45 protein-coding genes and 1 other annotated feature are annotated in these 47,713 nt (G+C 41.0%); of the genes, 20 read left to right on the plus strand and 25 right to left on the minus strand.

Annotation, left to right across the window (positions count from 1 at the left end; genetic code table 11):
• Positions 1–138: 138 nt before the first annotated feature.
• The 6 genes from QOW94_RS06755 to QOW94_RS06780 form a co-directional block, all read right to left on the minus strand.
• A complete protein-coding gene (locus QOW94_RS06755) occupies positions 139–942 on the minus strand; it encodes a transporter substrate-binding domain-containing protein (protein ID WP_283679555.1) in 804 nt (267 codons plus the stop codon).
• A 28-nt stretch (positions 943–970) separates the two neighbouring features.
• Positions 971–1,717 carry an amino acid ABC transporter ATP-binding protein gene (locus tag QOW94_RS06760; RefSeq protein WP_283679556.1) on the minus strand — a complete coding sequence of 249 codons (747 nt, stop codon included), beginning with the start codon at positions 1,715–1,717 and terminating at the stop codon, positions 971–973.
• 9 nt (positions 1,718–1,726) lie between these two features.
• On the minus strand, positions 1,727–2,425 hold the full coding sequence (locus QOW94_RS06765) for an amino acid ABC transporter permease (RefSeq protein ID WP_283679558.1): 699 nt from the start codon (positions 2,423–2,425) through the stop codon (positions 1,727–1,729).
• A 340-nt stretch (positions 2,426–2,765) separates the two neighbouring features.
• Positions 2,766–3,278 carry a helix-turn-helix domain-containing protein gene (locus QOW94_RS06770; protein WP_283679559.1) on the minus strand — a complete coding sequence of 171 codons (513 nt, stop codon included), beginning with the start codon at positions 3,276–3,278 and terminating at the stop codon, positions 2,766–2,768.
• 185 nt (positions 3,279–3,463) lie between these two features.
• On the minus strand, positions 3,464–3,943 hold the full coding sequence (locus QOW94_RS06775) for a hypothetical protein (RefSeq protein WP_283679560.1): 480 nt from the start codon (positions 3,941–3,943) through the stop codon (positions 3,464–3,466).
• 85 nt (positions 3,944–4,028) lie between these two features.
• On the minus strand, positions 4,029–5,027 hold the full coding sequence (locus QOW94_RS06780) for a ketopantoate reductase family protein (protein WP_283679561.1): 999 nt from the start codon (positions 5,025–5,027) through the stop codon (positions 4,029–4,031).
• Positions 5,028–5,530: 503 nt separating this feature from the next.
• Between QOW94_RS06780 and QOW94_RS06785 the strand changes: the two genes are divergently transcribed.
• Positions 5,531–6,361: a hypothetical protein gene (locus QOW94_RS06785; protein ID WP_283679562.1), complete on the plus strand. Its 831-nt coding sequence runs from the start codon at positions 5,531–5,533 to the stop codon at positions 6,359–6,361.
• A 312-nt stretch (positions 6,362–6,673) separates the two neighbouring features.
• Here the strand turns inward: QOW94_RS06785 and QOW94_RS06790 are convergent, their stop codons facing one another.
• Both QOW94_RS06790 and QOW94_RS06795 read right to left on the minus strand, forming a co-directional pair.
• A complete protein-coding gene (locus QOW94_RS06790) occupies positions 6,674–8,008 on the minus strand; it encodes an aspartate kinase (protein WP_283679564.1) in 1,335 nt (444 codons plus the stop codon).
• Positions 8,005–9,186, minus strand: coding sequence for a homoserine dehydrogenase (locus QOW94_RS06795; RefSeq protein ID WP_283679565.1), 1,182 nt, complete (start codon positions 9,184–9,186; stop codon positions 8,005–8,007). The genes QOW94_RS06790 and QOW94_RS06795 overlap by 4 nt, the downstream gene beginning before the upstream one ends.
• Before the next feature lie 105 nt (positions 9,187–9,291).
• Between QOW94_RS06795 and thrC the strand changes: the two genes are divergently transcribed.
• Genes thrC through QOW94_RS06810 form a run of 3 tightly spaced genes read left to right on the plus strand, consistent with a single transcriptional unit; the run spans position 9,292 to position 12,086 of the window.
• On the plus strand, positions 9,292–10,776 hold the full coding sequence (gene thrC / locus QOW94_RS06800; RefSeq protein WP_283679566.1) for a threonine synthase: 1,485 nt from the start codon (positions 9,292–9,294) through the stop codon (positions 10,774–10,776).
• Positions 10,769–11,674 (plus strand): homoserine kinase, encoded by a 906-nt coding sequence (thrB, locus tag QOW94_RS06805; RefSeq protein WP_283679567.1) that lies wholly within the window; start codon positions 10,769–10,771, stop codon positions 11,672–11,674. Before thrC ends, thrB begins: the two co-directional genes overlap by 8 nt.
• Positions 11,652–12,086, plus strand: a complete 435-nt coding sequence (locus QOW94_RS06810; protein WP_283679568.1) for an ACT domain-containing protein — start codon at positions 11,652–11,654, stop codon at positions 12,084–12,086. The genes thrB and QOW94_RS06810 overlap by 23 nt, the downstream gene beginning before the upstream one ends.
• 70 nt (positions 12,087–12,156) lie before the next feature.
• Here the strand turns inward: QOW94_RS06810 and QOW94_RS06815 are convergent, their stop codons facing one another.
• Positions 12,157–12,705, minus strand: a complete 549-nt coding sequence (locus QOW94_RS06815; RefSeq protein ID WP_502867253.1) for a replication protein B — start codon at positions 12,703–12,705, stop codon at positions 12,157–12,159.
• Between the two features lie 276 nt (positions 12,706–12,981).
• Here QOW94_RS06815 and QOW94_RS06820 point away from each other — a divergent pair, with 276 nt between their 5' ends.
• From QOW94_RS06820 to QOW94_RS06835, 4 genes are all read left to right on the plus strand, one after another.
• Positions 12,982–14,415 carry an APC family permease gene (locus QOW94_RS06820; RefSeq protein ID WP_283679570.1) on the plus strand — a complete coding sequence of 478 codons (1,434 nt, stop codon included), beginning with the start codon at positions 12,982–12,984 and terminating at the stop codon, positions 14,413–14,415.
• 93 nt (positions 14,416–14,508) lie between these two features.
• The gene (locus QOW94_RS06825) at positions 14,509–15,861 is read left to right on the plus strand and encodes an aspartate aminotransferase family protein (RefSeq protein ID WP_283679572.1); all 1,353 of its coding nucleotides are present in this window, start codon (positions 14,509–14,511) and stop codon (positions 15,859–15,861) included.
• Positions 15,862–15,947: 86 nt separating this feature from the next.
• Positions 15,948–16,964 carry a zinc-binding alcohol dehydrogenase family protein gene (locus QOW94_RS06830; protein ID WP_283679573.1) on the plus strand — a complete coding sequence of 339 codons (1,017 nt, stop codon included), beginning with the start codon at positions 15,948–15,950 and terminating at the stop codon, positions 16,962–16,964.
• 69 nt (positions 16,965–17,033) lie between these two features.
• Positions 17,034–17,516, plus strand: coding sequence for a nucleoside 2-deoxyribosyltransferase (locus tag QOW94_RS06835; protein WP_283679574.1), 483 nt, complete (start codon positions 17,034–17,036; stop codon positions 17,514–17,516).
• Positions 17,517–17,638: 122 nt separating this feature from the next.
• Here the strand turns inward: QOW94_RS06835 and QOW94_RS06840 are convergent, their stop codons facing one another.
• The 8 genes from QOW94_RS06840 to QOW94_RS06875 form a co-directional block, all read right to left on the minus strand.
• The gene (locus QOW94_RS06840) at positions 17,639–18,844 is read right to left on the minus strand and encodes a cation:proton antiporter (protein ID WP_283679575.1); all 1,206 of its coding nucleotides are present in this window, start codon (positions 18,842–18,844) and stop codon (positions 17,639–17,641) included.
• Between the two features lie 19 nt (positions 18,845–18,863).
• Positions 18,864–20,249, minus strand: a complete 1,386-nt coding sequence (gene brnQ, locus QOW94_RS06845) for a branched-chain amino acid transport system II carrier protein (RefSeq protein WP_283679576.1) — start codon at positions 20,247–20,249, stop codon at positions 18,864–18,866.
• Between the two features lie 131 nt (positions 20,250–20,380).
• Positions 20,381–20,622: a binding site (T-box leader), on the minus strand.
• Between the two features lie 262 nt (positions 20,623–20,884).
• On the minus strand, positions 20,885–21,598 hold the full coding sequence (gene phoU / locus QOW94_RS06850; RefSeq protein WP_283679578.1) for a phosphate signaling complex protein PhoU: 714 nt from the start codon (positions 21,596–21,598) through the stop codon (positions 20,885–20,887).
• A gap of 11 nt (positions 21,599–21,609) precedes the next feature.
• Entirely contained in the window at positions 21,610–22,368 is a 759-nt protein-coding gene (pstB, locus tag QOW94_RS06855) for a phosphate ABC transporter ATP-binding protein PstB (RefSeq protein WP_283679579.1), read from the minus strand.
• Positions 22,369–22,378: 10 nt separating this feature from the next.
• Entirely contained in the window at positions 22,379–23,173 is a 795-nt protein-coding gene (gene pstB, locus QOW94_RS06860; protein ID WP_283679580.1) for a phosphate ABC transporter ATP-binding protein PstB, read from the minus strand.
• A 5-nt stretch (positions 23,174–23,178) separates the two neighbouring features.
• Entirely contained in the window at positions 23,179–24,066 is an 888-nt protein-coding gene (pstA, locus tag QOW94_RS06865; protein WP_283679608.1) for a phosphate ABC transporter permease PstA, read from the minus strand.
• Positions 24,066–25,004, minus strand: a complete 939-nt coding sequence (gene pstC, locus QOW94_RS06870; protein ID WP_283679609.1) for a phosphate ABC transporter permease subunit PstC — start codon at positions 25,002–25,004, stop codon at positions 24,066–24,068. The genes pstA and pstC overlap by 1 nt, the downstream gene beginning before the upstream one ends.
• A gap of 96 nt (positions 25,005–25,100) precedes the next feature.
• Positions 25,101–25,994 carry a phosphate ABC transporter substrate-binding protein PstS family protein gene (locus QOW94_RS06875; protein WP_283679581.1) on the minus strand — a complete coding sequence of 298 codons (894 nt, stop codon included), beginning with the start codon at positions 25,992–25,994 and terminating at the stop codon, positions 25,101–25,103.
• 181 nt (positions 25,995–26,175) lie between these two features.
• Here QOW94_RS06875 and QOW94_RS06880 point away from each other — a divergent pair, with 181 nt between their 5' ends.
• The gene (locus QOW94_RS06880; RefSeq protein ID WP_283679582.1) at positions 26,176–26,877 is read left to right on the plus strand and encodes a winged helix-turn-helix domain-containing protein; all 702 of its coding nucleotides are present in this window, start codon (positions 26,176–26,178) and stop codon (positions 26,875–26,877) included.
• A 64-nt stretch (positions 26,878–26,941) separates the two neighbouring features.
• Positions 26,942–27,583, plus strand: a complete 642-nt coding sequence (locus QOW94_RS06885) for a histidine phosphatase family protein (protein WP_283679584.1) — start codon at positions 26,942–26,944, stop codon at positions 27,581–27,583.
• 53 nt (positions 27,584–27,636) lie between these two features.
• Here the strand turns inward: QOW94_RS06885 and QOW94_RS06890 are convergent, their stop codons facing one another.
• Positions 27,637–28,257 carry an endonuclease III domain-containing protein gene (locus tag QOW94_RS06890; RefSeq protein ID WP_283679585.1) on the minus strand — a complete coding sequence of 207 codons (621 nt, stop codon included), beginning with the start codon at positions 28,255–28,257 and terminating at the stop codon, positions 27,637–27,639.
• Positions 28,258–28,314: 57 nt separating this feature from the next.
• Here QOW94_RS06890 and QOW94_RS06895 point away from each other — a divergent pair, with 57 nt between their 5' ends.
• Together QOW94_RS06895 and QOW94_RS06900 are read left to right on the plus strand one after the other, a co-directional pair.
• A complete protein-coding gene (locus QOW94_RS06895) occupies positions 28,315–28,716 on the plus strand; it encodes a hypothetical protein (protein ID WP_283679586.1) in 402 nt (133 codons plus the stop codon).
• 94 nt (positions 28,717–28,810) lie between these two features.
• The gene (locus tag QOW94_RS06900) at positions 28,811–29,098 is read left to right on the plus strand and encodes a putative quinol monooxygenase (protein WP_283679587.1); all 288 of its coding nucleotides are present in this window, start codon (positions 28,811–28,813) and stop codon (positions 29,096–29,098) included.
• An 88-nt stretch (positions 29,099–29,186) separates the two neighbouring features.
• Here the strand turns inward: QOW94_RS06900 and lepB are convergent, their stop codons facing one another.
• Positions 29,187–29,804, minus strand: coding sequence for a signal peptidase I (lepB, locus tag QOW94_RS06905; protein WP_283679588.1), 618 nt, complete (start codon positions 29,802–29,804; stop codon positions 29,187–29,189).
• Between the two features lie 173 nt (positions 29,805–29,977).
• On the opposite strand from lepB, the gene QOW94_RS06910 reads away from it, so the two are divergent.
• On the plus strand, positions 29,978–31,177 hold the full coding sequence (locus tag QOW94_RS06910; protein WP_283679589.1) for a multidrug effflux MFS transporter: 1,200 nt from the start codon (positions 29,978–29,980) through the stop codon (positions 31,175–31,177).
• A 57-nt stretch (positions 31,178–31,234) separates the two neighbouring features.
• Here the strand turns inward: QOW94_RS06910 and mnmG are convergent, their stop codons facing one another.
• The 3 genes from mnmG to jag all read right to left on the minus strand — a co-directional run bounded on the left by mnmG (position 31,235) and on the right by jag (position 35,523).
• Positions 31,235–33,175, minus strand: coding sequence for a tRNA uridine-5-carboxymethylaminomethyl(34) synthesis enzyme MnmG (gene mnmG / locus QOW94_RS06915; RefSeq protein WP_283679590.1), 1,941 nt, complete (start codon positions 33,173–33,175; stop codon positions 31,235–31,237).
• Positions 33,176–33,215: 40 nt separating this feature from the next.
• The gene (gene mnmE, locus QOW94_RS06920; protein ID WP_283679592.1) at positions 33,216–34,610 is read right to left on the minus strand and encodes a tRNA uridine-5-carboxymethylaminomethyl(34) synthesis GTPase MnmE; all 1,395 of its coding nucleotides are present in this window, start codon (positions 34,608–34,610) and stop codon (positions 33,216–33,218) included.
• Between the two features lie 190 nt (positions 34,611–34,800).
• Positions 34,801–35,523, minus strand: coding sequence for an RNA-binding cell elongation regulator Jag/EloR (gene jag / locus QOW94_RS06925; RefSeq protein WP_283679593.1), 723 nt, complete (start codon positions 35,521–35,523; stop codon positions 34,801–34,803).
• Positions 35,524–35,699: 176 nt separating this feature from the next.
• On the opposite strand from jag, the gene QOW94_RS06930 reads away from it, so the two are divergent.
• Entirely contained in the window at positions 35,700–36,653 is a 954-nt protein-coding gene (locus tag QOW94_RS06930; RefSeq protein WP_283679594.1) for a cation diffusion facilitator family transporter, read from the plus strand.
• Positions 36,654–36,780: 127 nt separating this feature from the next.
• Here the strand turns inward: QOW94_RS06930 and yidC are convergent, their stop codons facing one another.
• The 3 genes from yidC to rpmH are packed head-to-tail and all read right to left on the minus strand — an operon-like array spanning position 36,781 to position 38,164.
• The gene (gene yidC, locus QOW94_RS06935; protein ID WP_283679596.1) at positions 36,781–37,611 is read right to left on the minus strand and encodes a membrane protein insertase YidC; all 831 of its coding nucleotides are present in this window, start codon (positions 37,609–37,611) and stop codon (positions 36,781–36,783) included.
• Positions 37,608–37,973 (minus strand): ribonuclease P protein component, encoded by a 366-nt coding sequence (rnpA, locus tag QOW94_RS06940; protein ID WP_283679597.1) that lies wholly within the window; start codon positions 37,971–37,973, stop codon positions 37,608–37,610. Before rnpA ends, yidC begins: the two co-directional genes overlap by 4 nt.
• Before the next feature lie 56 nt (positions 37,974–38,029).
• Entirely contained in the window at positions 38,030–38,164 is a 135-nt protein-coding gene (gene rpmH / locus QOW94_RS06945) for a 50S ribosomal protein L34 (protein ID WP_013729124.1), read from the minus strand.
• Positions 38,165–38,682: 518 nt separating this feature from the next.
• On the opposite strand from rpmH, the gene dnaA reads away from it, so the two are divergent.
• The 6 genes from dnaA (at position 38,683) to gyrA (ending at position 47,573) form a co-directional block, all read left to right on the plus strand.
• Positions 38,683–40,032, plus strand: a complete 1,350-nt coding sequence (dnaA, locus tag QOW94_RS06950; RefSeq protein ID WP_283679601.1) for a chromosomal replication initiator protein DnaA — start codon at positions 38,683–38,685, stop codon at positions 40,030–40,032.
• A gap of 209 nt (positions 40,033–40,241) precedes the next feature.
• Complete coding sequence (gene dnaN, locus QOW94_RS06955; RefSeq protein WP_283679602.1) at positions 40,242–41,381, plus strand: DNA polymerase III subunit beta; 1,140 nt, start codon at positions 40,242–40,244, stop codon at positions 41,379–41,381.
• A 310-nt stretch (positions 41,382–41,691) separates the two neighbouring features.
• Positions 41,692–41,919 (plus strand): S4 domain-containing protein YaaA, encoded by a 228-nt coding sequence (gene yaaA, locus QOW94_RS06960; RefSeq protein WP_283679603.1) that lies wholly within the window; start codon positions 41,692–41,694, stop codon positions 41,917–41,919.
• A complete protein-coding gene (gene recF / locus QOW94_RS06965) occupies positions 41,919–43,034 on the plus strand; it encodes a DNA replication/repair protein RecF (RefSeq protein WP_283679604.1) in 1,116 nt (371 codons plus the stop codon). The genes yaaA and recF overlap by 1 nt, the downstream gene beginning before the upstream one ends.
• 11 nt (positions 43,035–43,045) lie before the next feature.
• Positions 43,046–44,989: a DNA topoisomerase (ATP-hydrolyzing) subunit B gene (gene gyrB / locus QOW94_RS06970; RefSeq protein ID WP_283679605.1), complete on the plus strand. Its 1,944-nt coding sequence runs from the start codon at positions 43,046–43,048 to the stop codon at positions 44,987–44,989.
• A 55-nt stretch (positions 44,990–45,044) separates the two neighbouring features.
• On the plus strand, positions 45,045–47,573 hold the full coding sequence (gyrA, locus tag QOW94_RS06975) for a DNA gyrase subunit A (protein ID WP_283679606.1): 2,529 nt from the start codon (positions 45,045–45,047) through the stop codon (positions 47,571–47,573).
• Positions 47,574–47,713: the final 140 nt, after the last annotated feature.

A 47,713-nucleotide genomic window follows, 5' to 3' on the forward strand; every position in this document is an offset into this window, starting at 1 on the left:
ATTGGCCTTGATGATGGCTAATTTTTCTTATTTTTTACTGATAAAAGAAAAACTGGATCATATTTTTCAAAAAGTCATGAAAAATATGATCCAGTTTATTTATTGGCGGGACTTATGTCCCGGCCTCTTTCGATATTGTTATTTTTCAGTAATATCCTTGTTGAAATATTTCATTGAAATTTTCTTAAGTTGACCATTCTTCCGCAATGCATTAAGGGCCTTGTTTGCTTCCTTTTGAAGCTTGGTGTCCTTCTTGTTAAACATTGCTGAGATTTGAGCTGGTTCAGCTTCATCGTTAGTTAACTGACGGGCGTTCAAGCCAATTGTTGGTTGTTCACTTGAATAACTGTTCCAAGAGTCAACTGAGTTGATAGTTCCGTAAACTCGCTTTTGTTTAACTAAGTTAACACTATTCACGAACTCACCTGATGGAACGATTTGAGCCCCGTACTTCTTAGCAACCTGTTCGTTGTTAGTACCGGTACCCTCTGCAAACTTCTTACCCTTAATATCTTTGATATCCTTAACGTTTGTTCCAGCTCTTGTAACTAAAACATACTTAGAATAGATATAAGGATTTGAGAAGATGTAGCTCTTCTTTCTTTCAGGTGTAACGGTGATGTTATTTAAAACAACGTCGTACTTACCACTACCAAGTCCGGCAACCAAGCTATCCCACTTCGTTGGGACAAACTTAGCCTTGACCCCCATCTTCTTAGCCATTGCTTTACCAAGTTCAACTTCGAACCCAGTTAGCTTACCGTCTTTACGGTAAGAATATGGTGCGTATGTTCCTTCCAAACCAATCGTCAATTGATCACTCTGAACGAGGTCCTTTTTAAAACCACTACCGCTGTTTGAACCACATGCAGAAAGCGTAATTGCAACAATAAATGCTGCCCCCAATAATAGTAGTTTGGATAAATGTCTTCTGATTTTCATCTTTTCTTTCCTTTCCCAATTAAACATATTATTCAATATCATTAAACGTCATTGCATTAACGAACCCATTGATTCGTTCATTATCCGAATTAAAGAAGTCTTCAACCGGTCCGTCAAATAATACTGAACCATCCTCAATAAATAATACCTTGTTTGCTACCTGTCTGGCAAAGGCTAAATTATGAGTAACAATAATCATCGACTGCTCTTCTTCAGCAATTTTCATCAGAACCTTAAGCACCTCAAGCTCTAGCTCAGGGTCAAGGGCACTAGTTGGCTCATCCAGAAAAATATATTCAGGGTGCATCGCTAACGATCTGGCAATTGCCACTCGCTGCGACTGCCCACCAGATAACTCTGACGGATAAGAATCAGCTTTGTCCTTCAAACCGACCTTATCGAGCAATTCAATGGCCTCTTGTTCAGCTTCATCCTTACCCTTTTTAAGGACTTGGACTGGCCCTTCCATAACATTCTTCTTAACCGTTAAGTGAGGGAATAAATTATATCCTTGAAAAACCATCTCAGTTTTCTTCCGAATATCCAGAATCATCTTATCAGTGAGTGGTTTACTTAAATCAATCTTAGTATCATCAAAATCGTAGATTCCAGACTCTGGGTGCTCCAGAAAATTAAGCGACCGTAGCAGCGTTGACTTTCCAGATCCAGATGGTCCAAGAATTACGGTTGTTTTATTTTCAGGAAACGTCGTGGAGATATCCTTCAATACTTTAGTTCCGTTAAATGACTTGCTGATTTTTTCTAGTTTTAACATTGTAACCTCCTAATTAGCAGGAGTAACGTACCGTGACGTTACCTTTTCGAGGTATCCCTGTAACCACGTTAATATAGTACAGAAAACAGCATATACCAGTGCAACAAGCGTATACATCAGGAGTGGCTGGAAGTTTTCAGCGGCAATCTGCTGACTAACCTCAAACATTTCCACGATGGTGATGGATGCCGCCAGCGAAGTATCTTTCACCAAACTAATAAAGCTGTTTGAAAGTGGTGGCAGTGAAACGCGAATTGCTTGGGGTAAGATAATCCGTTTAAGGACCTGACTCTTAGTCATTCCAATCGAGTAAGCTGCTTCCCACTGACCCGTAGGAATTGATTGAATGGCTGCCCGAATAGTTTCTGAACAGTAAGCCCCGGTATTAAGTGAAAACGTTAAAATTCCGGCTGTCCATGGGTCCAACTTGATTCCTTCCGGAAATATCCCCTTAATTTTCAAGTATGGCAAACCAAAGTAAACAATGAATAACTGCACTAACAGTGGCGTGCTTCTAAACAACCATACATAGAACCTAAATATCCATTTAACGATCACAAACCAACCGCCCTTTGCGGATAACCTAACCAATGCCGTTGCCAAGGCAATTATTAGCCCAATAACAAACGAAATAACTGCAATTGGAATTGTGTACTTTAGCCCTGCAACAATCAACTGTGGTAGGGCATCCATAATAATCTTCCACATATCCTATTCCTCCTAAAAATTGGCAAAGAAAATCCGTCCCCGCACCTAAGTGCTGGGACGGATTTTCCGTGTTACCACCCATTTTCCCGCCTTTTACTGCTAGGCGGCTCCATGAATGGTATCGTGATTCCCACGTTTTCTAAGCTTGCACCTAAAATAATCACTCAGAGTTCATCTTCAGCTGCCCTTCATCCTTGCCCTCTCACTATCGGCAATCGCTTTTAGAATTACTAACCAACTTACTCTTCTCGTCACAGCGGTTCTTATTAAAAGTAATTGAAATATAAAAGTAGCGTACAACATAAATAGCAGAGTGTCAACGCCATGACCGCATTTTAAATTAGTGACCCAAACCAGAAGTAAAACCAGATACCAAACTGTAAAGTTCAGGAATAATCACCCCAATAAAAACAACAATCCCCCAGGATACTGAACTTTTTGTCAGGGTATGATTTACTTGTTTCCAATTAAGAGATGTTAAAAAGCCAATTACGGCAATCCACCGAATTCCACCACCCACAAAATCGTACAGGCTGTACTTTACCCGAAACAACATCAGAAAAATAAATAATATTATAGTAAGAATACTTCCAAAAAGAACAATCTTTTTAGTTTTTGAAATTTTATGGCTAGCTGATAATTTATCCATCAAGTCCTCGTCTCCTCTAATTAGCGAATCAATTGAAAGGTTAAATAAATCACTTAATTGGATTACGCCCGCAATTGTTGGTAGTGAGCTACCACTCTCCCACCTAGATATGGATTGTCTAGAAATAAACATCCTATCAGCCAAGTCTTGCTGAGACCAACCCTTAAGCTTGCGTTGTTGCTTCATTTGTTCACCAATTGTCATAATTTGCCTCCCGTTTATTTTATTCTGATCAAACCTTAGCCAAAATGAAAGCACATATGGTGAGCATTCCGGATTTAGGACGAAAAAACCGGAAACTAGTAGGTTGGCGGTTCTCAATTCTTTATTCTACACTAAAAAAGCCTACCCACCAGAATCACTTCCAGTAGATAGGCCAAATATATCAATTAATCATCATCTTCAACGACATCTTCTTCTACCCAATATTTAGTGGCTTTTGAACTTGATGAAAAACGAATTCGATAATACTCCTCAGTATCATAATCATCATCGTCGTCATCCCGCTCGTAAACAACCGCCTTCTTATCAACGTAGATTCGTTTGCCTTCTCTCGCCTTAACTTTCTTCCAACTGTACGTCTTGTTCTTCTTAGTTCCAGGAACATACTTATACAGCTTCGAGTCATCGTAGTCATCATCTAAAGTTGCTTTGAACTTAACAGTCTTGTATTTTACCTTGTTGGTGGAACGTGAGTAACTTAGTTGCTCCGTATTCGGTTCAACGTCGTTAGTGACTGTCTTAGAAACAGTTATTTTTTCATCTTTAAGACCGGCTTGATCGCCACCATCACTTGATTTCGAACCGCAACCGGTCACCCCAATTCCAACAAACAACAATAAAGTCAATAAGAGAACTTTCAATTTCATTTCCAGTTTTCCTCCGGCTAATATTTGGTAAGGCAATAGTAACCGGAAACCATTAGGTTCGCAATTTTAAACTCCGAGGATTTAACTAAACCGTCACTGCTGTTTTATCAGCTACGTTAGCTCCTTGTTTATGGTACTTTCTCATCATTTCCGCCATGTGAACCTCATGGGTAACAAATTCATGAGTCCGGCAAACGTAATCATTCTCACGACCAATTTTAGCAATATACCCGTTGATGTAATCAACTTCTGTTGGGCGACCCTTGGAGAAGTCTTGATACATTGATGGGTAATGGTACTTGTATTCCTGACTCACGGTGATTACTGATTCCACCTGCTCTTGGCGGGTTGCGATTAAGTGAATTCCAGCTCTGTCACATGCATCGTATGCTTCATCAAATAATTGACGAGCCATATCGCGAACTCCCTCATACTCAATAAACTGACCCATTTGCATTTCAAACATCGTACATAATGTGTTGGTTACCGCATTAAATAGCACTTTGGACATACACATTCCCATATAATCTGGAGCAAAAATTGGGTTTAATCTGGCTGCCTTAAAATCTTCAGCTACTTGGCGGGTAACTTCATCAGGTCCCTCACCGTTATACCGAGCCATATGCATTTCTTCGGTACCAACCTCACCCATAAAATCAACGTTAGCTGGACCATCCATTCTAGTAGCAATCATCGCAGTTCCACAGATGATGTGATCAGCAGGGAAATATTCAGCAATTTTTTCAAAGTGACCAAACCCATTCATTGCTGAAAAGACGTATTGATCATTGTGGAAAATACCTGCTTCATTATCCCGAGCCATTTCTTCAGCTAATTGCATTTGCTTTTTGAACACAATCCAAACATCAGGATGACCATTGTATTCTTCTGGATAATAAATATTGATTGGAACAATTTTTCGATTTTCATGGTCTCGGGCCACAGAAACCCCATTCTGTTCCCGAACCTTTTCAACGTTTGGCTCCCATGTGTCGATGAAATCTACATCAACGCCAGCGTTCTCTTGTAACATTACTCCATACCTATATCCCATTGCTCCTGCGCCAATAATTCCATACTTCATGTGAACCACACTCCCTTTTATTTTTTATTTAATTCGACTAAAAAACGCCCCTTGGCCTGATAGCCAAGGGACGTTAGTTTTACGTGATACCACCCATTTTTAAGTCACCCTCACGGATAACTCCTCATTCCGTACAGCATTGCTGCGATACGTTGCACGATAATGGGTGCACCCCGCTCACCTCGAAAAGTGAACCAATTTGGAAGATCTTTAAATCAAATAGTCTTGAGGTCCTCACACCACCGAACCCTCTCTTGGTAAAACTATTCGACCACTCCATCAACCAGATAACTTAGTCGAATTAAATTGTTGCAAGTAGTGTAACTCACTCAAAATGATAATGTCAACACTTTTTCTAATTTTATTTTAACTTCATTAAACGGAAACCGCCAATTGGAAACCGCAAACCAGGTTTTAGCCATGATCTATTCATAAAATTAATAACAACTTAACCACCTCAATAATCTTTATGTTGTAAAATGAATATGTATTGGAGGGGTATTATGATTAAAAAATTACTCAAAGGAACAGCATTAATTGCCACTGTGTTTGGTTTACTAGCTACTACCAACCTAACCACGCAAGCGGCAAAGTCACAAACGAGCAACAATTCATACCAAGTAGTTTCAAAAAAGTGGTTGCGAAGCGGTACCTACACGCCATACCATACCACATCCACCACTAAGAACATTTACCTGTGGAATGGTACTCATACTAAGAAACGAGCAAACCTCAAGAACTACAAGGGGTACTCATGGATTAAAAAGATCAACGTAACGCTACGCCACAATGGCAAGAACTACCTGTACTATTACGTCGACGCTTATCGAGACACTAAGACGTATAAAAACGTTAGCGGGCTAGTATATAGTGGATCAGTTAAGGCTGGCCTTAACCCTAGCTTTTCTGGCACCTTTCCAATTGATGTCAATTACTTCAAGAGTTTGTCCGAATACAATAGCTACATCAAGAAATCTAAGTCACAATCACTCACTAGGGGCATTCTAAAACTGTTCCCTAACACTAAAGTTAGCTTGGAACTTTCTCAAAACGCCGTGTTCTTTAGTCCAACTACAAGTATTCAAAGTCGTTACAGTGAAATCCTGCGACCTCGACACGTAGATGATTTTCTTAATAACGGCAAGGGTGATAAGATGACTACCGCTCAGCGAGTGGCTGCTATTAAACAAGCATTAGCTGATGATGGCTACACAACCAATAAGTTAAAAGACTTATCGGGATATGAACTAGGTATTTACCTAACTAATTACCAATCAAGAGCTAGCCAAAATGATGATCCAATTCAGGGAATTATTTTGGGTAAATTAAAATAATTTGATTAAGTAAATAAGCATCAGCAGATGGGACTGTCATTGTCCTAGCCACTGATGCTTATTTTTTTACCCCAATATTTACTACACCTTACTCTTTTCGTATAGAAAGAACAGGTAGGCAACTACCACAACTGCCACACTAGTCAAAAAGTACTTAATAAACGCTTGTTGAACCGCCACCTAGCCTCAATCAGTGCCCCTACTAGCCCAGCAATGATTGGGATTAAAATATAGCCAATTATTTCCATAATTTTCTCCGTTTCCATAAAAAAAGAATCACATATTCTCAGGGAAAATGCAATTCTCACTAGGCTAAACGCCAACAACCTCTATGCTACTGGTCGCTGCTTTATTTATGTTTTTGTACAACTCGGCAATCGTCTTTTCGTAATCTTCGTTAGCAACCCCAATTACTAGTTTGATGTCAGCTCCTTCTTGAACCACCATTTGAACCTTGATATTGCTCTTGTCCAAAAGCTCAAGAATTCGACCCGCCAATGCTGGGTGTTCGCTCAGGTTTGCGGAAACGGCAGCCACTAGCGCTACGTCTCGTTGAAGTTCAATTTCATCAACCTCGACCGCATCCTTGATAGCAGTCACGATGCTGTTCAGCTGACCCATCGATCCATCAAACTTCACTAGCAGACTAAATGCATCAGTCCCTGATGGCAGGTAATTGTATTCAACCCCGAACTGAGCAACAACTTTTAGGGCCTCTTGAATGATATCCATCCGCCGACTAAGTTGATGTTTCTTGATTGAAATAATTACGTAACCCTTCTTACCAGCAATTCCAGTCACCAATTGGTTTGAACTGCTGACTACTGAAGATGCAACCAGGGTGCCTCCCTCTTCGGGCGCGTTTGTATTGAGAACCGCAATCGGAATGTTCTTATCCCGAGAAGGTTGAATAGCTTCTTCTTGGAAAACGCTGATTCCCATGTATGACAGTTCCTGCAACTCTGCGTATGTTAGCTCATCAATTTTACGTGAATGATCAATGATGTTTGGATCAGCAACCTTGATTCCAGAAACATCAGTCCAGTTCTCGTATAGGTTTGCGTTTAATAGGTTTGCTAAGATTGAACCAGTAATATCGCTACCACCACGGGGCATCAAATGAACATTCCCCTGTTCGTCACGACCGTAGAAACCAGGAACCAAAATTCGCTCACCAACATGATAGTAGTTTGCTAATGCTTGATTTGAGGCAACCAAGTCAACTTCATTCCCATCGAAAATCATAAAATCTTGAGGATCAACAAACTTAAAGCCAAGATAATCGGCCATCATCATCCCCGTTAAGAATTCACCCCGAGACACGATGTAGTCATACGTCGCTCCGGGAATTTCATTACTAATTTTCTCAAGTTTTGATTCGATATTTACGCTAAGGCCAAGTTCTTCCTTGATTGCCAATAATCTGGCCTTTACTTGGGCAAATACTGGTTGAAAATCTTCGCCTGATTGTCTTAATTGGTAAACTCGAATCAGTAAATCAGTTACCTTCACGGTCTGGTCTTTCCACTTACCGGCGGCGCTCACAACAACTACTTGCCGCCGTTCATCCGCTTCAACGATTGCTTTTACTTTTTTAAACTGGCCAGCGTCCGCTACCGAACTACCGCCGAACTTTGCAACTTTCATTTTATTAGTGCCCCCCCTCGGTCAGGCAAACTCGCCATAAATGCTAATTCATCTCGTTTAAGGACTTCTACCATCAAATCGTGCATCTTACCAACTGGAATATCATCTACCCGAAGGTAATCATCCTTCATTTCTTGGTGATAACCCTTGAAGATATCAGTGATATTAACCTCAGCTCTCACAATATAGTCGCTTCTAGTTAAGTTATCATCAAATTCTAGGCTACTACTGAAATCACGAGTTAGATGTTCCTTGTTTTGATAGATATCCAGAATATCTTGAATCACTGCGTTTGCTGTTGGAAACTGACCAGCTCCCTGGCCCATAAACTTCAGTGTTCCAATTGTATCGCCGTGCAGTGAGATCACATTATAGTTATCAGGAACGTTCGCTTCAATCTCCTCAGCTCTGCAAAGAGTTGGCTCAACCACGTAGTCAAACTTGCCATCCTTCTGGTTACTTTTTCCCATCAGCTTAACGGTAAGCCCCTTTTTACTGAAGTGCTTAATATCTTCCTCGGTGATGTTTCTAATTCCAAACACAGGTAACTTCTCATTTGGATAAACAAAGATGTCATAAGCAATGTCAGCACTAATACATAGTTTGTTAGCAACATCTAATCCATCAATGTCAGCACTAGGATCCGCTTCGGCATAACCCAACTGCTGGGCGTTTAGAAGTACATCGCTAAATGACCGTCCCGTCTTCTTCATCTGATCAAGGATGTAATTGCTGGTTCCGTTGAAGATTCCGGTAATCTTATCAACCTTATCAACGCGAAGAGCCCTTTCAAGCCCTTGAATCCAAGGAATTCCACCACCAACACTTGATTCGAAGTAAAACTTAACGCCATTTTCGGCAGCCACCCTTGAAAACTCATCCATATTACGGGCGATAACTGCCTTGTTAGCGGTAATTACATGCTTTTTATGCTTCAAGGCATCAATAATGTATTGCCGAGCTGGTTCAAGACCACCAATTACTTCAACCACCACATCGATGTCATCATCGTTAAGGATCTCGTCAAAGTCATCCGTCATTTCTGGTAAAGCAGCCTTTTTGTTTTTCCGAATCAGAATTTTCTTAACTGAGAGGTTCGCGGGTTGGCGGACAGATTTCTTAATAATCTCGTAGACTCCTGTCCCAACGGTACCAAATCCTAATATAGCAATATTCACAGCGACGACCTCCAATTAATTTTTGTTCATTAATATTAAACACTTGTTTTTTATTTGAATACAGATTATCATAGTAGTTACAGAAAAGCAAGGAGTATATATGCGATGAATAATTTTTATACCAGTACTAGAGATAATTCAGTGAAACTCTCAGCTAAAGAAGCAATTAAAAAGGGATTTTCAGACGATAAGGGGCTATTTGTCCTTCCAAATATTAATGAACTCAAGATCGATATGAGTAATCTTTCTTCATTAAGTTATCAGGATATTGCCAAACTCGTTTTGCATAAACTGCTCCCTGACTTTAGTGAGGAAGAAATTCAGGATAGCGTAAGTAACGCTTACGATGGTAGTTTTGATGACGACCGCATCACTCCGGTTGAACAATTACCTGGATTCAACGTCCTTGAATTATTTCACGGACCAACCAGTGCCTTTAAGGATGTTGGTTTACAATTACTACCCCAATTAATGAAACATTCTTTGGATGAAAACAACCAAGTAATGATTTTAACCGCTACTAGTGGTGACACTGGTAAGGCCGCCCTCGAAGGGTTTAAGGATCAACCCCACATGGGAATCGTTGTCTTCTATCCAGACGGTGGGGTTAGTGAAATCCAAGAACTTCAGATGAAGACCACCACTGGTAACAATACTAAGATAACCGCCATCAAAGGAAATTTTGATGACGCCCAAACCAACGTCAAGCAGCTGTTTAACGATGACAAACTCAAAGCGGAAATCGGTCCAAGCGTTTCCCTTTCGAGTGCTAACTCAATCAACATCGGTCGGCTGATTCCTCAAATTGTTTACTACTTCGATTCATACAAGCAACTAGTCAATAAGGGGACAATCAACGTTGGTGACCAAGTGAATTTCACCGTGCCAACTGGAAATTTTGGCGATGTTTTAGCAGGTTACTATGCTAAGATGCTTGGCCTACCCGTGAAGAAGTTCGTTGTGGCAAGTAACGAAAACAACGTCCTAGCTAAATTCTTTAGCCACGGTGTTTACGACCGTAATATGCCGTTCTTTAAAACAGTTGCCCCAAGTATGGACATTCAAATTTCAAGTAACTTTGAACGACTTCTCTACTATAAGAGTGGCGAAGATTCAAACTACGTTGCTAAATTAATGAACGAACTGGAAACCACTGGTAAATATCAAGTTTCCGATGAGGTTTTCAACCGAATCAAGGAAGATTTCTTCTTCGGTTACTCAACTGATGAGGATATTGAAAACTCAATCAAAAACGTGTTTGCTCAAGACCACTACCTAATGGATCCCCATACGGCTGCCGGTTATAAAGTGATGAAGGACTACCAACAAATCGACTCGGAAACACCAATGATTTTACTTAGCACCGCCAGTCCCTATAAGTTTATCGATGCTGTTAAACAGGCCGTACTGCCAGAAGCTACCGGAAGTACCCTCGAGATAATGAAGGCGATCCATGCCAAAACAGGAGCCAACATCCCAGCCAATGTGTTGGCAACCTGGGAGTTGCCTGTTCTTCATAACGATGTAATTACAAAGGAGCAAATGGAAGACTACGTTAATCAAAAGGTAAGGGAGGTATTCCATGATTAAAATTAAAGTACCTGCTACTAGCGCCAACATATCCGTCGGTTTTGATTGCTTGGGTGTTGCAGTTGCGTATTACTCAACGTTTGAATTCGATAAGTCGGCAACTAAGTTAGAAATCAGTGGTTGTGATCCTAAGTATCAGACAGCCGATAATCTGGTTTACCAAGCCTTTGAGCGTGGTTGCCAGTATCTTGAACAACCAGTTCCAAACGTTAGCATTAAAATTGATAGCGATGTTCCGGTTGCTCGTGGACTGGGAAGTTCAGCAGTTTGTATTGTCGCCGGACTAAGAGCAGCTAGTGCTTGGTTTAACGATGGCATCAGTGAAGCTGACTTGTTGATGCTGGCCACTGAAATGGAAGGCCATCCTGACAATGTGGTCCCTGCGATATTGGGTGGCTTACAGATGTCCTTTTTGGATAACGATGAGGTTCCCCAAGTCGTTAGTTACCAAATAAGTGATAAACTAAAATTCATCGCAATCATCCCTGACTATCCAGTCAGCACTGACGATGCCCGCGAAGCACTGCCAAAACAACTAAGTTATTCAGACGCCGTTAACCAAGTAAGTCACTTTGGGCTACTGATTCGCGCACTGGAAACTGGAAACCTTAGCCAGATAAAAATTGCGTTTAATGACAAAATGCACGAACCTTACAGATCAAAGTTGATCCCAGACTATGACTCTGTTAGCAATTCTGTAAACGAAAATTCGGGAGCCTTTTATATCAGTGGTAGTGGTTCAACCATGATGGCGATTGCAGATAATAACGATCAAGTTACCGCAATCACCACGGCCCTCCAAGAAAAACACCCAGAATGGCGCATCAATGAAGTAGCTATTGATAATACTGGGGTGGTTAGTGAGGTAATCGACAATGGAAAAGTACTTTATCGTTGATAGTTCAATTCTGCCAGACTCATTTGAAAAGGTAATTCAAGCAAGGCAGCTAATTGAGAGTGGTAAGTATAAAAAGGTTAGCGATGCAGTAAAACAAGTTGGTATCAGCCGGGGTACTTTTTATAAGTATAAGGATCTCGTCTTCCTACCTGAGGAGAACATGATGGACCGTAAGGCCGTTATCTCCCTTCTCCTTGAAAACGAACGGGGCGTCCTTTCCAAGGTTTTGATGACGATTTCAGACTGTGATGCCAGCGTCCTGACAATCAACCAAAATATTCCCATTCATAATGTAGCCAGCTTAGTTTTGTCATTAGATATTAGCCACATTCAAGCGACCATTGATGAATTAACAAGCCATATCAAGGAGATTCCGGGTGCAAGCAACGTTGCCCTAATTTCAATTGAATAGCTACAAAAAACCGGTAAGGAGTTCAAAGATGAATTCCTTACCGGTCTTTTATATTATTAATAAGTCAAATTTAGTTCCAGAATTGCCACCAGTGCTTTTTATCCTCACTGTCGGCTTGGTAGGCAGAATTGTTATCTGCCCGACCTGGTCTGTAATCGCTAGGGATATTGTCTTCCTTAGTTTCAATTGCCTTTGGTTGTGGTTGCTTATTTTCCAATTGCTTTAACTTGTTTTGGACATCAAGTTGTAACCGTTGAGATTGATCAAGTAATTGGTGCAATTCTGCAATTTGTTTGTCCTTTTGCTTGATCTGCTTTGCTTGTTCTTCAAGTTGTTCGGCTAACAACTTAGTTTCTTCTGCTGGCGCAGGTACGTTTGAACTAGCACTTGAATTACTTTTCTTAGCTGCTGAACTCTTAGGTGCAGTTTGCGTCTTTTCTTCAGTAGCCTTGCTATTTTCAAATTGATCCTTTAAAACTTTAACGCCATCATCGGTAATTAAAATTTTGTTTCCGTTTTTTTCAGTATATGTATCCCGAAATTCGTCATCCATGTGTTTGCGAATTGCGGTTTTTGAAACGTCAAGTTCCTCTGCTAATTCTTTGATTGTTAAACTCATTGTTTTCGCCCCTCGAAGATAACTTTCTATTTTTTTCGTCCTTTTCATTATACGAACTAACAATGGAAACGGCAAACCTTTTTCGAAATTTATGGTAAACTACTTTCCTTCATTAAAATTTCATTAGAAATTCATTGACAATTTAATGAAAAATGATGTAAACTACTAAAAATGTCTAATTTTAATAGACTATCCTGCTCGCCCGTTTCTTTTGGGCCTAAATATTGGTAACCTAGTTAAGTTATCAGTTTTTAAAAATATGATTGGAGTGTTTATATGAGCAAGTTAACTGAACGAATGTTTAGAAAGGAAGACCCCGCCGTCTATGAGGATAAGGATTCTCATTTGATTCGAAGCCTGACAACAAAAGACTTCCTAGCATTAGGAGTTGGAACGATCGTTTCCACTTCAATCTTTACCCTTCCCGGAGTGGTTGCCGCTCAACACGCTGGTCCTGCCGTTGCTCTCTCATTTGTGGTTGCCGGTATCGTTGCTGCGTTGGTTGCGTTCGCTTATGCTGAAATGTCCGCTGCTATGCCATTCGCCGGTTCAGCTTATTCTTGGATCCACGTGGTTTTCGGAGAATTCTGGGGCTGGATCGCCGGTTGGGCCCTTCTTGCCGAATACTTCATTGCCGTGGCCTTTGTTGCTTCAGGACTTTCAGCCAATCTCCAGGGACTAATTAGTCCGATTGGTTTAAAACTGCCAGCTTACCTTTCTTCCGCATCAACGGGAACAAACGGTGGAATGATTGACCTAATTGCAATCATTGCTGGAATTTTAGTTGCTATCTTGCTATCACGTGGAGCATCATCAACCGCCAGAGTTGAAAACACACTGGTTGTCCTTAAAGTTATTGCTATTTTAGTATTTATCGTTGTTGGCTTAACAGCGATCCACGTTCAAAATTACGTACCATTTATTCCAGACTACAAGGTAAACGCAGCTGGCTCTGCATTTGGTGGTTGGCAAGGAATCTACGCCGGGGTTTCCGAAATTTTCCTTGCATATATTGGATTTGATTCCATTGCAGCTAACTCGGCTGAGGCAAAGAACCCACAAAAAACAATGCCTCGTGGAATCTTAGGCTCATTACTAATTGCCGTTACATTGTTTATCGCCGTAGCGTTGGTACTAGTTGGAATGTTCCACTACTCCAAATACGCAAACAACGCTGAACCTGTTGGTTGGGCACTTCGTCAAAGTGGTCACGGAACCATTGCCGCCGTCGTTCAAGGAATTGCGGTCGTTGGTATGTTTACCGCCCTCATCGGAATGATGCTCGCTGGTTCGCGATTGCTATACTCGTTTGGTCGTGATGGTTTGCTTCCAAAATGGTTAGGAAAACTATCCCATAACTTACCAAACCGTGCACTAATTGTTCTTACAATTATTGGAATTACCTTGGGAGCTGTCTTCCCATTCGCATTCTTGGCTCAACTGATTTCAGCCGGTACTTTGATTGCCTTCATGTTCGTTTCTCTCGGCGTTTACGCATTGCGTCCTCGTGAAGGAAAGGACATCCAGATTCCTGCCTTTAGAATGCCACTATACCCAGTTCTGCCAGCCCTTGGTTTCATTGGCTCGCTAATCGTGTTTTGGGGATTGGATATTCAAGCAAAAACATACGCATTAGGTTGGTTTGTTCTTGGAACCATCGTTTACTTCATCTACGGCTACAGCCATTCAAACGCTGGTAGAGAAGAGTAGTTAAATATCGTTTTATACCGCAGGGAGTGAACTAGGAAATAATGGTTCACTCCCTTTGTGCAATTTAAGACCCACAAATTAAGGAGTGATTTTATGAATGACCTATCAAAAGCTTCAGCTCTTATTGACCGCGAAAACCAGTACTTCGCAGATTGTGGCCGAATCGACTACTTCGACCTTGTTATTGATCATGCTCATGACGCAACTCTTGTTGATGTTGATGGCAATGAATATTTAGACTTACTTGCAAGTGCTTCAGCAATCAACGTCGGCCACACCCAGGAGAAAGTGGTTAACGCAATTACCGAGCAGGCAAAGAAGTTAATTCATTACACTCCGGCATACTTTCACCATACCCCAGGGATCGAGCTAGCAGAACGATTAGCCAAAATTGCCCCCGGAGATAGCCCAAAGCGAGTTAGTTTTGGATTATCAGGCTCTGATGCTAATGATGCCATTATCAAGTTCTCGCGGGCTTATACTGGCCGCCAATACATCGTCTCATTCATGGGCTCATATCACGGATCAACTTACGGGTCCATGAGTTTATCTGGTACCAGTCTTAACATGACTCGCAAGATGGGGCCAATGTTACCAGGTGTCGTCCACGTTCCCTATCCTGACCTATACCGGCGACTTCCAGGTGAAACGGAACACGACGTTGCAATTCGCTATTTCAATTCGTTCAAAGCACCGTTTGAATCTTTCTTACCTGCAGATGAAACTGCCTGCGTTTTGATTGAACCAATTCAGGGTGACGGTGGCATCGTCAAAGCACCGGAGGAATTCATGCAGTTGGTTTATAAATTCTGTCACGATAACGGAATTCTCTTTGCGGTTGATGAGGTTAACCAGGGGCTTGGTCGTACTGGAAAAATGTGGGGCATCGAACAATACGACAATATCGAACCTGACTTAATGTCAGTTGGTAAATCAATCGCATCTGGGATGCCACTAAGTGCAGTTGTCGGTAAGAAGGAAATTATGGAAAGTCTTGATGCTCCAGCTCATGTTTTCACTACTGCCGCTAACCCAGTTTGCGTTGCAGCATCCTTAGCAACCCTAGACTTACTTGACGAGAATGATTTGGTAACCAAATCGGCAACTGATGGCAAGTTCGCGAAAGCTCAGTTTGAAGCTCTTCAAAAAAAGCACCCCATGATTGGTGATATTAGAATGTGGGGTCTTAATGGCGGAATTGAAATTGTTAAGGATCCTGAAACCAAGGAGGCTGATTCCGAAGCCGCTACTAAGTTGATTTATTACGCCTTCCAACATGGAGTCGTTATGATCACCCTCTGTGGCAATATTCTTCGTTTCCAGCCACCTTTGGTAATCACCAGAGATGAACTCACAAAAGCCTTCAAAGTACTCGACGATGGTATGACAGCCGTTGAAAACGGAACTGCCAAACTCCCCCAAACTGACGGTGAAATTGGCTGGTAATTAAATAAATCTAAAGTAAAACTCCCATTTTTTTGAAATAAAGTGGGAGTTTTTAATATACTTGAAGTTAAAGAAAGGATGATTTTATGAAAGCAATTGGGTACGACCAACATCTTCCAATCAACGATGCAAACAGTTTATTTGACTTCGAAACAGAAACCCCGAAGACCACGGGGCACGATATCCTAGTAAAAGTTGCCGCGGTTTCAGTTAATCCCGTTGATATTGCAGTCCGGACAAACAACGAACCCCTAACCGAACCAAAAATAATCGGTTGGGATGCGGTGGGAACCGTTGCGGAAATTGGTGATCAAGTTTCTCTCTTCAAAGTCGGTGATCGGGTCTTCTACGCTGGCTCGTTTATTCGTCCCGGCAGTAACAGTGAATTCCAGCTTGTCGATGAAAGAATCGTCGCTCAGGCCCCTGCAACTCTCGATGACGCTCACGCAGCAGCAATGCCACTAACATCGCTAACTGCATGGGAGGCACTATTTGAGCAGATGGGAATTGACCCGAAGAACCCAACCGCAAACCAAGGTAAAACCCTGCTTATCAATAACGGAGCTGGCGGTGTTGGTTCAATTGCCACCCAGTTGGCAAAATGGGCCGGTTTAACGGTCATTTCATCAGCATCCAGACCAGAAACCATTCAGTGGACTGAAGAACACGGAGCGGACTTTACCGTCGATCATCACAAGTCATTTGTCCCTCAAATTAATAATCTTAACTTTGACAACGTTGATTATATCCTTGATTTAAAGGGACTCGATCAGCATTGGAATGAATTTGCCGAGCTAATCGCCCCCAGTGGTAAAATCGTTTCGATAACCGGTAACCAAAAACCACTTGATTTGAGTGTTTTGAAGCGAAAACGAGCAACGTTTGCTTGGGAATGGATGTACACCAAATCATATTACCAAACGGCCGATATGATCAGCCAGCACAACATCCTCGCCCAAATTGCCACAATGCTGGATAAGGGAACAATTACTAGCACACTGACCAAAACTCTAACGCCCATTAACGCTGAAAATATCCGCCAGGGACACGCTCTTGTTGAATCTAACAAAATGATTGGTAAAGTTGTGATAACGAACGATTAGTTCCATCTTTATAAAATCGTTCATAATTGCTACAATAAAATTAACTATTGAATACCAAAGGAGAATATCATGGCTAACTATCAAAACAAAGTTTATCTTGCTTCTCCCTTTTTCTCTGAGGGCCAAAAAAACCGGATCAAAGAAGTTGTTTCATTGTTAAAACAGAACCCAACGATCGATTCAGAGGGGATCTTCCTTCCAGAAGAGCACCAATTTGAATCGGAACCATTTGGATCATTTAAATGGCAGGACGCTGTTTTTGCCTCAGACATGCGTCAAGTCCACAAGGCAGACGTTGTAGTTGCCATTCTTGATTACCAAATGGAAGAAGGCAATCCAGAACCAGATTCAGGAACTATCTTTGAAATCGGGGCTGCCTTCGAAAACAAGACCCCCGTGATCATGGTGCAATTTGAGGCTGGTAACAAGCTGAACTTAATGTTGGCAAGAAGCTATACTGCATTCTTCAATGGTGAGGAAGACATTCAATCCTTGAAAATTTATGATTTTAACGAATTACAACAGAAGTATACCGATAAGGACGTTCTGTAATAAACCGCAAACCAATTTCTGGTTTGCACTTTGCTAAATATGTCGGCACCGCAAAAAGCGACAAACTAACCAAATGCTCACAAGATCGATGTGAACTAGATTAGTTTGTCGCTTTTTGTAGTTTAATGGCTAACTGTTTTTTCACTGATTGGCATTTCCATTCGCTCTTTCTGGTTTTCCAACAATCCGATTGCGTTCTTAATTAAGAACGGTGCAATAATCGTTGTCATGATGATCACCAATATAATATCTGAGTAGTATGTGGAGGATAATAACCCTGCCGAAAAACCAATTTGAGCTGTAATCAGACCCATCTCACCTCTTGAAATCATCCCTGATCCCACCAAATAGCTACTCTTAAGCGAATAGCCATTGATGAGTGATCCCAAGCCACAACCGAGAACTTTGGTCAGACAAGCGAGAATTGTCAGAATAATCACAAACCCCAACGATTGATTCAAATGGGCAAAGGTCATCTTTAATCCAATACTGGTAAAGAAAATCGGCACGAAAACCGAGTACCCAATCGCCTCAATATGCTCAGCAATCTTTTTGTGTTCCGTCGTTTGAGCAACAGCAATTCCACCAAAGAAGGCCCCAACTGCTCCGCTCAAGCCAAACTTTTCCGCCATCCACGCCATGAATAAGCAGATAACCATGCAGACGATTGTGGGGCTGGCTGCCATCAGTAGTTTATCAGCGATACTGGTTAGGTAAGGAACAATCCATTTAATCATGAAGAACGTCGCTATCACGAAAGTTATCTGCCCGGCAAACATCAAACCAAACTTCTGCCAGTTATTCTGACCACCAGTACTAGTTCCCATCAATGAAACTAAAATCGATAACAACACAACCCCAATGATATCATCAGCAACCGCCGCTCCAAGAATTGTCGCCCCTTCCTTTGTGTTTAAGGAATGGTAATCCTTCAGAACCTCAATACTAATTGAAACGGACGTTGCACTAAATACCACCCCGATAAATAATGCATCAAAATTGTTAAATCCAAATCCAACCGCTGTAAGGCCGATCAAAACAACTGGAACAATTACCCCAACAACCGCAACAATCACCGCTGGTTTTAAATACTTCTTCAATAGCGTCAAGTCACTCTCGAGCCCGCCAATAAACATCAGAATGATAACCCCGATATTCGAAAACTCGCTTAGAACGGCAGTCTGATGGACAATCCCTAATACGGCCGGACCAACAATAATGCCAGCTAGTATTTGACCAATAACTGCGGGAATCTTAAACCGGTTTGCAAGGTGACCTGCTAACGTTGACACCACCAGCAGTAGACATAGTATCCCAACAAACTCCATTTAATGACCCCCTTTTAGCTTAGTTATTTTCAATTTCAGACTCAGCAATTTTTTGAGTACTCTGACTCGTAGCAAAGTGAATAATCAAACCAATTGCTAACCCAATCGCAGCTGGAATAACCCAATCCATTCCAAGACTTGCGCCCGGAATAAATGAATCTAGTTTTAACAATGCTTGAGCCCATCCGGACTGTGAAATCAAGGCTGGGGCTGAAGCAATCGCATCAAGAATTGCAGGAATGATAGTAAAGATGGTTGTCCAGATGTATACTCGCCGATTACCGTTAAATAGTGGTGAGGCGATTGAAAGAATAATCAACGTAATTGCTAGTGGGTAAAGGAACATTAACATTGGCGTTGACCATGCAATAATGGTGTCCAAACCAACGTTCGCAAACGCAAACGAGAACCCGATTGCAGCAATGTTAAATGTTCGGTATGAAATCTTGGGGAATTTATTATGCAATGCTTCAGAAAACGAAGTAGTTAAACCAACTGAAGTAGTTAAACAAGTCAAAGTAGCCATAATTGCCAAGATAATCTGACCAGTCATTCCTAGAAAATGATTTGCAATTTGGTTGAAGGCAATTCCACCATCAGCGGAAACATTGAATAACTGCAAACTAGTTGATCCTAACCAAATCAAACCAATGTAAATTAATGCTTCAAGGCCAATTCCTAATAATCCAGACTTCATTGTCGTGAGCGAAATATCACGGGGACTATTGATTCCAAGACTCCTAATTGCAGTAACGATGGCGATTCCGAATAACAAACCAGCGATACAATCCATAGTATTGTAGCCTTGTAAGAAACCGTTTAAAAATGAACCATGCATATAAGCAGCTTCTGGAGTTAATTGGCCACTACCTTTGATTGGGGTAGTAAACGCAAACCCAAAGATGATTGCAAGTAATAGTAGGAAAATTGGGTTAAGCAGCTTACCAACGGTATCAATAATGTGAGTTGGCTTTCTGGATGCCCAATAAGTAATTCCAAAGAAAATCAGCGAATAGATAAAGAGCCACAATGGTTGGCTAGCTTTATCCAAATGGCTTGCAAATCCGATTTGAAACGGAACCGTAGCGGTTCTGGGGGTTGCAAACAATGGTCCAAGAGTAGCGCAAACCAGAATCATAAAGAAAGTAGCGTATTTCTTGCCGATTGGTTTAGCAAGATCATAAATTCCATTACTTCTAGTAACACTAATCGCAATAATAGCTAACAAAGGTAATAACGTACCAGTTAATAAGAATCCAAGTGATGCGGTGAACCAGTGGCTACCGGCCATCTGACCCAAATGAATTGGGAAGATAAGATTACCAGCACCAAAGAACATTCCAAACAACATTGATCCAATAAACAAATAATTTTTAAACGCAATTTTTGATGAATTTGTTTTCATATTTTTCACTCCTCATTTTGTTTCCAACATAACCAGCTATCAATCCTGACTCGACTGATTCCTCCAGATTTTTGAATAATCATTTTTTACCGTCTCCTTTTTCCATAAAAAAATCCCTTGAAGTCTAAACTTCAAGGGACGACGTGTCGTGTTACCACCCAAATTCGTGATTCCCTCACGGAAACCACCTCATCATGTACGGCAAAAAGTTTGCGATACACTGACGCTGTAATGGGCGTACCCAACAAACACTCGAACTTCGCATTTGTCGCTCGGAGGCTACTTTCTTCTCTAGTTCTCGTAAGCCATTCTCACTTATCTGGCTCTCCCTGAGACTCAAACTAAAGATTACTTTCCTCGTCTTAGCAATTTCTAATCTTATGAATTGTCTCTAATAATATTCACTAACGAATCATTTGTCAACATTTTTTCTTAATTTATGCAAATAACACCGAAAGAATCAAAGTCCCAAAGCCGGCAAATGACACTACCCATCCCGATACTGGCGTCTGTTTAATTTCCGAAATAATTTCACTCATCATTGCCACCATCCTTCTTTTTTGATTCACCTAAATGGTATCAAATTAAAGTAAATTATCTATTTCATGATTGTAAACATTCTGTATCGAATCAAATTACCTTTCACCAATAGTTCCCGATACTATCTCACGTAATAACTTAGGGTCTGATTTACCTGGATTAAGCTCAACGATTTTACCATCAGAACTATAAACTATCCATTCAGCGATGTTGACAATATGATCCCCGATTCTTTCGAGCAACTTAATCACTAGCAGGTAACTAGAACTTGCCTTGGCTACCTTCGGATTCTGTTTTAATGCCTGGATAATTTTTTCCCGAATCTCCAAATATAGTTGATCAACGATAATGTCATCCTTAGCAACTTCACCAGCTTTATCGGCATCCGTTTCCGAATACGCATCGAGAACCCCACCCAGCATCTCTCGGATTTTGTTGGTCATCAAAGCAATTTCCTTTTCGACTTCAGGAACCCGCTCTTCACCCTTTTCCAAAATAGTTTCCCTGGCAATTCCAACGGCATGGTCGCCAATTCTTTCCAAATCAGAGCTGGCTTTAAGGATACTAATGATGACCCGAAAATCAGTAGCAACTGGTTGCTGAAGAGCAATAAGCTCAAGGGCCTGTTTTTCTAGGTTCATTTCCTCACTATCTGTGTTGTTGTCATTAGTAATAACTTCCTTTGCCACGACCTTATCGTGATTGATAAATGCTGTGGTGGCATTATAAATTTGCTCGTTAACGTTGATCCCCATCTCAGAAAACCGAACGTGAAGTCGCTTCAATTCATCAACAAATAACTTTCTCATATTGCCTTCTCCTATCCAAACTTACCGTTAAGATAATCACTAGTTTCTTCTTTTTCGGGCTTGATGAACATTTGCTTGGTTTGCGAATATTCAATTAGGTTTCCGTTTAAAAGAAATGCAGTGCGGTCCGAAATTCTTGCTGCTTGTTGCATATTATGGGTCACAATTACGATAGTATAATCCTTACGAATTGCCATTAAGGTTTCTTCAATCTTTGAGCTAGAGATTGGGTCTAGGGCACTGGTTGGCTCATCAAGGAGAATGACCTCTGGGTGAACTGCCAAAACTCTAGCTACGCAAACTCGTTGTTGTTGGCCACCAGATAATTCAAGGGCGTTCTTATTTAGGTCATCCTTTACCTCATCCCAAATGGCCGCTTGCTTCAAGCTTTCCTCAACCCGCTGATCAATTTCGTCCTTGCTAAATTTTCGATCAGTTCGCAAACCATATGCCACGTTTTCATAGATGCTAAACGGAAATGGGTTAGGCTGTTGAAAAACCATTCCAACCCGTTTACGGAGATCAACGACATCCACTTTAGGAGCGTAAATATCCTCTCCTTGGAGCTTGATACTACCGGTAACTGTCGTATTAGGCATTAAGTCATTCATTCGGTTAAGGCACCGCAAATAGGTCGATTTACCACAACCAGACGGTCCAATTAGCGCAGTAATTTGCTTCTCATGGATATCAATATGAACCCCGTGGATAGCTTCCTTTTCGCCGTAATAAACTCTGACGCCATCACTCGTAATTATTTTATCAGTCATCGTCAGTCTCCTAACCAAAGTTACCGGAGATATAGTCCTCGGTGGCTTTTATCTTGGGATTTGTAAAAATATTGTTGGTCTTGTCATACTCTAAAACGTGCCCCATGTGAAAGAAAGCAGTATAGTCAGCGATTCGACTAGCTTGTTGCATATTGTGAGTTACGATAATGATCGTGTACTTTTCCCGAAGATTTTGAAGGGTCTCCTCGATTTTGGCGGTCGAAATTGGATCAAGGGCACTAGCTGGTTCATCTAGTAACAGTACATCTGGTTGCATAGCTACTGACCGCGCAATACACAGTCGCTGCGCCTGGCCTCCAGATAAGGCAAGGGCACTCTTATCAAGATCATCTTTTACTTCATCCCATAAAGCGGCACTTCTCAGACTACTCTCAACTCGTTCAGCTAAAATTTCTTTGTCCTTGATGCCATGCTCCTTAAGTGCAAAAGTAATGTTTTCTCGAATCGATTTGGCAAACGGGTTTGGCCGCTGAAACACCATACTAATGTGTTTTCTAACCTCATAAACGTTGATACTCTTTTGATTAATATCAGTATCCTGATAAATAATCTTCCCCTTAACGGTGGAGATTCTATCATTCATTCGGTTAAGACACCTTAGGTAAGTTGACTTACCAGAACCAGATGCTCCAATCAACGCAGTAATTCTATTTTTCGGAAACTGCAAACTTGCATCAAACATTGCGTGGTTTGCGCCATAAAATACCTGCAAGTTTTCGGTTTCCATCGCTAGTTTGCGACTTAATTTAAGAATGTTGGTTTCTTCAAACGAGTATTTTTCCATTTTGATTACCTCGTCGCCGTCATCCGACGGTAGATTCTCTTTCCGGCCCACCGGGCTAAAATATTAAACAGCAAAATAACAATTATCAGAACTGCTGACGCCCCAGCTGAAATAGATAGAGCGTCCGGGGTAACTCCCTCAGTATTAACTTTCCAGATATGCACAGCCAATGTTTCCGCGGGCCTCATCGGATTTAAAAAGCTGTCACTAGCCATGGGATTAAAGTTGGCGTAGTCAACGGTTGGTGCACTCTGACCAGCCGTATATATTAAAGCTGCCGCCTCACCGAACACCCGTCCCGCGCTTAGGATGATCCCAGTAATAATTCCCGGCAGTGCTGCCGGTAAAATAATTCTAGTTATCGTTCTCCAGTTAGAAAGGCCAAGGGATAGGCCAGCATCCCTTTGTAAATCGGAAACTGAAGCCAATGATTCCTCAATATTTCTAGTTAGCAATGGTAGGTTGAAGAAGGTCAACGCAATCGCCCCGGCTAAAATCGAAAACCCAAGGTTGAATTTAATAACAAATAGCAAATACCCAAACAAACCAACGACTACCGACGGGAGGGAACTAAGAACTTCGATTGCTGTCCGAATGGTGCTGGTAATCCAGTTCTGTTTAGCATATTCTGCCAGATAGATTCCTGAGCCCAATGCAAACGGAAACGAGATGATCAGCGTCAAAACCAAAAGATACAGGGAGTTGAATAACTGATCACGAATTCCTCCGCCAGCTTTAAATGATTGAGCTGGCTGCGTTAAAAAGTTAAATGAGATATGCGGAATTCCCACTACCAAAATATAGCCAAGGATAGCTACCAGGATCAATATTACGATCCCAACAAAGGAGTAGATAACTCCCGTTGCGACTTTGTCACTCTGCTTTGCATTAATCATTTGATCCTCCCTCGCTTCCCAATCAATCGAACAACAATATTAAATACTAATGACATCAATAACAGGACTAAGGCCAACGACCACAAAGCGTTATTTGGCAGAGTTCCCATCGTGGTATTCCCAATTTCAGTAGTTAACTGACTGGTCAAAGTTGAAGCTGGCGAAATCAAGCCCTTCGGCATAATGACCGCATTACCAATTACCATCTGAACAGCCAACGCTTCACCAAACGCCCGGGCCATCCCAAAGATGACCGCAGTGATAATTCCCGGCGTTGCCGCCCGTAATACTACCTTATAAATCGTCTGCCAGCGGGTTGCCCCAAGTGCCAGCGATGCTGATCGGTAATAGAGCGGAACTGCTTTGATACTATCAACACATAGCGATGCAACTGTCGGCAAGATCATTACAAACAAAACGATGGTTCCTGCCAAAATACCGAATCCAGTTCCACCCGCAAACTTTCGTATAACGGGAACTACAATCGTCAACCCAATAAATCCATAGACAACGGATGGAATTCCAACCAGCAACTCGATTACCGGCTGCAAAATCTTCGACCCTTTTTGAGGGGCAATTTCCGTCATAAAAACGGCAACCGCAATCGCAAACGGCGCAGCAACTAAGGCTGCAAGCACAGTGACGCTAAATGACGTTACGATCATTGGCAAGGCCCCGATTTGAGGGTGACCATGCGAGTCCAACATTCCCGGATTCCAATTTTTCTTGGTTAAAAAGTCAAGTAGACTAGCATGATTAGTGGTAAAAGTAGCTACTCCCTTAGTAGCAATAAAATATAGAATCGACAGAACTAGTAAACTTACCATCCCAATGCATAAATAGCTGATTGCTTTGCCCATCATATCTTGATGAGTCGCCTTAGTAGGTCTGGTTAAACTATCCTTGATTGATTCCGTCTGCCCTGGTTGAGTCATCTTAGTCAAATTTGTTTTGATGTCATCCATTCTTATCCTCCTACAAAAAAAGCTTTATTCGTCAGTTAAACCAGTCCGAACAAAGCCTTTCACCGATTATTTATCAGTCACAACATTCTTAGCGTTCTTTTGAACCTTCATATCGTGAATGCTGATGTAACCAAGCTTTTGAACCAGTCCGTTTTGAACATCATCAGATAGCATGTACTTAAAGAACTTATCAGCAGTCTTGTTGCTCTTGCCCTTTAATGTGTACATGTGCTCGTATGACCAGATCTTCCACTTATTATTTACAACGTTGCTGTCTTCTGGTTTAACGTTATTGATTGAAACTGGTTGAAGTTTCTTGTTAATGTATGAAAAAGCAAGGTAACTAATTGTTCCTGGGGTGCTTGAAACAATCTTTTGAACCGTTCCGTTTGAGTCTTGTTCTTGCGACTTAACTGCTTTTGCCCCTTCAAGCACAGCTCCTTCAAACGTTGCTCTAGTTCCTGAACCTTGAGCTCTGTTAACAACGGTGATCTTTTGATTAGCACCACCAACTTGCTTCCAGTTCTTATACTTACCAGTAAAGATTCCCTTCAATTGAGCCATTGAAAGATTCTTAACCCCGGCAGACTTGTTAACAACGGGGGCCATCCCAACTACAGCAACCTTGTGGTCAACTAACTTGCTAGCCTTTATTCCTGGTTGTTGTTCGGCAAAAATATCGGAGTTTCCAATTGTAACCGCTCCGGTAGCTACCTGACTAAGACCTGTTCCGGAACCACCACCCTGAACACTAACGTTAGTGCCTTTGTTTGCTGATTGAAAATCACTAGCAGCTTGTTCAACTAATGGTTGTAATGCAGTTGAACCAACGGCGGTTACCTTGGGTTGATTTTGACTATTATCTGTTTTTTTAGCGGCGTTACTATTACCACATCCCGCTAATAGAAGTCCTAAACCTGCAACTAAGATTGGTGCTGAAACAAGGGAACTCTTTTTCATGATTAATTTCCTCCTAAATGTTAAGTCCCAAAAACTTTTTCTTGTTTGGTACATTTTCAATATATCAAGCAAATGTAAATATCATGTTTTGGTTATGTAAAGGTATCGTAAATTCCACCAAAACCACTTTATTTTGTGGGATAACTACTATTGAACAGAATTCATTCTCGGAGGTGTCCCCATGGCAACGACTGTTTTACTAATAAGTAAAAACGAAAATTTACATCATCAAATTGAAAGTAAGCTAAACGGTTTTCATGTGTTTGTAAATCGAAATGAAAGCTTTGATCTTAACCAATTAACCAATAGTTTTGGAATTCTTTGGGATATTGCTTCGGTTCCCCTACCACCACAACGGGTTATAATTTCCTTAATTAGAACCAAGACGCCTGGCCCAATTCTACTATTAGCCAATGAGCATTCTTTAGCACCTCAACCGGTCTTATCCAAAAAAGTCTTTTTAACCTACCATTTTGATGACTTAATTGCTAAGGACGACCCAAGCGAAATCTGTTTTCGATTAATTCAAAACATCTGGGCCTACCAACGAACAGAACAAATCAGTTCCAACCCCCACCATGACAAATCATTGACCACCCGACATATCAGAATCGATCTTGACACATTTGAAGTCACCGCATTTGATAAGCAGGTCAAACTAAGCCCGATTGAATATAAACTTCTTTTATTCTTCATTAGTAACGCTGATGTTGTTCTGACTAGAATCCAAATCGCTGCTCACGTTTGGGAAAATACGAGTAGTGCAACCCTTAGAATTATTGATACTCACATCAGCAAGCTACGAAAAAAGATCGAGTTGGATCAAAAACACCCCCAAATTATTAAAACCGTACGGAGTTTTGGTTATATGTTTTCCGATTAGTTCAAAAACATGTAAAATGATTAAGTAAGCAAATTACTTAATTAACCTGTGACTGGAGAGAATCATGAAACAGTTATACTTAGTGCGCCATGGCCAAACGATTTTAAATCATTTTCAAAAAATGCAGGGATGGGTCGATTCCCCGCTCACAGAAAAGGGTGAATCCCAGGCGACTCAGACTGGGAAACGACTCAAAGACATTCATTTCGATTTAATTGGGAGTTCAGATTTAGGAAGAGCGATTGCAACCCGAGACCTAATTGCGGCTCAGAATAATGACGCCCCAGCAGATTTACAAACCTTCAAGGATTTTCGCGAAGTCTACTTCGGTGTGTTTGAAGGAGAAGACAGCGTCAAAACGTGGAACATGATTGGTGGTCCAATTGGTAGTCGGGATCAGAATGTTCTGATAAAGAAATATGGTTTCTTGAAGGTCCGGGATTTCATGCACGATACCGATCCATTTAAAGAAGCAGAAAGCGGCGAGCAGTTAAAAGACCGAATTGATTCTGCAATCAGCACGATTCAAGAATTACTAAAAGACAACGAAAAGGCACTTATTGTTTCACATGGAACATTCATTAGAAACGTTGCTGCTATGTACTCTGATGGCTCATCATTCATCGAACAACCAGATAACGGAAGTATCACAGTGTTAGATATTACTGACACCCCAGAATTGATCGAATATAACAAAACCAATTAATTAACAACCAAAAAGGGACTATCATCCACCATGGAAGATAGTCCCTTTTGCATCTATTTACTTAAAAAACTTTGGTTAAAATCCGCCGGTCGCTTTAAGTACTCCTTACCAAAGTTATCGATCAACCCGTGAAACTCCTGTGCATCTTCAAAAGTGAACCATTTAGGAAGTGACACGTTGTTCCACAGTTCCTGGTAAGTTTTGGCATCCATCCAATTAAGAGCGCTGAAAAGTCGTCTAGTGTAGCTGTCAGCAATAAACACCGGTTTATCAAAGATATATACTTGAAGTACGTCTGCTGTTTCTGGACCAACTCCTTGAAGTTTTAGAAGTTGATCTCTTAGACCCGTTCCGTAATACTTCTTCATGGTATCGTATTCCCACTCAAACTGGTTAAACCAACTAAATACGGATTTAATTGCCCTTGCCTTATTTCGATAAAACCCGCTTGGTTTAACTAACTTGATCAGCCGTTCATTTTCTAAACTGAGAATGCTGTTAGGGTCAAGGCTGGTTTCATCCCTTAGAGCTGTCAAAGCAGCATCCGCATTCCGCCAATTAGTATTCTGAACCAAGATTGCTCCTAGAACAATCTCAGGCTTACTGTCGGCAGGCCACCAGCCAGATGGTCCCATATTGGTTTTAAGTTGGTTGTAAAGCCATGTAATGTCCATTTTTTCACCTTCATTTGAGACTAATGGTATACTGACAATAATTGGGAGGAATTACTTATGAATAAATCAGTCATAGTCAGTACATCTTTATTGTTTGGGTTAATTAGCGGATTCTCATTAACATCTACTAATAGTACACAGGCATCCTCATGGCACAAGGGAACCCCGAAGTCTGTACGAGGTGCCTGGGCCAGAGGAACCCGAAACGGAGTTGCTATGTTAACTATAGATATAAATTCAAAGGGTCTTTATTTTGATTACGTGGATATCCCCGAAATGGCAATGAGACACCCGAAATATAAATTTGTTAAACACAATTACTACTTGATATACGGAAGGATGACAAACCCCACCTATAAACCATTCTATGGAAAATATGCAATTTACCGCCATGGTCACACTGCAACAATTAAAGGATCAAATCTCAACGGTGCACTTCATTTCAAATTATTAAAGTAACAGAGTTAAAATAATATAAGCAGTTTTTACTTATTGTCTATCGACAGTTACATTATCACTCTGGTAACACCTAAATACTAAAGGAGACTAATTTATGAAAATCATTAACGTTGAACTATCCGTAATTCCCGGAAAGCAAAGTGAATACGAGGCTTTTATTGCCGAACTAGTTGCCGGATCAAGTAACGAAGATGGTAACATCAGCTACCACCATTACAAAGACGTTGACTCGGAAACCGAATATGAGATTATCGAGCACTGGAAAGATGCCGATGCAGTTGAATCCCATAATAACACCCCTCACTTTCAAAAATTTCTTGCAGGAATTGGGGATTTTCTATCAAAGGATCCGGTAATTATTCGAATGGATTACAACGAATAGCTTATCAAGCTTCATACTAAAAGCCCATCTCAGGGCTTTTTTATTTTGAAATATAAAAAAACCACGATTATCATCGTAGCTTCTAAAACTATTCAAATCCTAAGCTATTAACGTTATGTCTCTTCGTTTTATCAGTTGACCAGAAGAAGGTGTTGGCAACTCCCAAAATCTTCTTCTTAGGAACAAATCCCCAGTATCGACCATCATTTGAAACGCTTCGGTGATCACCAAGAACAAAGTACTGTCCCTTTGGCACCTTAGTGGCACCATTATCTTCATTCCAACTCTTAGAAAGTGATTTCAAGTTCCAGTTACCAGTTCCAACTGTTCGTTGGTAGTTACTAATAAAGTTCTGATCAATTTTCTTCCCATTAACGTAAATATTGCCATCTTGACTTGAAACGGTGTCACCAGGCAGGCCAATTACCCGCTTGACGTAATCAGTATTTGGTTTGCTTGCCTCAGGATCCTCACCATAAGCATCAAACACGATTACGCTAAGGTGTTTAATTTTGGCATTGCGCCAAACTAACATTCTTTCGTTGTTAACTAGGTTTGGCTCCATTGAAGGACCATCGACTCTCGCTGGCGTTACGATAAACTGCTTAATTAGCAACGCCACAAGAATTCCAACAACGATTGGGATTACCCAACTAAGAACCGAACCGATTCCGCGACTGACGGAACTCTTTTCTTTTTTTGCCATATATTTTCTACCCCTTTAAAGCACTGTGCCCTTGGTTTATAAACAAACACAGTCAACATGTATTGTAACACATTTTATAATAGCACAAGAAAAGCCAAAACCGGTTTTTATTTGCCATGCCTGCAATTGCCCTGTATTATATGAAAGGCAGATTTTTTCTTAAGGGGATTACAATGACAAATAATATATCATCTAAAACTCGAATATGGTTGATCCTGATTCTCGGAACAATCAGTGCCACTGGGCCACTATCAATTGATATGTACCTCCCAGCTCTTCCCGAAATGACAAAGGACTTTGCATCCCCAGCCTCCCTAATTCAGCTTAGCCTTAGTTCATGTCTGATTGGATTAGCGCTTGGTCAAATCATCGTTGGCCCGCTTAGCGATAAGTTTGGTCGCAAAATCCCCCTCATCACTGGGTTTACAATTTTTGCAATCGTTTCACTTATCTTATCCTTTTCAAACTCCGTCAGCGTCCTAATTATTTTGAGATTCATTCAGGGCCTTGCGGGGGCAACCGGCCAAGTCTTATCTAAAGCAATTGCCCGCGATCTTTTCTCCGGACCACTACTAACTACATTTTATTCAATGTTATCAGCGGTTAACGGAATCTTTCCGGTAGTTTCACCCGTAATTGGTGGAATAATCATCAAGTTCTTCAAGTGGCAGGTTATCTTCATTATTTTGGCCGCCATTGGTTTCCTTATCGTTCTTGCGGTTCTCTGCGGAATCAAAGAAACCCTCCCACCCGATAAACGGGTTAACGAAGGAGTCATCGAGACATTCGCTTCGATGGGCCAACTACTAACAAACTGGCCATTTATGAAACTCCTATTATCGGCGGGGCTAGTAACTGGCGGCCTGTTCTGTTATATTTCAGCTTCATCATTTGTTTTCCAGCAATTATTTCACATGTCCGTTCAAAACTTCAGTTTCCTATACGCAGTTAATGGAACCGGAATTGCGATTGGTTCAGTTATCCCAGGTTTCCTTGCATCTAGGACCAGCCTTCAAAAGCAGACCAAAGTCGTCCTTGGAACCACCGTTGCTAGTGCAACCCTACTGGTCATCAGTGCCCTTGCTTTCCACAACCTTGCCGTTGTAATTGCTCTTGTGCTCCTGATTGTAACTCAATTCGGAATGTTATTTACCCTAACTACTTCCATCGTTATGAATCTAAGTACTAACAACAGTGGTAGTATTTCGGCCCTTTTTGGTCTTTCTCAAAACGGAATTGGGGGAATTATGTCGCCAGTAATGGGAATGTTCGGTACTATGACCTACATGCCAATGGCTGTGGGAATATTCGGCTGTTTAGGATTAAGCTTTCTATTATTTAACTCAGCTGAAAAGAAAATCAGTAACAATTAGCCTAAACAAAAAACCAGGAAGATATCCATTAAGGAAATCTTCCTGGCTTTTTTAGTTCTATGCTCCCTGAGCATCAACCTTAGCAATCTTACCCTGTTGGATGTAAACGCTCAAGATAGCGATATCCGCTGGGTTAACCCCACTAATCCTTGATGCTTGAGCTAGTGTAGCAGGTTGAATTTTAGCCAGTTTTTGGCGGGCCTCAGTTGCGATGCCGTCGATAACGGAGTAGTCGATTCTATCAGGAATCTTCTTCTCTTCCATCCGCTTCATCCTAGCAACATTTGCCTCCGCCTTAGCAATATAGCCGGCGTACTTAGTTCTGATTTCAATTTGCTCGATTACTCGACGATTAAGGGGCTCATCTGGACCCTCAACAAAGTTCATCAAAGTTTCGTAGTCAACATATGGTCGTCTCAAGAAGACGGCAGCAATCACCCCGTCCTGAAGTGGCTTATCACCATGCTCCTGAACAAACTGATTGATGGCATCAGATGGCTTGATTCGAATATGGTTTAGTCGATCAAGCTCTTCGTCAACCGCCTTCTTCTTAGCTAAGAAACTAGCGTAACGGTCATCTGAAATTAAGCCAATTTCATGACCCTTTTCAGTTAGCCGTAAATCAGCATTGTCGTTTCTTAATAATAATCGATACTCTGCCCGGCTGGTTAATAACCGATATGGTTCCTTAGTTCCCTTGGTTACTAAATCATCAATCATTACGCCGATATACGCTTCATTTCGTTTCAAAACGAAAGGTCCAAGGCCAAGCGCTCTGCGGCCAGCATTGATTCCGGCAACGATTCCCTGACCAGCTGCTTCTTCATAGCCAGAAGTTCCGTTAGTTTGACCAGCAGTATATAAGTTCTTAAGAACCTTAGTTTCCAAAGTTGGTTTCAATTGGTATGGTGCAACCACGTCATACTCAATTGCGTAACCAGGACGCATCATTTGAGCGTTCTCTAACCCAGCAATTGAATGAACGATGTCTTGTTGAACTTCCTCAGGCATTGAAGTTGATAGTCCTTGAACATACCATTCTTCAGTCTTACGACCTTCTGGTTCCAAGAATAGTTGGTGACGGCTCTTATCAGCAAACCGAACGATCTTATCCTCAATTGAAGGGCAGTAACGAGGACCAACTCCTTCAATCACCCCAGTGAACATTGGTGCCCGTTCGAGGTTTTCACGAATGATATCGTGAGTCTTTTCATTGGTGTATGTTAACCAGCAAGAAAGTTGATTCTTAACATCAATGTACTCGCTATCAGGGGTTTCGTAACTAAAGTGATTTGGCTTCTCATCACCGGGTTGTTCTTCCGTTTTTGAGTAGTCGATAGTCGTACCGTCAACTCGTGGTGGGGTTCCAGTCTTAAATCTCTCAAGGTCAAACCCAAGTTTTTCAAGGTTGGCAGTCAGCTTTTCAGCTGGTTGAGAGTTGTTAGGACCAGAAGCGTACATTAATTCACCAATGATGATTTTACCCCGAGCAGCAGTTCCGGCAGCAATAACCACTGCTTTGGCACTATACTCAGCTCCAGTATTGGTAATAACACCCTTACACTCGCCATCTTCAACAATCAAATCATCAACGATTCCCTGACGAAGAGTTAAGTTAGGTTCCTTTTCGATTGTGTGTTTCATTTCGGCATGATAAGCATGCTTGTCAGCTTGAGCTCTAAGGGCTTGAACTGCTGGTCCCTTACCGGTATTGAGCATTCTCATTTGAACGTAGGTCTTATCAATATTGCGACCCATTTCACCACCAAGGGCGTCAACTTCCCGGACAACGATTCCCTTTGCGGGACCGCCAATTGATGGATTACATGGCATAAAGGCAACCATATCTAAATTAATGGTCATCAAAAGAGTTTTGTTTCCCATTCTGGCCGCAGCAAGTGCCGCCTCACAACCAGCATGACCGGCACCAACAACGATTACGTCATAATCTTCTGCGTGATAGTCTTGCTTAACATCACTTACACGTAAGCTTTTCAAGGTTCTTTTCCTCCATATGTTTCACATGAAACAACAATTTTTACTTTCCTAAACAGAACTGACTAAACAGTTGATCAATCAACTCATCTTGGTAACTATCACCAGTAATTTCACCCAGGAGATCCCAACAATGAGTCATATCAATTTGAACTAAATCAACCGGCATCCCATTATCCAAACCGTTAATAACATCCTCTAGTGATTGATTGGCTTGATTTAGTAATCCGATATGCCGAGCGTTTGTTACCATTACATTATTTTGACTATTACTGATTCCCTCTTCAAAGAACATTTTTGCAATTAGTTCCTCAAGCTCCTGCAATCCATTTGCTTCAATTGCTGAGGTAGAGATGATGTTCTTCCCACCTGCTAACCGTTTAAGCTCTGATAGATCAATCTTTTGGGGCAGGTCAGTTTTATTTAACACAATGACTCGTTGCTTATCGTTAGTCTTATCAATTAACTCGTAGTCTTCATCAGTTAATGGCTCACTTGCGTTCAGTACCAACAACACTAAGTCAGCACTGTCAATTGCCTTACGGGAACGATCAACCCCGATTTTTTCAACTTTATCTTCAGTATCCCGGATTCCAGCTGTATCAATCAGTTTAAGTGGTACACCGCGGACGTTAACGTACTCTTCAAGAACATCCCTAGTCGTTCCTGGAATATCGGTAACGATCGCTTTATCTTCATGAAGAAGATGATTTAATAAGCTTGACTTACCAACATTTGGGCGGCCAATGATAGAAGTTGCTAGCCCATCCCGGAGGATTTTTCCCTGTTTGGCAGTCTTCAGTAACTGGTCAATTTGACCATGAACATCATGAGCTTTTTCACGAAGCAGCTTACTAGTCATCGTTTCCACATCATCGTACTCAGGATAGTCGATGTTAACCTCAACCTGAGCCAACACATCGAGAATATCTTGGCGTAGGTTCTTGATTAGATGCGATAGATTCCCGTCAAGTTGGCTAATTGCCGCCTTCATTGATTGATCAGTTTTAGCTTCGATCAAATCCATTACGGCTTCTGATTGAGACAGATCAATTCGGCCATTTAAAAATGCTCGTTTGGTAAACTCTCCCGGTTCAGCCATCCTGGCACCGTTACTTAGAACCGTCTGCAAAATCCGATTAGTGGCAACGATTCCCCCGTGACAGTTGATTTCAATGATGTCCTCGGTGGTGTAAGTTTTAGGAGCCTTCATCACCGACAACATCACCTCATCGATTTCCTCATTAGTTTTAGGATCAATGATATGACCATAATTAATTGTATTACTGGCCACCTTATCCAGGTTTCTACCCCGATAAACCTTCTTCGCAATGTCAAAGGCTTCTTCGCCACTAATTCTTATAATTGAAATACCACCCTCTCCAGGTGGGGTTGAGATTGCTGCGATTGTATCAAATTCAGTTGTTGTTAGTACCATCTGATGTGCCTCCAGAAATTAGAAAATGCTTTTTAAGCAACAAAAAAAGCGCTACTCCACACGCAAACAGACGTCACTAAACGCCTATAAGCACATGGATAAAGCACTTTGACTACTTTACCTAGTTAAGATAAGAATGATTACCACTATAATATTTTATCGTGGTTGATTTGTCAATATGATTTAAAACCTATTTTGGTGCAACCACGATTACTCGGTGAGGATCCCGTCCCGTTGAATAAGTCATAACGTGGTTATTGTCAGCCAACGCGTTGTGAATCTGCTTTCTTTCAAAAGAAGGCATTGGGTTTAGATACACTGGTTTCCCATTTGCAATGGCGTTTCTAGCTGTCTTCTCAGCAAGCTGAACTAAAGCTTCACTCCGCCTAGCCCGATAATCAGCAGCATCAATTTCAATGGTTAAATTATTTGCTCCCAACCGATTAACGTATATTTGAGCAAGTCCTTGAAGTGCGTTGATGGTTCTACCATGGCGACCAATCAAGATACTTTGTTTGTCCTCAGCAGTTACGATATTGATTGAAAGTGAGTGATGATTTTGTAGATTAGGTTCAAGTTTAAATTCAAACCCCATGCCACTTAAAACATCAGTTAAATAGGATTCAAGCTCATTACTTATTTCTTGTGGCGATAACTTAGTTTCGTCTTCATCTGAATTGCTATCAGTTGGTTCCTCTTCCCGTTGGTACTCTGGTTCGGAATTATTTTCTGACACTGGATTGGCTGGCTTATGAGGAGTTATCTCAACCTCAGCCTGCCGTTTTCCAAAACCTAAAAAGCCGGACTTAGGTTGAGTGATCACTTTTATGTCAACGTTCTCTTTAGTTAATGATAGGTCTAGCAATCCTTTGTTGACTGCCTCTTCAATGGTGTTTCCGGAATATGTTGTCATAATGGACCCCTTTTAATGATTTTAACTGAAATATAATAGCACATTTTTGGGTTTCGATAAATGCAAATCTATGATTTTATCAGTTACTTTAGGTATTATAGATGGCAGAACCAACTAGCTGGCGGTTCAACTTTAGTTACATTACATTAAGATATTTATATTTTGGGGGAAATAACGTGGCTAGTTTAAATCAATTTGACGCCGGCAGAAACGTTGCGCTTGACCGACAACACAGGGTTAGCCGGCTACTTCAAGCACAAAAAATAACATACTTAAACCTAATCGTGTATGCAACAATTATGGTTGCAGAACTCGTAATTGGCTACACGGCAAATATTTCAGTGTTGGTCGCTGATGGTCTCAATAACCTAACGGGGGTCTTTGGTGCGGCAATTTTAATTATTGGGTTGCACCTATCAATTAAGCCACCGGACAAATCTCACCTGCTTGGCCACTGGCAATTCGAAAATATCGCTTCATTTATTTCAGCATCAATCATGTTTGCGGTAAGTATTCAAATTCTAATTTCCGGATTTGACGCCTTCAAGCGTTACCTAAACGGTCAATTTGTGACCCCAAATACATGGTCACTAGGAATCAGTTTATTATCCGGAATATTGATTTTTGGCTTAGCGAATATTAACAGCGTTCACGGAACTAAGTTAAACAACCAGGCATTAATAACATCTGGTAAAGACCTGCTTAGCGACTCATTTACGAGTTTTGGGACCTTCCTATCGATTGCCGGTGCCTACCTAGGAATTCACTGGCTTGATGCGGCCGCAACCACCGTCGTTGGCTTCTTGATCCTTAGCGCTAGTATCTCCATCTTTAAGACCACAACAATGCGACTGACCGAGGGTTTCGATCCCAAAACTATCGATCAGTATCGAAAAACAGCAGCGGCCGTTGCTGATGTAATTGAAGTTCAAAGTATTGAACCCCGTTACTTGGGTGATCAAATCGTAGTCCAAGTTGGCATCTACCTAGCTGATAACACCAAGCTAAGTACCTCCTACGTAATTGGTGAAAACGTTGAAAAGGCCCTAATGCAAAAGTATGACATTCTAGATGCTGACGTTAAGGCATACCCGATTAGTCTTAAACGAAAAAGTGATGTGGCAGAATAACATTGGATAAATAAAAAACACTGCACTAGATTTCAAAAAATGAAATTAGTGCGGTGTTTTTTCAATGTCACTAAGGCAATGCCCTAGCTCCATCATTTTCAATTTGTAAAGGTAAGTAGCTTATCCACTACTTACGTTTACTCTTCTTAGCCTTTTTAATGGCCTTCTTAACTGCTCGTTCTTTTTGCTTTTGTAATTGTTCCTTTTCTTCACGCTCTTTGTTGATCTTCCAAGGGTTTTGAATAACCAGTGTCTGACCAACTTGGAACGCGTTGGTTGCTACCCAGTAAAGTGACAAGGCTGATGGCAAACTAACGGCCGTAATCAAGATAATTACTGGCATTCCGAACGTCATCATCGAAGTCATGGAATTTTGCTGTGGCTGCCCCTTCATAGCTAACCATGAACTTAAGAAGGTAAAGAAAGCAGCCAAGATTGGCAAAATGAAGTATGGATCTTGATGTCCCAGTCGTAGCCACATGAAGCTTCCTGTTCGTAATTCTTGGGTCCGCCAAATTGCTTGGTACAAAGCAAATAGAACAGGCATTTGAACTAACATTGGTAAACAACCAGCAATTGGGTTGATTCCTGCTTCAGCATATAGCTTCTTTTGTTCTGCTTGCAACTTCTGCATTGTTTCTGTATCTCTTGATGAGTACTTCTTTTGCAAAGCTTGAAGTTGGGGCTGAACTTCTTGGGTCTTTCTCATACTTCTGGTTTGGTAAATCATCAATGGTAGAATAATAATTCTAACGATAATAGTGAATATGATGATTCCCATTCCGTACCCACCAAATTGGGATAACCAAATGATTGCCCGGGAGAAGTTGAGAACAACTAATCCATCCCAAATACCAGTACTATGATTGGTGATTGGTGCGTTACTACAGGCAGACAGTACAATTGCTAAACTCGCTAACGCCGCGAGTGTAACTACTTTCTTCGTTCTTTTTCTCACTGTTTTTCCTCGCTATTGTCATCTGTTTTAATTAAATCTGCTAATTTTAAAACGTGGATCAATCCGGCCTTGATATCTTTCATCGCCATCTGATCAGTAGAAGGTCTAGCAATCACGATGAAATCAACATCTTGACGTAAGTCTCCCTTAAGCTCCAGAAGCGACTGTCTGATTCTTCGTTTAACCCAATTACGGTGAACCGCATTTCCAATCTTCTTACCGACAGAAATACCAACCCGAAAATGAGGTTGACCTGGTTTATCTAATTTATAAACGACAAACTGACGATTGGCAACTGAATTATGGGTTTCAAATACCTTTTGAAAGTCTGCTTCCTTCTTTACTCGAAATGATTTTCGCATCATACATCTCCAAATAGAATTAAAAATGAAAAAAAGACCACTGAATGGTCAGTGGTCTATGCAGACAAACTCTTTCTACCTTTTTGACGACGGCGTGCCAACACCTTACGACCATTACTGGTGCTCATACGTTTGCGGAAACCGTGAACGCGAGCGCGATGACGCTTCTTTGGTTGATATGTTCTCTTCATTGATAGAACGCCTCCTTACGCTAATTTATTGCAATTACGCATTTAAACTTTTTCTTATCAAAATGCATTTCCTAAATATAGTAACACAACTCATAAATTATTGGAACACTTGATTAGCATATAAAAAAATATTTTGCTTTTTTATAAAATGTTTCATAACGAAAAACATGTGGATAACCCGTTTTTTTTCAGAAGCCAATTCACTGCTTTCAAACATGGTTATCCACAAAAACACAGCCTGCGTTTTTCTATATCCACAGGTTGTTGATAACTTTAAAAATAAAAGCGAAACCCTTTATAAATTACCGCTTTTTTTATCCACAGTTACTTGTTGATTACTTGTGATTATCTATTTTTATCCACAGTTATCCACAGGGGTGTTGAAAATTAATAAACTGGGTGTGAAACATTTATACACAGGGTTATTTACCCTGTGGAAAACTTTTTTCTACAATGCTAGAATTAGTTTGCTGAAAAAATTAAGGATCTTAAATCCAAATACGAAGGGGGAATTAAATGTGCCAGATAAGGATGCCCTATGGAATGAATTGAGCGAACAATTCAGAAACAACACACCCAAGCTGTCATATGAAACGTGGATCAAGCCAGTAAAGCCAGTTAGCTTTGATGGTTCCACATTAACCTTATCCTTACCCTCTGAACTTCATCGGGATTACTGGGAAAAACAACTTGCCCCTAATCTGATTGAGTATGCCTTTGTTCTAACGAAGGGAAATATCGAACCAAAATTTGTCCTTGAGTCAGAGGTTCCAACTGAGGAAGCAACTTCTGATTCCGAAGATGATAATAAGGAAATAGATGATAAACCCGGTTATTCGTTTAGTAAGGAAATTCATTTAAATCCTAACTATACGTTCGATAACTTCATCATCGGTAAGGGTAATCAAATGGCTCACGCCGCAGCACTCATCGTTTCAGAAGAGCCTGGTAAACTTTATAACCCGCTGTTCTTCTACGGTGGTGTTGGCCTTGGCAAAACGCATTTGATGGAGGCCATCGGTAACAAGATGCTAGTCGACCGTCCAGATACAAAGGTCAAGTACGTTACTAGTGAGGCGTTCACGAATGACTTCATCAATGCCATCCAGAACAATCAAACGGAGGCGTTTAGAAGGGAATACCGGGCCGTTGATATTTTGATGGTCGATGATATTCAATTCTTCGCTGACAAGGAAGCAACCCAAGAAGAGTTCTTCCATACTTTTAACGATCTGTACAATAACGATAAGCAAATCGTATTAACATCAGACCGTGTCCCCCAAGAAATTCCCAAGTTACAAGAACGATTGGTATCCAGGTTTGCCTGGGGATTACCAGTCGACATCACCCCTCCAGACCTTGAAACAAGAATTGCTATTCTTAAAAACAAGGCTGAAATCGACCACCTTGAGATTCCAAATGAAACAATCAATTACATAGCAAATCAAGTTGATTCAAACGTGCGTGAACTTGAAGGCGTGTTATCGAGAGTTCAAGCGTACTCGAAACTAAAGGGTGAACCGATTTCAACTGATCTTGTTTATGAAGCGTTAAAAGGATTGAAGCTAGCAACCAAGTCCCACCAAATCGGAATTGCGGACATTCAAACTAAGGTTGCGGACTATTATCACGTTTCAGTAAGTGACCTAAAGGGAAAGAAGCGACTTCAATCAATTGTCTTACCAAGGCAAATTGCAATGTACCTTGCTCGTGAAATGACAAATAGCTCTCTACCAAAGATTGGTAAGGAATTCGGTGGTAAGGATCACACAACCGTTATCCACGCTTACGAAAAAATAACTGAGCAGCTAAAATTGGATACTGATTTACGACACGAAGTGACCGCTTTAAAAAAGGACCTTGGCTAAACTAAAATAATGATATAATCAGCTGTGGAAAACAATCTGAGTTATGGTGCTTTTATGCACATAGATATCCACAGCTCTTTTCTTCGCTAGTTATACACAGCCACTAGTTATCCACAGAATCCACAGGCCCTACTACTGGTTCTATTCTTTTATTATTTAATTTAAGTAACTTTGTGTTGCCACACAATTTAGGAGGTCGACAATCAATCATGAAATTTTCAATCAGCAAAACAGCCCTTATAAAAGCTTTAAATACGGTTCAACGAGCAATTTCAACTAAAACCACGATTCCAATTCTTACTGGATTAAAATTAGTTGCAACTAGTGAAAGTCTCATCCTTACTGGTAGTGATGCAGATATTTCAATCGAAACAACCGTAAAAGCAGAAGATTCCGATAACTTATTAGCAGTTGAATCCGAAGGCTCAATTGTATTACCAGCTAGATTCTTTACAGAAATCGTTAAGAAACTTCCTGAAGATACGTTAACAATCGAAGTTGGTGATAATTTCCAAACAGCCATTAATTCAGGAACAGCTGCCTTTACCATCAACGGTCTTGATGCTAACAACTATCCTCACTTACCAGAAATTGATTCAGGCAATTCAATTCCACTTGCTGGTGACTTACTAAAGCAAATCATCAGTGAAACAGTAATTGCTGTCTCAAATCAGGAAAGTCGACCAATTCTTACCGGAGTTCATTTCACAATTGCTGACAACACAATCGTCGCTGTAGCAACTGATAGTCACCGTCTTAGTCAACGACGAATTGAATTACAACAAAGCGTTGCTGATACCTATGATTTCGTTATTCCAGGTAAAAGCCTGAATGAATTATCAAAAATGATTGATGATTCAAAAGACGACGTTATGTTGTCAGTCAATGAAAACCAAGCGCTATTCGTTGTTGGTAACACATTGTTCTATTCAAGAATCCTAGAGGGAAACTATCCAGATACATCTAGATTAATTCCTGATTCATTTGACACCCGCGTTTCATTTAACGCAGCATCCCTATTATCAACTGTGGAACGGGCTTCGCTTTTGTCTCATGAATCTCGGAACAATGTAATTAAGCTAATTATCGATCCTGATGAAAATGAAGTAGTTATGTACGGCAATTCACCTGATGTTGGTGTAGTTGAAGAACGAATCAAACCACTTGAACTTCAGGGTAACAAGCTGGAGATTTCATTTAACCCCGACTACATGAAGGATGCCTTGAGATCATTAAGTCAATCGGCAATCAACGTTGACTTTACGTCAGCCTTGAGACCATTTACATTAATGCCAACCGAGGATAGTGAAAAGTTTATTCAGCTGATCACACCAATTAGAACTTTCTAGATTAATCAAAAACCAGCAATGATTTCAATAAAATGAGATTATTACTGGTTTTTTTATATCCTCAAACGGGGATCAAAATGATTTCGCTTTCTTTTTTTGAATTGGAGGATCTAACTGATTGACTCTAAATGAAAAAAATCCGTTTTAGGCTATATAATTCCATTAAACGGCATATGATGAATTTTTCCGTATTTCAGGCATAAGTGCCAAAATCAATAAAAATGGCTGAAAATGGCTTATATTCGCTCGAGAGATGTACTTTTACCGATAAAAAGCGTATAATACTGGTATGACAAAGGTGGGTGAAATTGTGAAAAAAGAGATTGTCATTGATGGACCATACATTACTTTAGGCCAAATGCTAAAAGAGGAATCAATCATCTCCAGTGGTGGTCAGGCAAAGTGGTTTTTAAAAGAAACTGCGGTTGAAGTTAACAACGAGCCTGAGGACCGCCGGGGCAAGAAACTGTACGATGGTGATACGGTTTCTGTTCCTGATGTTGGCTTATTTTTTATTCGCTCAAAGCAGGATAGTTAATGCGGCTGACTAAGCTCTCGCTTCATAACTATCGGAACTACGTTGATCAAACAATTGAATTTGCTCCTGGGATTAACGTTTTACTTGGCCAAAATGCGCAGGGTAAAACTAATCTTCTTGAGGCAATTTACGTTTTATCACTGGCCAGGAGCCATCGGACTGCAAATGATAAGGAACTAATCAATTGGGATAGTCAAAATGCACAGATCAGAGGAATCGTAAAGAAGCAATATTCACAGATTCCCGTGGAACTAGATTTAGGTCCAAAGGGTAAGAAGGCTAAACTGAATCATTTGGAACAGGCTAAATTATCTAGCTACATCGGCCAAATCAACGTTATTTTATTTGCGCCAGAGGACTTATCAATCGTAAAGGGGTCCCCCCAGACCAGACGAAAGTTTATGGACATGGAGTTTGGTCAGATGAGTTCCCATTATCTATACAACTTGACGCAGTACCGAAAGATTTTGAAGCAACGAAATCGATATCTCCGCGACCTTAAGCACCACGTGAGGACCGACAAGGTTTACCTTGAAGTTTTGTCTGATCAGTTGGCGGCTTATGGGGCAGAGATTATTTTTGAGCGAATATCGTTACTGAATAAGTTACAAAGATATGCCCAACGGATCCATCAAGAAATATCTCAGGGTAAAGAAAAACTCGTTTTTCAATACAAAACAGCCGTTACTAAAGATCAACTTGGTACCGTTGAGAATATTTATAACGATCTCTTAAAGCAATTCAAAACCATCAGTGAAAAAGAAATTGTCAGGGCGACGACCCTATTAGGACCACACAGGGATGACTTACGGTTCATTGTGAATGGTAAGGAGATCACTTCTTTTGGTTCGCAGGGGCAGCAGCGAACGACAGCATTGTCGCTAAAACTGGCAGAAATTGATTTGATGAAAGAACAAACCGGTGAGTACCCGATTCTCCTTCTTGATGACGTGTTGTCAGAGTTGGATGACTATCGGCAGACCCATTTGTTAACTGCGATTCAGGATCGAGTACAGACTTTTCTAACTACAACTAGTTTGAGCGGGGTTCAAGAGGAACTCCTTGCTGATCCTAAGGTATTTAGAATTGAAAACGGTAAGGTAGAAACGGATTAGGGAGGATTAGAATGGCTGACGAAAAAGAAACCAAAAAAGAATTAGCGCATGAATATGATGCGAGCCAAATTCAAGTTCTTGAAGGCCTCGAAGCGGTTAGAAAACGGCCCGGAATGTATATCGGAACAACCACGTCACAAGGACTTCACCATTTAGTTTGGGAAATCGTTGATAACGGTATTGATGAGGCCTTGGCCGGATTTGCGACCAAAATTACTGTAACGGTTGAAAAAGATAACAGTATTACAGTTACCGATGATGGTCGGGGAATTCCCGTTGATATCCAACAAAAGACTGGGAAACCAGCCTTGGAAACTGTGTTCACTATTTTGCATGCCGGTGGTAAGTTTGGCGGCGGCGGTTATAAGGTTTCCGGTGGTCTTCATGGTGTTGGGGCCTCAGTTGTTAACGCCCTGTCAACGGAGCTAGACGTTTCAGTTACTCGTGACGGCAAAGTTTACTACATGGACTTTGAGCGTGGCCGGGTCAAGACGCCAATGAAGGTCATTGATGAAGTTGACGAGGATCTTCACGGAACTAAGGTTCACTTTATTCCAGATCCAGATATCTTCCGTGAAACAACTACCTACGATATTAAAATTTTAACTACCCGGATCAGAGAACTTGCTTTCTTGAATAAGGGACTGAGAATCATTATTCGGGACTTGCGACCAGAGAAGCCAACTGAGCAAGATTTCCTTTACGAAGGTGGAATCAAGCATTACGTTGAGTATCTGGATGAAAGTAAGACGGTTCTATTTGACGAACCAATCTACGTTGAGGGAATGGAAAACGGAATTACCGTTGAAGTTGCCATTCAATATACCGATGATTATCACAGCAACTTAATGACGTTTACTAACAACATCCACACCTATGAAGGTGGTACCCACGAGGAAGGGTTCAAACGGGCTTTGACTAGGGTAGTCAACGATTATGCTCGTAAGAATAATTTACTTAAGGACAACGATGCTAACCTAACTGGTGAGGATGTCCGTGAAGGCACAACTGCGGTTGTCAGCATAAAGCATCCGGATCCTCAATTTGAAGGTCAAACTAAGACAAAACTTGGTAACTCAGATGCTAGAACTGCTACTGATCGCATTTTCTCAGAGCACTTCTCAAAGGTTTTGATGGAAAATCCAAGTGTTGCTAAAAAAATCGTCGAACGAGGAATTTTGGCTTCCAAAGTACGTTCTGCTGCTAAAAGAGCCAGAGAGGTTACTCGGAAAAAGAGTGGGTTGGAAATTGCCAACTTGCCAGGTAAATTAGCTGACAATACTAGTAAAGATCCTGAAATTTCAGAATTATTTATTGTCGAGGGTGATTCAGCCGGTGGTTCTGCTAAGCAGGGTCGTTCACGGTTGACCCAAGCTATCCTGCCAATCAGAGGTAAGATTCTAAACGTTGAAAAAGCAAGTATGGATAAAATCTTAGCAAACGAAGAAATTCGGTCGTTGTTTACGGCGATGGGAACTGGTTTTGGGGATGACTTTGACTTATCAAAGGTCCATTACCACAAGTTGATCATCATGACCGATGCCGATGTCGATGGTGCTCATATTCAAACGTTGTTATTGACATTGATCTACCGCTACATGAGGCCACTAGTTGACGCTGGGTATGTTTACATCGCTCAGCCACCTCTATATCAAGTTCGTCAGGGTAAGATGCAAAGATATATTGATACCGATGAAGAGTTGGATCAAGTTCTTGGTCAATTACAACCATCACCTAAGCCAGTTATTCAACGGTACAAAGGTCTTGGTGAAATGGATGCCGAGCAGTTATGGGATACAACTATGAATCCAGAAAACAGACGTTTGTTAAGAGTTGAATCACAAGATGCAGCCGAAGCAAACCAAGTGTTCTCAATGCTAATGGGGGATAAGGTTGAACCCCGAAGAGAATTTATCGAAGACAACGCTCAGTTCGTTGAAAACCTTGATATTTAATTAGTGTTTCATGTGAAACATTAAGTAGTTTACTTTGAAACGGAGGTATGAATAGTTGGTAGAAGATAGCTATGACAACCGAATAAGTAACGTCGACCTATCCAAAAAAATGCGGACGTCTTATTTGGACTACGCAATGAGTGTTATTGTCTCCCGGGCGTTACCCGATGTTCGAGATGGATTGAAGCCAGTTCATCGGCGAATTTTATACTCAATGAACGAACAGGGAATCACCCCTGATAAACCATATAAAAAGTCAGCCAGAATCGTTGGGGATGTTTTAGGTAAGTACCATCCCCATGGTGATACTGCTGTTTATGATGCCATGGTCAGAATGGCCCAAGATTTCAGTTACCGCTATATGCTTGTTGATGGTCACGGAAACTTTGGTTCAGTCGATGGTGATAGTCCAGCGGCCATGCGTTATACCGAAGCTAGGCTAAGCAAAATTGCCATGGAAATGCTTCGAGATATTAACAAAGATACGATTGATTACAACGATAATTATGATGGTACTGAAAAGGAACCAGCTGTTATGCCAGCTCGTTTTCCTAACTTATTGGTTAACGGGGCATCAGGAATTGCTGTTGGTATGGCGACTAATATTCCACCTCACAATTTGCGGGAAGTTATTTCAGCTCTCCACATTCTGATGGATAATCCTGATGCAACAACCGCTGATCTGATGGAAGCTATCCCAGGTCCCGACTTCCCAACCGGGGGAGTTGTTATGGGTAAGTCTGGAATTAGAAAGGCTTACGAAACTGGTAAGGGAACCATCACTATTCGGGCTAAAGTTGAAATCGAAGGTGATGCTGACAGCAAACAAAAAATCATCGCAACTGAGTTACCATACATGGTCAACAAGGCTAAGTTGATCGAAAGAGTTGCTGAATTAGTTCGTGACAAACGAATTGAAGGTATCACAGATATCAACGATGAATCTGACCGTGAAGGGTTACGAGTGGTTATTGATGTCCGGCGCGATGCAAGTGCCGACGTTGTTTTAAATAACTTATACAAACTAACACTGATGCAGACTTCATTTGGATTCAACATGTTAGCAATTGTTGATGGCACCCCAAGAATTCTTAGTTTGAAGGAAATCTTACACTACTACCTGGAACACCAAGTGGAAGTTATTACCAGAAGATCTAAGTATGAATTGAAGAAGGCTGAGGCGCGAGCTCATATTCTTGAAGGATTGAGAATTGCCCTTGACCACATCGATGCCATTATCAAGATTATTAGAGGATCACAGACTGGTGAAATTGCTAAGAACCAATTGATTTCTGACTTTGGCCTTAGTGACAAACAAGCCCAAGCAATTTTGGATATGCGACTAGTTCGGTTAACCGGATTGGAACGTGAAAAGATTGATAAGGAATACGATGAATTGATGAAGACCATTAATGACTTGAAGGAAATCCTTTCAAGTCGTGATCGGGTCAATGAAATCATTTATCAAGAATTACTTGATATTCAGTCTAAGTTTGGTGATGACAGAAGAACTGAACTTCTTGTTGGAGAAGTTCTTAGTCTTGAAGATGAAGATTTGATTGAAGAAGAAGATGTCATTGTTTCACTAACTCATAACGGTTATATCAAACGAATTCCAACGGTTGAGTTTAAAGCTCAAAATCGTGGTGGCCGTGGGGTCCAGGGAATGGGTGTTCATGATGATGACTTTGTGGAACATTTAGTTTCGACATCAACTCATGATGTTCTGTTATTCTTTACCGATGCTGGTAAGATTTATCGAATGAAGGGTTATGAAATCCCAGAATACGGTAGGTCAGCCAAGGGAATTCCAATAATCAACTTGTTGAATATTGATTCCGGCGAGAAAATTCAGGCAGTTATTAATATTTCTGATCGAAATAATGATTCTGAGAAGGACCTCTTCTTTGTTACCCTTCACGGGACGGTTAAAAAGACACCAGTTGCTGAGTTTACAAATATTCGCAGCAATGGTCTTAAGGCAATTAACCTTAAAGAAGACGATCAAGTAAATAATGTGTTGATTGCTGATCCTGATCAGAATATTATTATTGGAACCCATCAAGGATACGCAGTTAGCTTTAAAGCTACTGATGTTCGGTCAATGGGTCGGTCAGCTACTGGAGTTCGGGGAGTCCGGCTTCGTGAGAATGACTACGTAGTTGGATCAGATATTCTTAACCCTGACAGTCACGTCTTCGTTATTTCAGAAAAGGGTTATGGTAAACAAACTCCTGCCGACCAATATCCAATTAAAGGTCGTGGTGGTAAGGGTATCAAGACCGTCAACATTTCTGAAAAGAATGGGCCACTTGCTGGTTTAACAACCGTAAGCGGTGACGAGGATATCATGCTGATCACCAATAAGGGAGTCATGATTAGATTCGGAATCGAAGATGTTTCGGAAACTGGTCGGGCAACGCTTGGTGTTCATTTGATCAGAATGGATGATGAAGCCAAGGTAGCAACAATGGCTAAGGTCGAGAAGGAAGTACCTGAGGAAGAAGCAGCCGATAGTGACGATACTGCAAACGCCGATGGAAATTCCGATAACGATGAGTCGTCAGATAGTGATAACGAATAAAATAAAATAAATTAAAGAGGCTGGGACATAAGTCCCAGCTAACGCAAAAAAACTTCGGAAATTAATTTTTCCGAAGCTTTTTTGAATTCTATGTAGCACAGAGAATTCAACTCTGCTATTCTTAAATCGACGAAAACCCA

It is taken from the genome of Lentilactobacillus sp. Marseille-Q4993 (genome assembly GCF_951230165.1).
In the GTDB taxonomy this organism is placed as follows: Bacteria; Bacillota; Bacilli; order Lactobacillales; family Lactobacillaceae; genus Lentilactobacillus.

Excerpts from the sequence above, each read along its gene's own strand:
- QOW94_RS06910 (WP_283679589.1), top strand. The coding sequence starts at position 29,978 with ATGACAAATAATATATCATCTAAAACTCGAATATGGTTGATCCTGATT.
- QOW94_RS06820 (WP_283679570.1), top strand. The coding sequence starts at position 12,982 with ATGAGCAAGTTAACTGAACGAATGTTTAGAAAGGAAGACCCCGCCGTC.
- QOW94_RS06895 (WP_283679586.1), top strand. The coding sequence starts at position 28,315 with ATGAATAAATCAGTCATAGTCAGTACATCTTTATTGTTTGGGTTAATT.
- QOW94_RS06770 (WP_283679559.1), bottom strand. The coding sequence starts at position 3,278 with ATGACAATTGGTGAACAAATGAAGCAACAACGCAAGCTTAAGGGTTGG.
- QOW94_RS06900 (WP_283679587.1), top strand. The coding sequence starts at position 28,811 with ATGAAAATCATTAACGTTGAACTATCCGTAATTCCCGGAAAGCAAAGT.
- recF (WP_283679604.1), top strand. The coding sequence starts at position 41,919 with ATGCGGCTGACTAAGCTCTCGCTTCATAACTATCGGAACTACGTTGAT.
- QOW94_RS06890 (WP_283679585.1), bottom strand. The coding sequence starts at position 28,257 with ATGGACATTACATGGCTTTACAACCAACTTAAAACCAATATGGGACCA.
- pstB (WP_283679580.1), bottom strand. The coding sequence starts at position 23,173 with ATGGAAAAATACTCGTTTGAAGAAACCAACATTCTTAAATTAAGTCGC.
- QOW94_RS06775 (WP_283679560.1), bottom strand. The coding sequence starts at position 3,943 with ATGAAATTGAAAGTTCTCTTATTGACTTTATTGTTGTTTGTTGGAATT.
- QOW94_RS06825 (WP_283679572.1), top strand. The coding sequence starts at position 14,509 with ATGAATGACCTATCAAAAGCTTCAGCTCTTATTGACCGCGAAAACCAG.
- QOW94_RS06760 (WP_283679556.1), bottom strand. The coding sequence starts at position 1,717 with ATGTTAAAACTAGAAAAAATCAGCAAGTCATTTAACGGAACTAAAGTA.
- QOW94_RS06875 (WP_283679581.1), bottom strand. The coding sequence starts at position 25,994 with ATGAAAAAGAGTTCCCTTGTTTCAGCACCAATCTTAGTTGCAGGTTTA.
- QOW94_RS06810 (WP_283679568.1), top strand. The coding sequence starts at position 11,652 with ATGGAAAAGTACTTTATCGTTGATAGTTCAATTCTGCCAGACTCATTT.
- mnmE (WP_283679592.1), bottom strand. The coding sequence starts at position 34,610 with ATGGTACTAACAACAACTGAATTTGATACAATCGCAGCAATCTCAACC.
- QOW94_RS06780 (WP_283679561.1), bottom strand. The coding sequence starts at position 5,027 with ATGAAGTATGGAATTATTGGCGCAGGAGCAATGGGATATAGGTATGGA.
- QOW94_RS06755 (WP_283679555.1), bottom strand. The coding sequence starts at position 942 with ATGAAAATCAGAAGACATTTATCCAAACTACTATTATTGGGGGCAGCA.
- QOW94_RS06840 (WP_283679575.1), bottom strand. The coding sequence starts at position 18,844 with ATGGAGTTTGTTGGGATACTATGTCTACTGCTGGTGGTGTCAACGTTA.
- thrB (WP_283679567.1), top strand. The coding sequence starts at position 10,769 with ATGATTAAAATTAAAGTACCTGCTACTAGCGCCAACATATCCGTCGGT.
- jag (WP_283679593.1), bottom strand. The coding sequence starts at position 35,523 with ATGACAACATATTCCGGAAACACCATTGAAGAGGCAGTCAACAAAGGA.
- gyrB (WP_283679605.1), top strand. The coding sequence starts at position 43,046 with ATGGCTGACGAAAAAGAAACCAAAAAAGAATTAGCGCATGAATATGAT.
- QOW94_RS06790 (WP_283679564.1), bottom strand. The coding sequence starts at position 8,008 with ATGAAAGTTGCAAAGTTCGGCGGTAGTTCGGTAGCGGACGCTGGCCAG.
- phoU (WP_283679578.1), bottom strand. The coding sequence starts at position 21,598 with ATGAGAAAGTTATTTGTTGATGAATTGAAGCGACTTCACGTTCGGTTT.
- lepB (WP_283679588.1), bottom strand. The coding sequence starts at position 29,804 with ATGGCAAAAAAAGAAAAGAGTTCCGTCAGTCGCGGAATCGGTTCGGTT.
- pstB (WP_283679579.1), bottom strand. The coding sequence starts at position 22,368 with ATGACTGATAAAATAATTACGAGTGATGGCGTCAGAGTTTATTACGGC.
- QOW94_RS06885 (WP_283679584.1), top strand. The coding sequence starts at position 26,942 with ATGAAACAGTTATACTTAGTGCGCCATGGCCAAACGATTTTAAATCAT.
- QOW94_RS06880 (WP_283679582.1), top strand. The coding sequence starts at position 26,176 with ATGGCAACGACTGTTTTACTAATAAGTAAAAACGAAAATTTACATCAT.
- rnpA (WP_283679597.1), bottom strand. The coding sequence starts at position 37,973 with ATGCGAAAATCATTTCGAGTAAAGAAGGAAGCAGACTTTCAAAAGGTA.
- brnQ (WP_283679576.1), bottom strand. The coding sequence starts at position 20,249 with ATGAAAACAAATTCATCAAAAATTGCGTTTAAAAATTATTTGTTTATT.
- QOW94_RS06785 (WP_283679562.1), top strand. The coding sequence starts at position 5,531 with ATGATTAAAAAATTACTCAAAGGAACAGCATTAATTGCCACTGTGTTT.
- thrC (WP_283679566.1), top strand. The coding sequence starts at position 9,292 with ATGAATAATTTTTATACCAGTACTAGAGATAATTCAGTGAAACTCTCA.
- QOW94_RS06835 (WP_283679574.1), top strand. The coding sequence starts at position 17,034 with ATGGCTAACTATCAAAACAAAGTTTATCTTGCTTCTCCCTTTTTCTCT.
- QOW94_RS06765 (WP_283679558.1), bottom strand. The coding sequence starts at position 2,425 with ATGTGGAAGATTATTATGGATGCCCTACCACAGTTGATTGTTGCAGGG.
- QOW94_RS06830 (WP_283679573.1), top strand. The coding sequence starts at position 15,948 with ATGAAAGCAATTGGGTACGACCAACATCTTCCAATCAACGATGCAAAC.
- pstC (WP_283679609.1), bottom strand. The coding sequence starts at position 25,004 with ATGACTCAACCAGGGCAGACGGAATCAATCAAGGATAGTTTAACCAGA.
- dnaN (WP_283679602.1), top strand. The coding sequence starts at position 40,242 with ATGAAATTTTCAATCAGCAAAACAGCCCTTATAAAAGCTTTAAATACG.
- rpmH (WP_013729124.1), bottom strand. The coding sequence starts at position 38,164 with ATGAAGAGAACATATCAACCAAAGAAGCGTCATCGCGCTCGCGTTCAC.
- QOW94_RS06815 (WP_502867253.1), bottom strand. The coding sequence starts at position 12,705 with ATGAGTTTAACAATCAAAGAATTAGCAGAGGAACTTGACGTTTCAAAA.